Source organism: Halioglobus japonicus, from assembly GCF_001983995.1.
Lineage (GTDB): Bacteria > Pseudomonadota > Gammaproteobacteria > Pseudomonadales > Halieaceae > Halioglobus > Halioglobus japonicus.
In genome coordinates this window covers 3,108,571-3,162,796 of sequence record NZ_CP019450.1, presented here as the reverse complement: position 1 = coordinate 3,162,796, position 54,226 = coordinate 3,108,571, and the positions used below count along the sequence as shown (strand labels likewise).

The 54,226-nt window shown below is 57.6% G+C and carries 69 protein-coding genes and 1 pseudogene (2 of these 70 running past the window's edge); 51 read left to right on the top strand and 19 right to left on the bottom strand.

Going from position 1 to position 54,226, the window contains the following annotated elements; genetic code table 11:
• Both cueR and BST95_RS14905 read left to right on the top strand, forming a co-directional pair.
• Window positions 1-66, top strand: partial view of a Cu(I)-responsive transcriptional regulator gene (gene cueR, locus BST95_RS14910; protein WP_084200347.1) — the final stretch only. The gene continues 336 nt to the left of window position 1, outside the view; the window shows 66 of its 402 coding nt (coding positions 337-402); its start codon lies beyond the left edge, outside the window; the stop codon is at window positions 64-66.
• Window positions 63-1,169, top strand: a complete 1,107-nt coding sequence (locus BST95_RS14905; protein WP_084200346.1) for a permease — start codon at window positions 63-65, stop codon at window positions 1,167-1,169. The genes cueR and BST95_RS14905 overlap by 4 nt, the downstream gene beginning before the upstream one ends.
• Before the next feature lie 139 nt (window positions 1,170-1,308).
• Here the strand turns inward: BST95_RS14905 and BST95_RS14900 are convergent, their stop codons facing one another.
• Window positions 1,309-2,001 (bottom strand): pseudouridine synthase, encoded by a 693-nt coding sequence (locus BST95_RS14900; protein ID WP_084200345.1) that lies wholly within the window; start codon window positions 1,999-2,001, stop codon window positions 1,309-1,311.
• Here BST95_RS14900 and BST95_RS14895 point away from each other — a divergent pair.
• The 17 genes and pseudogenes from BST95_RS14895 (at window position 2,000) to BST95_RS14815 (ending at window position 16,480) form a co-directional block, all read left to right on the top strand.
• A complete protein-coding gene (locus BST95_RS14895; protein WP_066051678.1) occupies window positions 2,000-2,659 on the top strand; it encodes a class I SAM-dependent methyltransferase in 660 nt (219 codons plus the stop codon). The two genes, BST95_RS14900 and BST95_RS14895, sit on opposite strands and share 2 nt — an antisense overlap.
• A gap of 86 nt (window positions 2,660-2,745) precedes the next feature.
• Window positions 2,746-3,078, top strand: coding sequence for a hypothetical protein (locus BST95_RS14890; RefSeq protein ID WP_084200344.1), 333 nt, complete (start codon window positions 2,746-2,748; stop codon window positions 3,076-3,078).
• A gap of 174 nt (window positions 3,079-3,252) precedes the next feature.
• Entirely contained in the window at window positions 3,253-3,519 is a 267-nt protein-coding gene (locus tag BST95_RS14885; protein WP_205737285.1) for a hypothetical protein, read from the top strand.
• Between the two features lie 106 nt (window positions 3,520-3,625).
• A complete protein-coding gene (gene accA / locus BST95_RS14880) occupies window positions 3,626-4,573 on the top strand; it encodes an acetyl-CoA carboxylase carboxyl transferase subunit alpha (RefSeq protein WP_084200342.1) in 948 nt (315 codons plus the stop codon).
• Window positions 4,574-4,587: 14 nt separating this feature from the next.
• Complete coding sequence (gene tilS / locus BST95_RS14875) at window positions 4,588-5,943, top strand: tRNA lysidine(34) synthetase TilS (RefSeq protein ID WP_084200341.1); 1,356 nt, start codon at window positions 4,588-4,590, stop codon at window positions 5,941-5,943.
• 119 nt (window positions 5,944-6,062) lie between these two features.
• A complete protein-coding gene (locus BST95_RS14870; RefSeq protein ID WP_084200340.1) occupies window positions 6,063-7,700 on the top strand; it encodes a CTP synthase in 1,638 nt (545 codons plus the stop codon).
• Between the two features lie 30 nt (window positions 7,701-7,730).
• On the top strand, window positions 7,731-8,582 hold the full coding sequence (kdsA, locus tag BST95_RS14865) for a 3-deoxy-8-phosphooctulonate synthase (protein ID WP_084200339.1): 852 nt from the start codon (window positions 7,731-7,733) through the stop codon (window positions 8,580-8,582).
• A gap of 20 nt (window positions 8,583-8,602) precedes the next feature.
• The gene (gene eno / locus BST95_RS14860; RefSeq protein ID WP_084200338.1) at window positions 8,603-9,889 is read left to right on the top strand and encodes a phosphopyruvate hydratase; all 1,287 of its coding nucleotides are present in this window, start codon (window positions 8,603-8,605) and stop codon (window positions 9,887-9,889) included.
• Window positions 9,890-9,909: 20 nt separating this feature from the next.
• Window positions 9,910-10,188 carry a septum formation initiator family protein gene (locus BST95_RS14855; RefSeq protein ID WP_066051656.1) on the top strand — a complete coding sequence of 93 codons (279 nt, stop codon included), beginning with the start codon at window positions 9,910-9,912 and terminating at the stop codon, window positions 10,186-10,188.
• 3 nt (window positions 10,189-10,191) lie between these two features.
• Entirely contained in the window at window positions 10,192-10,905 is a 714-nt protein-coding gene (gene ispD / locus BST95_RS14850) for a 2-C-methyl-D-erythritol 4-phosphate cytidylyltransferase (protein ID WP_240500209.1), read from the top strand.
• Window positions 10,902-11,380 (top strand): annotated as a pseudogene (gene ispF, locus BST95_RS14845) (2-C-methyl-D-erythritol 2,4-cyclodiphosphate synthase). The gene ispD and the pseudogene ispF overlap by 4 nt, the downstream one beginning before the upstream one ends.
• Window positions 11,377-12,387, top strand: coding sequence for a tRNA pseudouridine(13) synthase TruD (truD, locus tag BST95_RS14840; RefSeq protein WP_084200337.1), 1,011 nt, complete (start codon window positions 11,377-11,379; stop codon window positions 12,385-12,387). Before ispF ends, truD begins: the two are co-directional and overlap by 4 nt.
• A gap of 81 nt (window positions 12,388-12,468) precedes the next feature.
• The gene (locus BST95_RS14835; protein WP_205737400.1) at window positions 12,469-13,101 is read left to right on the top strand and encodes a protein-L-isoaspartate(D-aspartate) O-methyltransferase; all 633 of its coding nucleotides are present in this window, start codon (window positions 12,469-12,471) and stop codon (window positions 13,099-13,101) included.
• 2 nt (window positions 13,102-13,103) lie between these two features.
• Complete coding sequence (locus BST95_RS14830; protein ID WP_102106116.1) at window positions 13,104-14,033, top strand: DUF368 domain-containing protein; 930 nt, start codon at window positions 13,104-13,106, stop codon at window positions 14,031-14,033.
• A 19-nt stretch (window positions 14,034-14,052) separates the two neighbouring features.
• Window positions 14,053-14,877 (top strand): peptidoglycan DD-metalloendopeptidase family protein, encoded by an 825-nt coding sequence (locus tag BST95_RS14825; protein WP_084200335.1) that lies wholly within the window; start codon window positions 14,053-14,055, stop codon window positions 14,875-14,877.
• 210 nt (window positions 14,878-15,087) lie between these two features.
• Entirely contained in the window at window positions 15,088-16,104 is a 1,017-nt protein-coding gene (gene rpoS / locus BST95_RS14820) for an RNA polymerase sigma factor RpoS (protein WP_084200334.1), read from the top strand.
• 130 nt (window positions 16,105-16,234) lie between these two features.
• The gene (locus tag BST95_RS14815; RefSeq protein ID WP_066051638.1) at window positions 16,235-16,480 is read left to right on the top strand and encodes an HP1242/YdcH family protein; all 246 of its coding nucleotides are present in this window, start codon (window positions 16,235-16,237) and stop codon (window positions 16,478-16,480) included.
• On the opposite strand, the gene BST95_RS19805 is transcribed toward BST95_RS14815, so the two are convergent.
• Window positions 16,450-16,599 carry a hypothetical protein gene (locus BST95_RS19805; RefSeq protein ID WP_157114495.1) on the bottom strand — a complete coding sequence of 50 codons (150 nt, stop codon included), beginning with the start codon at window positions 16,597-16,599 and terminating at the stop codon, window positions 16,450-16,452. The two genes, BST95_RS14815 and BST95_RS19805, sit on opposite strands and share 31 nt — an antisense overlap.
• A 433-nt stretch (window positions 16,600-17,032) precedes the next feature.
• On the opposite strand from BST95_RS19805, the gene BST95_RS14810 reads away from it, so the two are divergent.
• From BST95_RS14810 to BST95_RS14745, 14 genes are all read left to right on the top strand, one after another.
• Window positions 17,033-17,365 (top strand): YciI family protein, encoded by a 333-nt coding sequence (locus BST95_RS14810; protein ID WP_169843958.1) that lies wholly within the window; start codon window positions 17,033-17,035, stop codon window positions 17,363-17,365.
• 210 nt (window positions 17,366-17,575) lie between these two features.
• Complete coding sequence (locus BST95_RS14805; protein ID WP_084200332.1) at window positions 17,576-18,154, top strand: HupE/UreJ family protein; 579 nt, start codon at window positions 17,576-17,578, stop codon at window positions 18,152-18,154.
• The gene (locus BST95_RS14800) at window positions 18,155-18,748 is read left to right on the top strand and encodes a HupE/UreJ family protein (RefSeq protein ID WP_084200331.1); all 594 of its coding nucleotides are present in this window, start codon (window positions 18,155-18,157) and stop codon (window positions 18,746-18,748) included.
• Between the two features lie 11 nt (window positions 18,749-18,759).
• Entirely contained in the window at window positions 18,760-19,116 is a 357-nt protein-coding gene (locus BST95_RS14795) for a DOPA 4,5-dioxygenase family protein (protein ID WP_084200330.1), read from the top strand.
• A 47-nt stretch (window positions 19,117-19,163) separates the two neighbouring features.
• Window positions 19,164-19,580 carry a thiol-disulfide oxidoreductase DCC family protein gene (locus tag BST95_RS14790; protein WP_084200329.1) on the top strand — a complete coding sequence of 139 codons (417 nt, stop codon included), beginning with the start codon at window positions 19,164-19,166 and terminating at the stop codon, window positions 19,578-19,580.
• Between the two features lie 6 nt (window positions 19,581-19,586).
• Window positions 19,587-19,784, top strand: coding sequence for a CPXCG motif-containing cysteine-rich protein (locus BST95_RS14785; protein ID WP_066051621.1), 198 nt, complete (start codon window positions 19,587-19,589; stop codon window positions 19,782-19,784).
• Window positions 19,785-19,947: 163 nt separating this feature from the next.
• Entirely contained in the window at window positions 19,948-20,424 is a 477-nt protein-coding gene (gene lspA, locus BST95_RS14780) for a signal peptidase II (protein WP_084201192.1), read from the top strand.
• Between the two features lie 262 nt (window positions 20,425-20,686).
• On the top strand, window positions 20,687-20,989 hold the full coding sequence (locus BST95_RS14775; RefSeq protein WP_146004154.1) for a hypothetical protein: 303 nt from the start codon (window positions 20,687-20,689) through the stop codon (window positions 20,987-20,989).
• A gap of 340 nt (window positions 20,990-21,329) precedes the next feature.
• Complete coding sequence (locus tag BST95_RS14770) at window positions 21,330-21,794, top strand: GrpB family protein (RefSeq protein WP_084200327.1); 465 nt, start codon at window positions 21,330-21,332, stop codon at window positions 21,792-21,794.
• A gap of 122 nt (window positions 21,795-21,916) precedes the next feature.
• Window positions 21,917-23,317: a M20/M25/M40 family metallo-hydrolase gene (locus tag BST95_RS14765; RefSeq protein WP_084200326.1), complete on the top strand. Its 1,401-nt coding sequence runs from the start codon at window positions 21,917-21,919 to the stop codon at window positions 23,315-23,317.
• 36 nt (window positions 23,318-23,353) lie between these two features.
• Window positions 23,354-23,770, top strand: coding sequence for a DoxX family protein (locus BST95_RS14760; RefSeq protein WP_084200325.1), 417 nt, complete (start codon window positions 23,354-23,356; stop codon window positions 23,768-23,770).
• Window positions 23,771-23,812: 42 nt separating this feature from the next.
• Entirely contained in the window at window positions 23,813-24,316 is a 504-nt protein-coding gene (locus tag BST95_RS14755; RefSeq protein ID WP_146004155.1) for a GNAT family N-acetyltransferase, read from the top strand.
• Between the two features lie 43 nt (window positions 24,317-24,359).
• Window positions 24,360-24,761, top strand: a complete 402-nt coding sequence (locus tag BST95_RS14750; protein ID WP_084200324.1) for a hypothetical protein — start codon at window positions 24,360-24,362, stop codon at window positions 24,759-24,761.
• 164 nt (window positions 24,762-24,925) lie between these two features.
• Window positions 24,926-25,198, top strand: coding sequence for a PepSY domain-containing protein (locus tag BST95_RS14745; protein ID WP_084200323.1), 273 nt, complete (start codon window positions 24,926-24,928; stop codon window positions 25,196-25,198).
• A gap of 82 nt (window positions 25,199-25,280) precedes the next feature.
• On the opposite strand, the gene BST95_RS14740 is transcribed toward BST95_RS14745, so the two are convergent.
• Complete coding sequence (locus tag BST95_RS14740) at window positions 25,281-25,583, bottom strand: hypothetical protein (RefSeq protein WP_084200322.1); 303 nt, start codon at window positions 25,581-25,583, stop codon at window positions 25,281-25,283.
• Here BST95_RS14740 and BST95_RS19800 point away from each other — a divergent pair.
• From BST95_RS19800 to BST95_RS14715, 7 genes are all read left to right on the top strand, one after another.
• Window positions 25,578-25,751 carry a hypothetical protein gene (locus tag BST95_RS19800; RefSeq protein WP_157114494.1) on the top strand — a complete coding sequence of 58 codons (174 nt, stop codon included), beginning with the start codon at window positions 25,578-25,580 and terminating at the stop codon, window positions 25,749-25,751. The two genes, BST95_RS14740 and BST95_RS19800, sit on opposite strands and share 6 nt — an antisense overlap.
• A 413-nt stretch (window positions 25,752-26,164) precedes the next feature.
• Window positions 26,165-26,320: a hypothetical protein gene (locus BST95_RS19795; protein ID WP_157114493.1), complete on the top strand. Its 156-nt coding sequence runs from the start codon at window positions 26,165-26,167 to the stop codon at window positions 26,318-26,320.
• Entirely contained in the window at window positions 26,317-26,553 is a 237-nt protein-coding gene (locus BST95_RS14730) for a hypothetical protein (protein ID WP_084200320.1), read from the top strand. Before BST95_RS19795 ends, BST95_RS14730 begins: the two co-directional genes overlap by 4 nt.
• A 14-nt stretch (window positions 26,554-26,567) precedes the next feature.
• A complete protein-coding gene (locus tag BST95_RS19790; protein ID WP_157114492.1) occupies window positions 26,568-26,735 on the top strand; it encodes a hypothetical protein in 168 nt (55 codons plus the stop codon).
• A 26-nt stretch (window positions 26,736-26,761) separates the two neighbouring features.
• Complete coding sequence (locus tag BST95_RS14725) at window positions 26,762-27,967, top strand: CaiB/BaiF CoA transferase family protein (RefSeq protein WP_084200319.1); 1,206 nt, start codon at window positions 26,762-26,764, stop codon at window positions 27,965-27,967.
• Window positions 27,960-28,871 (top strand): hydroxymethylglutaryl-CoA lyase, encoded by a 912-nt coding sequence (locus tag BST95_RS14720; RefSeq protein WP_084200318.1) that lies wholly within the window; start codon window positions 27,960-27,962, stop codon window positions 28,869-28,871. Before BST95_RS14725 ends, BST95_RS14720 begins: the two co-directional genes overlap by 8 nt.
• Before the next feature lie 77 nt (window positions 28,872-28,948).
• Window positions 28,949-31,003 carry a S9 family peptidase gene (locus BST95_RS14715; protein ID WP_229801583.1) on the top strand — a complete coding sequence of 685 codons (2,055 nt, stop codon included), beginning with the start codon at window positions 28,949-28,951 and terminating at the stop codon, window positions 31,001-31,003.
• Window positions 31,004-31,088: 85 nt separating this feature from the next.
• Here BST95_RS14715 and BST95_RS14710 read toward each other — a convergent pair whose 3' ends face one another.
• Entirely contained in the window at window positions 31,089-32,894 is a 1,806-nt protein-coding gene (locus BST95_RS14710) for an acyl-CoA dehydrogenase (protein ID WP_084200317.1), read from the bottom strand.
• 75 nt (window positions 32,895-32,969) lie between these two features.
• Between BST95_RS14710 and BST95_RS14705 the strand changes: the two genes are divergently transcribed.
• The 3 genes from BST95_RS14705 (at window position 32,970) to BST95_RS14695 (ending at window position 35,788) form a co-directional block, all read left to right on the top strand.
• Window positions 32,970-33,818 (top strand): helix-turn-helix domain-containing protein, encoded by an 849-nt coding sequence (locus BST95_RS14705; protein ID WP_066051577.1) that lies wholly within the window; start codon window positions 32,970-32,972, stop codon window positions 33,816-33,818.
• Between the two features lie 87 nt (window positions 33,819-33,905).
• Window positions 33,906-34,835, top strand: coding sequence for an alpha/beta hydrolase (locus BST95_RS14700; protein WP_084200316.1), 930 nt, complete (start codon window positions 33,906-33,908; stop codon window positions 34,833-34,835).
• A 173-nt stretch (window positions 34,836-35,008) separates the two neighbouring features.
• Window positions 35,009-35,788 (top strand): SDR family NAD(P)-dependent oxidoreductase, encoded by a 780-nt coding sequence (locus BST95_RS14695; RefSeq protein ID WP_084201189.1) that lies wholly within the window; start codon window positions 35,009-35,011, stop codon window positions 35,786-35,788.
• Between the two features lie 52 nt (window positions 35,789-35,840).
• On the opposite strand, the gene BST95_RS14690 is transcribed toward BST95_RS14695, so the two are convergent.
• Entirely contained in the window at window positions 35,841-36,797 is a 957-nt protein-coding gene (locus BST95_RS14690) for a glutathione S-transferase family protein (protein WP_084200315.1), read from the bottom strand.
• Between the two features lie 27 nt (window positions 36,798-36,824).
• Window positions 36,825-37,256: a DoxX family protein gene (locus BST95_RS14685; RefSeq protein WP_084200314.1), complete on the bottom strand. Its 432-nt coding sequence runs from the start codon at window positions 37,254-37,256 to the stop codon at window positions 36,825-36,827.
• A gap of 273 nt (window positions 37,257-37,529) precedes the next feature.
• Between BST95_RS14685 and BST95_RS14680 the strand changes: the two genes are divergently transcribed.
• The 3 genes from BST95_RS14680 (at window position 37,530) to BST95_RS14670 (ending at window position 39,505) form a co-directional block, all read left to right on the top strand.
• Window positions 37,530-38,546, top strand: coding sequence for a zinc-dependent alcohol dehydrogenase (locus tag BST95_RS14680; protein ID WP_084200313.1), 1,017 nt, complete (start codon window positions 37,530-37,532; stop codon window positions 38,544-38,546).
• A 242-nt stretch (window positions 38,547-38,788) separates the two neighbouring features.
• Window positions 38,789-39,193: an NUDIX domain-containing protein gene (locus BST95_RS14675; RefSeq protein WP_102106184.1), complete on the top strand. Its 405-nt coding sequence runs from the start codon at window positions 38,789-38,791 to the stop codon at window positions 39,191-39,193.
• An 81-nt stretch (window positions 39,194-39,274) separates the two neighbouring features.
• On the top strand, window positions 39,275-39,505 hold the full coding sequence (locus tag BST95_RS14670) for a DUF2798 domain-containing protein (protein ID WP_308428283.1): 231 nt from the start codon (window positions 39,275-39,277) through the stop codon (window positions 39,503-39,505).
• Between the two features lie 356 nt (window positions 39,506-39,861).
• Here the strand turns inward: BST95_RS14670 and BST95_RS14665 are convergent, their stop codons facing one another.
• From BST95_RS14665 to hppD, 9 genes are all read right to left on the bottom strand, one after another.
• Window positions 39,862-40,626: a hypothetical protein gene (locus tag BST95_RS14665; protein WP_084200311.1), complete on the bottom strand. Its 765-nt coding sequence runs from the start codon at window positions 40,624-40,626 to the stop codon at window positions 39,862-39,864.
• 616 nt (window positions 40,627-41,242) lie between these two features.
• The gene (locus tag BST95_RS14660) at window positions 41,243-41,893 is read right to left on the bottom strand and encodes an SDR family NAD(P)-dependent oxidoreductase (protein WP_205737284.1); all 651 of its coding nucleotides are present in this window, start codon (window positions 41,891-41,893) and stop codon (window positions 41,243-41,245) included.
• Between the two features lie 10 nt (window positions 41,894-41,903).
• Window positions 41,904-43,643, bottom strand: a complete 1,740-nt coding sequence (locus BST95_RS14655) for an aromatic amino acid hydroxylase (protein ID WP_084200310.1) — start codon at window positions 43,641-43,643, stop codon at window positions 41,904-41,906.
• A gap of 13 nt (window positions 43,644-43,656) precedes the next feature.
• A complete protein-coding gene (gene maiA, locus BST95_RS14650) occupies window positions 43,657-44,298 on the bottom strand; it encodes a maleylacetoacetate isomerase (RefSeq protein ID WP_084200309.1) in 642 nt (213 codons plus the stop codon).
• A 9-nt stretch (window positions 44,299-44,307) separates the two neighbouring features.
• The gene (locus tag BST95_RS14645; RefSeq protein WP_240500207.1) at window positions 44,308-45,018 is read right to left on the bottom strand and encodes a fumarylacetoacetate hydrolase family protein; all 711 of its coding nucleotides are present in this window, start codon (window positions 45,016-45,018) and stop codon (window positions 44,308-44,310) included.
• Window positions 44,964-45,296 (bottom strand): hypothetical protein, encoded by a 333-nt coding sequence (locus BST95_RS20660; protein WP_240500206.1) that lies wholly within the window; start codon window positions 45,294-45,296, stop codon window positions 44,964-44,966. The genes BST95_RS14645 and BST95_RS20660 overlap by 55 nt, the downstream gene beginning before the upstream one ends.
• Window positions 45,293-45,532, bottom strand: coding sequence for a VOC family protein (locus BST95_RS21015; protein ID WP_338073425.1), 240 nt, complete (start codon window positions 45,530-45,532; stop codon window positions 45,293-45,295). Before BST95_RS21015 ends, BST95_RS20660 begins: the two co-directional genes overlap by 4 nt.
• A gap of 35 nt (window positions 45,533-45,567) precedes the next feature.
• Window positions 45,568-45,837, bottom strand: coding sequence for a VOC family protein (locus tag BST95_RS21010; RefSeq protein ID WP_276205896.1), 270 nt, complete (start codon window positions 45,835-45,837; stop codon window positions 45,568-45,570).
• Between the two features lie 8 nt (window positions 45,838-45,845).
• Complete coding sequence (hppD, locus tag BST95_RS14635; RefSeq protein ID WP_066051549.1) at window positions 45,846-46,937, bottom strand: 4-hydroxyphenylpyruvate dioxygenase; 1,092 nt, start codon at window positions 46,935-46,937, stop codon at window positions 45,846-45,848.
• Between the two features lie 145 nt (window positions 46,938-47,082).
• Between hppD and BST95_RS14630 the strand changes: the two genes are divergently transcribed.
• From BST95_RS14630 to ltaE, 3 genes are read left to right on the top strand one after another with little or no spacing between them, the layout of a single operon-like run.
• Window positions 47,083-47,544 carry an Lrp/AsnC family transcriptional regulator gene (locus tag BST95_RS14630; RefSeq protein WP_084200308.1) on the top strand — a complete coding sequence of 154 codons (462 nt, stop codon included), beginning with the start codon at window positions 47,083-47,085 and terminating at the stop codon, window positions 47,542-47,544.
• Between the two features lie 27 nt (window positions 47,545-47,571).
• Window positions 47,572-48,303 (top strand): NUDIX hydrolase, encoded by a 732-nt coding sequence (locus tag BST95_RS14625; RefSeq protein WP_084200307.1) that lies wholly within the window; start codon window positions 47,572-47,574, stop codon window positions 48,301-48,303.
• Window positions 48,300-49,322 carry a low-specificity L-threonine aldolase gene (ltaE, locus tag BST95_RS14620; RefSeq protein ID WP_084200306.1) on the top strand — a complete coding sequence of 341 codons (1,023 nt, stop codon included), beginning with the start codon at window positions 48,300-48,302 and terminating at the stop codon, window positions 49,320-49,322. The genes BST95_RS14625 and ltaE overlap by 4 nt, the downstream gene beginning before the upstream one ends.
• Before the next feature lie 54 nt (window positions 49,323-49,376).
• On the opposite strand, the gene BST95_RS14615 is transcribed toward ltaE, so the two are convergent.
• The 4 genes from BST95_RS14615 to BST95_RS14600 form a co-directional block, all read right to left on the bottom strand.
• A complete protein-coding gene (locus tag BST95_RS14615; RefSeq protein ID WP_084200305.1) occupies window positions 49,377-49,607 on the bottom strand; it encodes an IPTL-CTERM sorting domain-containing protein in 231 nt (76 codons plus the stop codon).
• A gap of 11 nt (window positions 49,608-49,618) precedes the next feature.
• Window positions 49,619-49,975, bottom strand: a complete 357-nt coding sequence (locus BST95_RS14610) for a hypothetical protein (protein WP_146004156.1) — start codon at window positions 49,973-49,975, stop codon at window positions 49,619-49,621.
• Window positions 49,976-50,147: 172 nt separating this feature from the next.
• Window positions 50,148-51,758 carry a GMC family oxidoreductase gene (locus tag BST95_RS14605; protein WP_084200303.1) on the bottom strand — a complete coding sequence of 537 codons (1,611 nt, stop codon included), beginning with the start codon at window positions 51,756-51,758 and terminating at the stop codon, window positions 50,148-50,150.
• Window positions 51,759-51,867: 109 nt separating this feature from the next.
• Entirely contained in the window at window positions 51,868-52,515 is a 648-nt protein-coding gene (locus tag BST95_RS14600; protein ID WP_084200302.1) for a glutathione S-transferase family protein, read from the bottom strand.
• A 253-nt stretch (window positions 52,516-52,768) separates the two neighbouring features.
• On the opposite strand from BST95_RS14600, the gene BST95_RS14595 reads away from it, so the two are divergent.
• A complete protein-coding gene (locus BST95_RS14595; RefSeq protein ID WP_084200301.1) occupies window positions 52,769-53,872 on the top strand; it encodes an NADH:flavin oxidoreductase in 1,104 nt (367 codons plus the stop codon).
• An 86-nt stretch (window positions 53,873-53,958) separates the two neighbouring features.
• Window positions 53,959-54,226: the 5' portion of an NAD(P)H-dependent flavin oxidoreductase gene (locus BST95_RS14590; RefSeq protein ID WP_066051523.1), read on the top strand. 704 nt of this gene lie beyond the right edge of the window; only the first 268 of its 972 coding nucleotides appear in the window; the start codon lies at window positions 53,959-53,961; its stop codon lies off the right edge, out of view.

Here is a 54,226-nt window from a genome sequence, read left to right as displayed (position 1 = left end):
CAGGGCGATGCAGGCCCCGACTGTGCCATTCTCGACGACCTGGCTAGCGGGGAGGCTACGGTATGAGCACCCATGCAGAGCACGACAGCTGCTGCGGCAGCGCCTCGGACAACCCTGACGTGAATAGCCCGGCGACGGAGGCCGTTGACCCCTGCTGTGAGGCGCCTGCCCGACGCGACTACTTCCTCTGGGCATGCCTGACGATCGTTACAGCCGCCTACGTCTGGGGTGCGTTTAATCCCCACGACCACAGCAGTGTGATCGGCGTCTTCAGTGGCGGTGTTTTCGAACTATTTAACGCCATTTGGTGGGGCATCGCCCTGGGGATTATTTTTGTCGGTCTGCTAAGCCGTATTCCCCGTGAACTGGTCATGGGTGTGCTGGGCCGCGATACCGGTGTTCGCGGATTATTCCGGGCCACCCTGGCGGGCGTCTTTCTAGATCTGTGCAGCCACGGCATTCTCGCTGTCGGCATGAAACTCTACGAACGAGGCGCCAGCACCGGCCAGGTAATGGCCTTTCTGCTGGCCAGCCCCTGGAACTCCTTCTCCCTGACGCTGATTCTGTTTGGTCTGATCGGTGTCGGCTGGACCTTGCTCTTTATCGGCTTGTCACTGGTCATTGGCATTATCACCGGGCTGATTTTCGAACAGCTGACCCGTCGCGGCACCTTGCCGGCCAATCCCTGGCGCGAAACCCTCGGTGAGGAGCGCCCGGTGGGGGAAATGTGGGCAGAGCTGCGCGGCGATATGCACTTCTCCGCAGCGGGTACTGTGGATCTGCTGAAAGAGGGGGTTGCGGGCTCGCGGGTGGTGATTCGCTGGTCGATGTTTGGCCTCATTCTGGCTGGGCTCATTCGTGCGCTGGTGCCTGAGGACGCCTTTGCTGCCTGGTTTGGGGCGACCTTTGCAGGCCTTTGGCTGACTCTGCTGGCAACGACCATTATCGAAGTGTGCTCTGAGGGTGCCACGCCGATTGCCGCTGACCTGATGAATCGGGCCCAGGCGCCGGGGAATGCGTTTACGTTCCTGATGGCGGGGGTGGCTACTGACTACACCGAGGTGATGTCGATCAAGGACACGACCCGGTCCTGGAAGATTGCCTTGTTCCTGCCGTTGATTACCGTGCCTCAGGTGATGGTGATTGGGTACGTGCTTAATAATCTTTGATTTGGTGCAGGGCTAGTCGGGCTGAGAACTTTCGTATCCTCTCGAAACCACTACGCCCACATGGATGTGCTTGTAGCGGTTCTGGAAAGGCCTTTGGTGTTCTGGTGCCGAATAGAGTGAGCTGGCACGTATCCAGCGTCTAGAAATCCGGCTGACACTCACCTTCAAGCCACTCCCCGGTCGCCGGGTGTTCAAACCCCAACGTCGTCGCATGCAGCAACAGACGATCCGCCATTTTCAGCGCCTCCTCATGAGCGTACATGTCGCAGCCCAGAATAGGGTGGCCCAGTTCACGCATATGAATGCGCAGCTGATGGGAGCGTCCGGTCACAGGCATAAGTAGCATGCGGGTGCGGTCGCCCTGGCGTTCCAGCACGCGGTAGCGGGTGAGGGCGTGTTTGCCGCGTTCGTGGTCAATCATCTGCAGTGGGCGCCGCTCCCAGTCGCAGCGGATTGGCAGTTCCACCTCGCCTTCGTCGTTCTCGACGATGCCGTGTACGACCGAGATATAGGATTTCTCTACCTTGCGCTCCTGAAACTGGCGGCTGATATGGGCGTGAGTGGGCTTGTTCAGGGGGATGACCATAATGCCCGAGGTGTCGAGGTCAAGGCGGTGTACAATCGTGGCCGTGGGATAGTCCGCCTGCAGCCGGGTAATCAGGCAATCCTTGTTGAGGGGGTGACGGCCCGGGATGCTCAGTAACAGGTCGGGTTTGCGCACCAGTAACAGGTCGTGATCCTCGTGCAGAATGCGAATGGCTTCCTGGCTATGGGGGACGATATAGGGGGTAATTCGGACATGGCGCGTAGTGTAAGTATAATCCGCCGCCATGTCGCCCGATCGTGAAAATCTTGAAGCCCGCCTGCGGGACATTCTGCCCAGTGCTCATCTGGAGGTCATGCCATTGCCGGATGCCCCGGAGCTGCGGTTGTTGCTGCTGGCTGAGGATTATCCACGCCAGGTGCTGAACAGGCAGGAGATGTGGGCGGTGATGGACAGCCCGCTGTACTGGATTTTCTGCTGGGCGTCCGGGCAGGTGCTGGCCCGCTATATTCTCGATCATCCCGAACAGGTGGCCGGTAAGCGCGTGTTGGATTTCGGCTGCGGCTCAGGCGTGGTGGCGGTTGCGGCGGCCATGGCTGGCGCGCGCGAAGTTGTTGCCTGCGACATCGACCCATTGGCTATCGCTGCCACACAGTTTAACGCCCAGCTCAATGATGTGTCCCTGGTTCTCGCCGAAGATTACTTCGATGTACAGGATGATATCGACCTGATCATTGTGGCCGACGTGCTCTACGATCGAGAGAACTTCCCCTGGCTGGAGCGTTTCGTGGCCCGGGCCCCGCATGTGCTCATTGCCGATTCCCGGGTCAAGAACTTTGATCATCCTCCCTATCGGGCGATTGATCGCCGGCAGAGTTGTACGATCCCCGATCTCGACGAGTCCGCCGAGTTTCGTGATGTGCGCATTTACCAGGCCATTCGCTGACCACCTTTAGGGCAGCATGGGGTAAGACATCCGGTGGTTTGTTGCTATATCGAGAGTGTAGCGACATCGATCGATCAGGTGACTTTATGAAAACAATCACAGCGCTCCTGAGCTTCGCGCTGTTAACGCCTGCCGCAGTATACGCATCGGATTATCCCGAGCGCCGCCAGCAGTACAAAATGGCGGTAATGACTGAAATCCCCGAATTCGAGGCTCTGCACATGGCCGCGTATTCACAGACCGGGCATCTCCATCTCAAGCCCTCACACAAGCATAAGCAGAGTGATACCTACAAAGGTAAATACGGGGGCTTCTACTATGACCGGCATGTCGGCAAGTGGCGGGACCCCGATGGCGACGTCTGCCACACCTGTCCCCGGAGAACGGCTTCCCGGCCCACGGCCACTAGAATTTCATAACCATAATGAGAAGGGCGTAGAGCCCGACAGGAGATTTGCGATGTTGCGCATCTTAATAACGCTGCTGGCTCAGCCACGATATTAGTCGGCTGTGGCACCACCGACGGAGCATTACAGGAACAGGGCCGTTCTCAGGCGTTTATCACCGGCTTCCACGATGGCAGGCATAGCGGCATGCAGGAGCAGGGTAAGGATTACGAAACCTACATCAAAGGCCACGAGCGCTTCGAAACAGACGCCGAGTACGAGGCCGGTTGGCTGGCGGGCGAGGCCGAGGGCATAAAGCTGCAGCAGCAGGCCGTAGCGGTGGGAAGCGCGGCTGCCGGAGCTTACGGCGCAAATAGCATCAAGAAAGAAATGGACAAGAACGACCCGGACAAGATCGCCAAGGATGCCGTGAAAGGGGTTGATGCCGACGCCCTGAAGAGCCTGGAAAATTAGCCACACCCCTGCTTGCTATGTTCCTGCGGCTGAGTCTTTGTTGGAGCGCAGCGGGGAATTTCTGTACACTGTCGCCAGCTGAAATGACGTAGGACCTGCGCGCGCGATGAACCCGAATTACCTGGACTTTGAACAACCCATTGCCGAACTCGAGGTGAAGATCGAGGAGCTGCAATTGGTGGGGTCTGACGCCGATATCAATATCAGCGAAGAGATCGACACCCTGCGGGACAAGAGCGCCAGGCTCACCGAAAAGATTTACAGCAATCTCAGCGCCTGGGACATCGTCAAAGTGGCGCGCCACCCGCTGCGCCCCTACAGCCTGGATTACATCCCCCGTATTTTTACCGAGTTTGACGAGCTGCACGGCGATCGCCGTTTCGGTGACGACAACGCTATCGTCGGCGGTGTTGCCCGTCTGGACGGCAAGCCGGTGATGGTCATCGGCCAGGAAAAGGGCCGTGCCGTGAAAGACAAGGTCATGCGCAACTTCGGCATGCCCAAGCCCGAGGGCTACCGCAAGGCCCTGCGCCTTATGGAAATGGCCGAGCGCTTCAAGATGCCCGTAGTAACGCTCATCGATACCCCTGGAGCCTACCCCGGTATTGATTCCGAGGAGCGGGGCATTTCTGAATCTATCGCCCAGAATCTGGCCGTGATGTCGCGCCTGGCGACACCGATTATCTGCGTGGTGATTGGCGAAGGCTCTTCTGGCGGTGCCCTGGGTATTGGTGTTGGCGACCATCTCGCCATGCTCCAGTACTCCACGTACTTTGTAATCTCTCCCGAGGGTTGCGCCAATATCATCTGGAAGGATTCCTCCCATGCATCCGATGCCGCCCAGGCCATGGGTGTGACCTCGTCCGTGCTCGAGGATCTGGGTATTGTCGATGCCACCATCCCCGAGCCCATGGGCGGCGCCCACCGGGACGTGGACCTGATGGCGGAACGTATTCGCGATCACCTGATCAAGCAGCTCGACTCCTTGCAGGCGCTGCCCACCGAAGACCTGCTGGCCAAGCGCTACCAGCGCTTGATGTCCTACGGCAACTAGTGATCTGACCCGCAATGTCGCGCGCTCTGGATCACAGTTTGCTCGACGCCACACTGCTCGACCTTCTCGACTCCCCCCACTGGTACGTTGGTTTCAGTGGCGGGGTTGATTCCACCGCATTGCTCCACTTGCTTACCCGCTGGCGTCGCGGTCGCGACGATGTGCCGGCTATTACCGCCCTGCATGTGAACCACGGCCTGCAGCAACAGGCCGCAGAATGGGTGAATCACTGTGCGTGGATTTGTCGCTTTCTGGATGTGCCTTTCAAGGCGCTCGATGCGCGTGTGGAGGCTGACGGTGAAGGGCTGGAGGCGGCGGCTCGCGATGCCCGCTACGCCCAGTTTGAAGCCCAGCTGGGGGAGGGCGATGTGCTGTTTCTAGGCCATCACCAGGACGATCAGGTGGAAACACTTTTTCTGCGGTTGCTGCGCGGAGCCGGGGTAGAGGGGCTTGCCGCTATGCCGGCGGCGCGCCCGTTGGGCGCGGGGCGGTTGAGCCGCCCGCTGCTGGACACGCCACGCTCAGCCCTGGAAGCCTATGTGGCCGAGCACGGGCTCAGCTGTATCGAAGACCCCAGCAATGGCGATACCTCGCTGGATCGCAATTATCTGCGCGCCGAAGTGCTGCCGCTATTGGCAGCTCGCTGGCCGGGTTACCGCAAAACGGTGACGCGCGCTGGCGATCATCTGGCCGTTGCAGCCAGTGCATTGCGCGAGGCGCGACAGCTGCCAGCCACGCAATTTTCCTGTGTGGGCGACCCGGGTTTGCCCGTGTCCAGCCTGGTGGAACCTGACAGTGAAACCGCGGCCGCTACCCTGCGTGACTGGCTGAAACTCGGCGGCTACCCGGCGCCGGATGCATTGGCATTGGCGGAGTTCCTGCGCCAATTGCGCGAGGCGGGTGCAGACGCTGCGCCGCGGCTGGACTGCGGCCAGTATCAGCTGCAACGGTTCCAGAACGCGGTGTACCTGTTGCTAACGCAGGACAATTTACCGGAGGCCCTGCCGGAATTGGCGCCGGGGCAGTCGCTGACGCTGCCGGGTATAGGAGATATCGGCCTGGCGCGGGCCGAGGGGGAGGGGGTGTGGCTGGCCCTGGATGAGCGCCCTGAGGTTGCCATTCGCGAGGGCGGCGAGCGCTGCCGTCCAGTGGCTCGCAAGCGCAGTACCAGCCTCAAAAAACTCCTGCAGGAGGCCGCGATACCCCCGTGGTGGCGGGATCGGGTTCCCCTGCTACAGTTGGACGGAGAGATTCTTGCAGTGGGCGCGCTGGGGCCTTGTGCCAGCGAGCGATGGGGCGATGTCGGCGAAGAGGATGAGGCATCTTGGCAATTGTACTGGAAACCGGCTGTGGCACCGGGATTCGATTGAGCTGGCGGGCCCTTTCTGGTAGTCTGGTTACCCATCTTTTTGCAGTATTTCGCCAGCGTCTTCAGATGCCGGGGCGGAATGCTGTGTTTCCGGATTTACAGCGTAATTAAAGGCTTTTCATGACGCGTTACGTGTTCGTTACTGGTGGTGTGGTTTCCTCTCTTGGCAAGGGGATCGCAGCGGCCTCGCTCGCGGCCGTTCTCGAGGCCCGTGGTCTCAAGGTCACCCTGCTTAAACTCGACCCCTATATCAATGTTGATCCCGGCACTATGAGCCCGTTTCAGCACGGTGAGGTGTACGTGACCGAGGACGGTGCAGAAACCGACCTCGACCTGGGTCACTACGAGCGCTTCACCCGCACCACCATGCGCAAAACCAACAACTTCACGACCGGCCGGGTCTACAACGAAGTGCTTCGCAAGGAGCGCCGCGGTGACTACCTCGGCGGCACAGTACAGGTGATTCCGCATATTACCGACGAGATTAAGCGTCGGGTGATCATGGGTGCCGGCGATGCCGACGTGGCCGTGGTGGAAATTGGCGGTACGGTGGGCGATATCGAGAGCCTGCCTTTCCTTGAGGCTGCCCGTCAGCTGAAAGTTGAAATGGGCCCGAACCGCGCGCTGCTCATGCACCTGACCCTGGTGCCCTATATCCCCACCGCCGGTGAAATCAAAACCAAGCCCACCCAGCACTCTGTAAAAGAACTTCGCGCCCTGGGCCTGCAGCCGGATATCCTGTTGTGTCGTTGCTCAGTGGATATCGAAGAGAGTGCCCGCAAGAAGATCTCGCTGTTTACCAACGTCGAAGAGCGTGCCGTTATCCCACTTATTGACGCCGATTCCGTCTACCGTATTCCCGGTATGCTGCAGGGCTTTGGTCTGGATGATTTTGTTACCGAGCGTTTTGGGCTGGAGTGTGGTCAGGCTGATCTGTCCGATTGGGACGATGTACTGGATCGCGAATTCAACAAGACCGGCGGCGAAGTGCGGGTGGCCATGGTCGGCAAGTACATGGACCTGCTGGACGCCTACAAGTCCTTGAACGAGTCTCTGTCACATGCGGGACTGCAGACACGCACTAAGGTCAAAGTCGATTACATTGACGCGGAAGACATCGAGAAAGATGGCACTGGCGTGCTGGAAAATGTCGATGCAATTCTGGTTCCCGGTGGCTTTGGCGATCGCGGTTTCGAGGGTAAGATCACCGCTGCGCGTTACGCGCGCGAGAACAATATTCCCTACCTGGGCATTTGCCTGGGTATGCACGTTGCCCTGGTCGAGTACGCGCGCAATGCCTGTCAGCTCGAAGGTGCGCACTCCACTGAAATGGAGCCGGGCACCCCACATCCTATCGTCGGCCTGATCACCGAGTGGCAGAACGCCGATGGCAGTACCGAGCAGCGCGATGAGTCCTCCGACCTCGGCGGCACCATGCGTCTCGGTTCGCAGCTCTGTCACCTGGAAGAGGGCAGTAAGGCACGCGAACTTTACGGTGTGCCCTCTGTGGAAGAGCGGCATCGTCACCGCTACGAGGTCAACAACAATTACGTTGATCAGCTGCGTGATGCCGGTATGCGCATCGGTGGCTGGTCTACCGACCATTCGCTGGTTGAGATGATTGAGCTGCCCGAGCACCCCTGGTTTGTCGCGTGTCAGTTCCACCCGGAATTCACGTCTCGTCCGCGCGGTGGTCACCCTCTGTTTACCAGCTATATTGAAGCGGCACTGGCCCATTCAGGCGGTAGCGACAACTAAGGGGCTGCGGCCCGTTCGAGAGGACAATCTGTGAACGACCAGACCGTTACACTCGGAGATATCCGTTTCGACAACGGGGCTCCGTTTGTGTTGTTGGGTGGAGTCAATGTGCTGGAAAGCCGTGACTTTGCCCTGTCGGTGGCGGAGCACTACGTTGAGGTGTGTCGCCAGCTCGACATTCCCTACGTGTTCAAGGCCTCTTATGACAAGGCCAATCGCTCCTCGATTCATTCCTTCCGCGGTCCTGGCCTGGAAGAAGGTCTGTCCATTCTCGCCGAGATCAAGTCGACCTTTGGAGTGCCCGTGATTACCGATGTGCATACCCCGGAACAGGCTGCGCCCGCTGCCGAGGTTGCAGATATTATTCAGTTGCCGGCTTTCCTGGCACGGCAGACCGACCTGGTTGCAGCGATGGCAGCCACCGGCTCTGTCATCAACGTGAAGAAGCCCCAGTTTTTAAGTCCCTCGCAAATGGCCAACATCGTTGAGAAGTTTGGCGAATGCGGCAACAACCGCATTCTGCTGTGCGAGCGCGGCAGCAATTTTGGCTACGATAATCTTGTGGTCGACATGCTTGGTTTTGGTGTTATGAAGCAGGCCTGCGGCAATGCGCCGCTGATCTTCGACGTGACCCACGCCCTGCAGTGTCGCGATCCCGGTGGGGCTGCCTCCGGCGGACGCCGTGCCCAGGTGGCAGAGCTTGCCCGTGCTGGCATGGCCACTGGCCTGGCGGGGCTGTTCCTCGAAGCCCATCCCGATCCCGATGAAGCCCTTTGTGATGGTCCCAGCGCGCTGCCGCTGGACCAGCTCGCCCCTTTCCTGTCGCAGGTGAAAGCAGTGGACGATCTCGTCAAATCACTGCCGCCCCTGCAGATCGATTAGAAAATACGGAGTAATACCCTATGAGTAACATCGCTAGTGTTCAGGCGTTTGAAGTGATGGATTCCCGCGGGAATCCCACGGTTATGGCTGAAGTGACGCTCGAATCCGGCCACGTGGGCGCCGCCTGCGCGCCCTCCGGTGCTTCCACCGGTTCTCGCGAGGCGCTGGAGCTGCGCGACGGCGACAGCAGCCGCTACCTGGGCAAAGGTGTCACCAAGGCGGTCGATTTTGTAAACGGCCCTATCAACGCCATGCTCAAGGGCACCGACGCCGCTGCGCAGCGCGACCTCGACCAGGCGATGATCGATGCCGACGGCACTGAGAACAAGGAAACCTACGGCGCCAACGCGATTCTGGCGGTGTCTCTTGCCGCGGCCAAGGCAGCTGCAGCCGGTAAAAACATTCCGCTGTACCAGCACATTGCCGACATTAACGGCACCAGCGATTTCACCATGCCGGTACCGATGATGAATATCCTCAACGGCGGTGAGCACGCCGATAACAATGTCGATATTCAGGAATTCATGGTGCAGCCCGTTGCGGCTCCGACGTTCGCCGAAGGCCTGCGCGCCGGCGCAGAAATTTTCCATCACCTGAAGAAAGTGCTCTCCGCGCGCGGTCTGAACACCGCTGTGGGTGATGAAGGTGGCTTTGCGCCCAACCTGCCCTCTAATGAAGCGGCTCTGGAAGCGATTGCCGAAGCTACAGCTAATGCCGGCTACAAGCTGGGCACTGACATTACTCTGGCGCTGGACTGTGCGGCGTCTGAGTTCTACAAGAACGGTGTTTATGACCTGGCCGGCGAAGGCAAGCAGTACGACAGTGCCGGTTTTGCCGACTACCTGGCAGACCTGGCTGGTGCGCATCCCATCATCTCTATCGAAGATGGCCTGGATGAATCTGATTGGGATGGCTGGAAGCTGCTCACCGAAAAAATTGGCGACAAGGTGCAGCTGGTGGGTGACGACCTGTTCGTTACCAATACCAAGATCCTGCAGGAAGGTATCGACAAAAACATCGCTAACTCCATCCTGATCAAGTTCAACCAGATCGGCTCGCTGTCCGAGACGCTCGACGCCATCGCCATGGCCAAGGCTGCGGGTTACACCGCGGTTATCTCGCACCGCAGCGGTGAAACGGAAGACACCACTATTGCCGACCTGGCAGTAGCGACGGCCGCTGGCCAGATCAAAACCGGCTCGCTGTGTCGCTCTGATCGCGTGGCCAAGTACAACCGTCTGCTGCGCATCGAAGCGGAGCTGGGTAGCCGCGCTCCCTACCGCGGCATGGCGGAATTCCAGCGCTAAGCTGAGTCGGGACCGGGCCCTTGCGCTGGTTGTTCGGCATTCTACTGGTTCTGCTGGTGGTGCTTCAGTACCGCCTGTGGATTGCCGAGGGGAGTCTCGCCGAGCAGCAGCGCCTGAAGCGCCAGGTCGATCGCTTTACCGAAGAAAACGCGGTGTTGCGCGAGCGCAACGCCGTGCTTGAGCGCGAAGTATTGGAGCTGCAAACCGGGAATGCCGGTGTGGAGCAACGAGCCAGGGAACAACTCAACCTGGTGCGCGACGGCGAAACCTTTTACCAGATGGATGACGAGGCGGAATAGGGCGTGCCTGAACCTGCCTGTCACGCTGTGCTTCCCGCCGCCGGTATCGGCGCGCGCATGGGCAGCGATACGCCCAAGCAATACCTGCAAGTGGCAGGGAGTACCCTGCTGGAACACAGCGTTCGCGCGCTGCTCGCAGCCCCCTCTGTCAGCTCCCTGACAATAGCGCTTCATCCTGACGATACCCGTGCACAGTCCCTGGCGCTGCTCGATGATGCGCGTATTCACACTGTCGTGGGTGGCGACGAGCGCGCCGATTCCGTGCTGGCGGCACTGCAGGATTTGTCGGCGCGGGCAGCGCCCGATGACTGGGTGTTGGTACACGATGCCGCGCGGCCTGGCCTGGCCCCTGCCGATGTTGAGCGGCTTATCGCCGCTGTCACCAGTACCGGCAACGGCGGGATTCTGGCGGAACCGGTGGTGGATACCGTCAAGCGCAGCGATGCCGCGGGCCACGTGCTCACCACGCTGGATCGCACCCAGTTGTGGCGCGCGCAGACACCGCAGATGTTTTCCCTTGGCGCATTGTTGCAGGCAATGGAAAATGCGCGAGAGGCGGGCCTGACGGTCACCGATGAAGCGTCTGCAATGGAGTATGCAGGGCATAGAGTGGCGCTGATCCAGGGCGCCGCCGCCAACTTGAAGGTGACGGTGCCCGCCGACCTGGCGTTGGTCGCCTGGTATCTTGAGCGTCGCACTGACGAGGAAATACTATGAGAATCGGGCACGGTTACGATGTGCACAAGTTTGGTCCCGGGGACAGCATTGTGCTCGGCGGGGTGTCGATCCCGCACGCCCGGGGTCTGGTGGCGCACTCTGATGGCGATGTGTTGCTGCACGCGGTGTGCGATGCGCTGCTGGGAGCCATTGCCGCCGGCGATATCGGAGGCCACTTTCCCGATACGGACCCCACTCACGCCGGCGCGGATTCCCGTGAATTGCTGCGCCAGGTGACGACGCTGGTGCATGAGGCCGGTTATGTGGTGGCTAACCTCGACAGCACGATTATTGCCCAGACGCCAAAAATGGCCCCCATATCCCCGGCATGCGCGAGCACATCGCCGCGGATCTGCAGGTATCTGCCGGGCAGGTGAATGTTAAAGCCACAACCACCGAGAAGCTGGGCTTTGCCGGCCGCGAGGAAGGTATTGCCGCGCACGCCGTGGTATTGCTGGAAGCGGCAGCTCAATGATGGTAGCCCGGCCCCGGGCCCATGGCGACGCTGTGGCCCAGGCCTTGTTCAAGGCCCGCCCGGAAGATTTCTTTGTCGATGAAGAGCTCGGTTTCGAGCCGGTCGGTGAAGGCGAGCATGTCTTTCTGCACCTGAAAAAACGTCTGCTGAATACGGCCGATCTGGCGCAACGCATTTCTTCTCTGAGCGGGATTCATCCCCGGGATATCAGCTACAGCGGTATGAAAGATCGCCAGGGCGTAACGCGCCAGTGGTTCAGTGTGCGCATGGCGGGCAAGGCCGAGCCCGACTGGCAGCTGTTGTCCGAGGAAGGCGCCGTGACCGTGCTGGCGGTGACGCGGCATCAGCGCAAACTCAAGCGCGGTGTACACAAGGCCAATCGGTTCCGGATCGTGCTGCGCGACCTGGAGGGCGACCGCGACGCGATTGATCAGCGTCTGCACCGTATTCAAACCGAGGGCACACCCAATTACTTTGGCGAGCAACGCTTTGGCCGCGATGGTGCCACCCTGGATCAGGCTCGCCATTGGCTGGAGCGCGGTGCGCGTAAGGTCTCCCGCAATAAGCGCAGCCTGTTTCTGTCGGCGGCGCGCAGCTATCTGTTCAACCTTGCTCTCGCCCAGCGGGTGAATGCCGGTACCTGGCGCGAGGTATTGCCGGGCGATACCTGCATGTTGCAGGGTACGCGCAGCCTGTTTGTCTGTGAGCAGCCCGATGCCGACATCGCCGAGCGGGCCGCTGCGGGTGATCTGCACCCGGGCCTGCCGCTGTGGGGCCGTGGAGCGCCACAAAGCTATCTGCAACCCGGTGCGTCGCTCGCTGCTGAGCAGCTCCTCTGTGAGCATTTGGAGCGGGCGGGCCTGGAACTGGCCTGGCGGCCGAGCCGGCTTGTTGCGGATGACTTTTGCTGGGACTTTTGTGATGATGACGTATTGCAACTGGAGTTTCGCTTAGGGGTTGGCAGCTATGCGACAGCGCTGCTGGGCGAATTGTTGCAAGGGCAGTGATTCTGCCGGGTAACAACAAACAATAACGGGACATTCGGAGTGGTATCAGGAGTGAGCAGGGTAGACCTCAAGGGGATTGGTATGACATCGCAGCGGACACGCGAGCGGCTCATCCAGCGTCTGGTCGACCAGGGGATTAGTAATCATAAGGTGCTGGACGTCATGGCGACGACGCCCCGGCATTTGTTTCTCGATGAGGCTATGGCTCATCGCGCCTACGAAGACGTCGCGTTGCCCATTGGCTTTCAGCAAACCCTGTCGCAACCTTATATCGTGGCCCGCATGACCGAGCTGCTACTCGAGGGCGGGGCCCCGGAACGCGTGCTGGAGATCGGTACGGGCTCGGGCTACCAGACAGCCATTCTGGCGCAGTTGGTGGGCGAGGTTTACAGCGTTGAGCGCATCAAGCCCCTGCAGCAGAAGGCTCGCCAGCGCATGCGCCAGCTCAAGCTGCGCAATGTGCACATGAATCACGCCGATGGCGGCATGGGCTGGCCCGAGCGCGGCCCCTTTGACGCTATTCTCGCCGCCGCTGCCCCCGAGCGTATTCCCGAAGATTTACTGCGCCAATTGGCGCCGGGCGGGCGTCTGGTGATGCCCGTTGGTGGCGCCACCCAGCACCTGCAGATCGTGGATCGCACCCACGAGGGGTTTGAGACCACCATCGTCGAAGAGGTGCGTTTCGTGCCGCTGCGACCTGGCACAGTGAGGTAGCCTTGACCTCCCTGGGCGTATATCTGCGCGGCATCCTGATGGGTGCCGCAGACATTGTTCCCGGTGTGTCCGGGGGCACCATGGCCTTTATCACCGGCATTTACGACGACCTGCTCGGCGCGATTCGTGCAGTGGATCTCGAGTTTGCGCGCAAGGTGCTAAAGCTGGATATTCGCGGTGCCTGGGAGCACATTAACGGCGGCTTCCTGCTGGCGCTGCTGCTGGGTATTGTCACCGCCGTGGCGACCCTGGCACAGCTGTTGTCCTGGGTGCTGGAGTATCATCCTGTGCCCCTGTGGGCGTTTTTCTTCGGCCTGATCCTCGCCTCGTCGCTGGTATTACTGAAACAGGTGCCCGCGTGGAACACGGGTCGGCTGGTGTGCCTCGCTGCCGGCATTGCCGTGGCGGTGACCATTGCCCTGGCGCCCATGGTGAACCTGGACTTTGGCCTGCCCGGAGTATTTCTCGCCGGCTTCCTGGCGATTTGCGCCATGATACTGCCCGGCATCTCCGGCAGTTTCATTCTCGTGCTTATCGGTATGTACGGGCCCACGTTATTGGCGGTGAAGTCGCTGGATCTTGCTTATCTGGCGGTGCTGGCCACGGGAGCGGTGTTTGGATTGATGGTGTTTTCGCGCCTGCTGCACTGGCTTTTACAACGCTTCCATGAGGCCACCATGGCCTTGCTCACGGGTTTTCTGTTCGGTTCGCTGTTGGTGGTCTGGCCCTGGAAACGGGTATTGGCCTGGGTAGAGAGCAGCAGCGGCGGCCTTAAACCCGCGCAGCAGGTGCCGGTACTCCCCGACAGTTTTCTGGTGCAGACGGGCACCGATCCGCAGACGCTGTTGTGCATGGCGCTAATGGTGTTCGGCTTTTGCCTCGTTTGGTTGGTCGAGCGGCGCTGGGGCCAGGAGGCAGGCGCCAGCCCCTAGGGGGCAGCGCTGCGGGAGCATGAAACTGGGCCAGCGGGGTGCCATGTATTGTCTCCTGTGCGCACTGCTCACAGCCTGTGGCGGCAGCCCGCCCGCGCCGGTTGAAGATCGCAATCGCGCCGGCTCCAGTAGCGGCCAGTACAGCGGTTATGTGGTGCAGCGCGGCGACACCCTGTACTCCATTGCCTTTCGCTACGGTCTCGATTATCGCCGCCTTGCCGCGGCCAATGGCATTGCCGTGCCCTATACGATTTATCCCGGGCAACGTCTGAAGCTGGCCGAGGCAGACCCTCCTGTAGCTAAACCGGCGCCGCGTAAATCCGCCACAACTTCGACCGCCACTGCGAGCCGTTCCCGAACTCCAGCGAGCCCACCGCCGGTAGCTGTCGCAACGCCTGCACCTGCGCCAAAGCCTGTCACACCAGTGTCATCTGCGCCTGTTAAAACGTCTCCATCCGGTTCGGCGGGTACTGGGCCGGTAAAAGCCTGGCGCTGGCCGGCGCAGGGCAGGTTGGTGCGAAAGTACTCATCAACTGTGCACAAGGGAATCGATATTGGCGGTAAGGCGGGTGACCCGGTGACTGCGGCAGCCGGTGGCGTAGTGGTCTACTCCGGCACAGGCATTGTGGGGCTTGGCGAACTGCTGATCATCAAACACAATGAGGTCTACCTCACCGCCTACGGCCACAACCGCCGGTTGCTGGTTGCAGAGGGTGACACTGTCCGGGCCGGGCAGCAGATTGCGGAAAAAGGCAGCACAGGGACCGACACCGTCAGCCTGCATTTTGAGATCCGCAAAGAAGGTAAACCCATCGATCCCCTGCGGCTTTTGCCCCGCCGATAACGCCTTTTGGGGCGCTCCAGTATAGAAAGTTAGCTTCTGCAATTCTTTGCATAGATGCTTGAATTTGCCGATTGGCCTGCGTTAGTCTGTTTGGCCCGGCGTAGAAACTCGGCCAATAGACCCAGCAAAAAAGAGGTTGTTGCCATGGATCTGGATTCATCTACAAGCCCGAAACGGACTTCAAAAATGGGATGTAAGACAGGGGCTAAAATGGGTACGACGGCGAAAGCCAGAAAAAAACCAGCCTCCCGCAAGAAGGTACCGGTCAAAGCAGCTGAGCCCGCAAGCTCAGAGGTTGTCGAAGAACTGGCACCGGAACAAACTGCGGAGGCAGCTCAGGGAGAGGTGGAGGCCTTTGACGAGGCCAAAGCTCGGACTGCCCGCAAGGTCGAGAAATCACTCGACGCGACCCAGTTATATCTCAACGAAATAGGATATTCCCCACTGCTCACGGCAGATGAGGAGAAGTACTACGCGCGCCTTGCCCGCAAGGGCGATGAAGCTGGCCGCAAGCGTATGATTGAGAGCAATCTGCGCCTGGTGGTGAAAATTTCACGGCGGTATATTAATCGTGGCCTGACGCTGCTCGACCTGATCGAGGAGGGTAATCTGGGCCTGATTCGCGCAGTAGAAAAGTTCGACCCCGAACGCGGCTTCCGCTTCTCTACCTATGCCACCTGGTGGATACGCCAGACGATTGAACGAGCTATCATGAATCAGACGCGTACTATCCGTCTGCCCATTCATGTGGTTAAAGAACTGAACGTGTATCTGCGGGCGGCTCGCGAGCTGACCCAGAAACTCGATCACGAGCCTACCGCGGAAGAAATCGCCGATATGCTCGATAAGCCGGCGGCCGATGTGAAGCGTCTGTTGGGTTTGAACGAGCGCGTTACCTCGGTGGACACCCCGGTGGGTCCCGATTCTGACAAGACCGTTGTCGACACGATTGCCGATACCCATGAGAGCGATCCCTCGGAGTTGCTCCAGGATTCAGACATCAAGAACAGCATTGCCAATTGGCTGGATGAATTGTCAGAGAAACAACGCGAGGTCGTGTCGCGCCGGTTCGGCCTGCGAGGCTATGAGAGCAGCACCTTGGAAGAGGTAGGCCGTGAGATTGGCCTCACTCGCGAACGCGTACGCCAGATCCAGGTAGAGGCACTCAAGCGACTGCGCGGCATTATGGAAAACCAGGGCCTGTCAGGCGAATCGCTGTTCAGCTAATTACCAATGATGTCCCGTGGGCGCGGCTTCGGCTGCGCCTTTTTTTTGCCCGGCAGCCTCGGGGCCGTGTGCTAAGCTGAAAGTTCGTGTCCCCCCCCCCAATCCGACCTGTCTGGTCGAGGAGAAGCTGATGCTTGGCGAAGTGCACTCTTTGAATAATGATTTCCCGGAACTGGAAGCGATTATTGCGCAGTTGCTGGAGACAGATCACCTATTTGCTGCCGACAATAAACAGTACACAGCACTGGACAAGGAAATTCGCACCCTCGAGCTGCGCGGTGGCCCTATCGATGATATGGCCATGCACCAACTCAAACATGACCGGGCCGAACTCAAAGACTCGCTTTATCGGCGCATGGTGGCCGCCCAGGCTTGAGCCCTGGGCTGGAATATCAGCAATACGCAGAGCCGCAGGGTAAAGGGCACAATGCGCTCGGCGATGTTGAAGGGCGTGTTCGAGAGCAGGTAGAACAACAACGCAGCAGTAAAACCCATTGGCAATGATCTGCGCCCGGCGCAGTGCGCGCTTGTCTCTCAGTGCCATAAACCGCGCCGTAAGGTGCGGCTGGCCAAACGAGGCAATGTCGACGTTGCAGATGTGCCGCGCGCGCTTGGCGATCAGTGTCGCTCTGGTACGCTCGCTGAAGCCAAACCGCTCGAACTATTCAATGGCTGACTCCGCATCGCATGTGCCGGCGATGTACAGTACACGCCCGAGATGTCGGTGTCGGGCCGGGCCTGCGCCGGCCTAGTAAGTGTGACGCTAAGGATAGCAACGAGGGCTATCATCGGCAGGCTCCGCCTGTATCATGGTGTTGTAGGTGTCTTACAGGACTTGTCGGTAATCCCCTGTAAGTGAAGCCCCCGCTTCGTTTGTTAGCATGAGCTATGTTGAAGCCTGATAACAAGAATGGGGAGTTTGGGGCGTATGCTGGAGCATAAAATGCCTTTCTATCTGTTTTATTGCCGCGACATTGAGGACCGGGAATCTGCCGCACAGATTCGCCGAGAATTGTTGCCGGATCATCTCGGTTACGTCGAGCGCAATATGTCGCGGTACGCTGTGGCAGGCCCCAACCGTGACAAGGATGCTGCCTATCGCTCCAGTACTTTTGTGATAAAAGCGGATTCATTCGCTGAGGCCGATGAGGTGATGCAGGGTGACCCTTATGTAGAGGGCGGCCTTTATCAGGAAATTCTCAACGTAGAGTTTGTGCCCATGGCAGGTGACTGGGTGGGCGGCGCGGCCTGGAAACTTTAACGGGACCATCGTACGGGTGAGCCTATGAACACAGATTAATATGGCTTGGTGGCGCCCAGAAAGGCCACGGACAAACTGCCAATCCAGCAGCAGTACGCCACCTTGCTAGCGTAGCGGTGGTCCAATAGATTGGCATGGCGCGCTTAACAAGCCTCGGCATTCTTGTTAGTGTCCGTCGCGATAATGTCTGTTGGTATTGGAATACACGCTATGCGATATTTTGCCCTGTTGGCCTCCCTTATCCTGCTCAGCCAGACCGCCATGGCACACGAGGCCAGCGGTGTCGCGGGCGGCTTCAGCAGTGGGTTTATGCACCCCATCCTGGGCTGGGATCACGTGGCCGCGATGGTGGCTGTTGGCTTGTGGGGCGCTGTGCTGGGCCAGCCGGCACTGTGGGTGGTCCCGGTAACTTTTCCGCTGGTCATGGCGTTTGGTGGCGCACTCGGCGTTGCTGGCATTCCCCTGCCAGGCGTGGAAGTGGGCATCGCCTTGTCGGCACTGGTATTGGGTGTGATGGTGCTCACCGCAGCGCGTCCTCCTTTGTGGCTGGCGGCGGTGATCGTGGCGGCCTTCGCGATATTCCACGGCCATGCACATGGCACCGAGCTTCCTCATGCGGTGAGCCCGCTGGCCTATAGCATTGGCTTCGTCCTATCCACCGGTATGTTGCACATGTGCGGTATCGCCTTCGGCCTGCTGACCCGTTTCAAGGCCGGTACTGTCGCTGTGCGTGCCGGTGGTGGTTTGATCGGACTGGCCGGCGTACTGTTTCTCATCAGGGCAATCTAAGTGCCTCGCCTGCTGTTGTGGGTGCCAATACTACTGGCGCCTTCAGCTGCCTTTGCGCATAGCCCGATGCCCGGTATAGGGTATTTCTACAGCGGTATTCTTCATCCGTTGCTGGTGCCTTCGCATTTGCTAGCCCTGGTGGCGCTGGGTTTGTTGATCGGCCAGCGTGGCCTGCAGGCAATGCGGCTTGCCTATCCGTGCTTTTTAGTGGCCCTGTTGGTCGGCCTGGCTTACGCTGGGTACGCACCAGAGTCGATTTCCATTGCCGAAACCCTGCTCCTGGTTGCCGCGGGCGGCTGTGGCCTGCTGGTGGCTGCGAACCTGGCGTTACCATCCGCCTTGTTGGCGATGCTTACCGTAGTCGCGGCGTTTGTAATCGGTGCTGATTCGGGCGTGACTGACCTCGAGCGACGCGAGACATTTGGCGCCATGCTGGGTGCAGGTACCGGCACCTGTATTGTACTTATTGCCGTGGCCGCAGTGGCTGAGCTGCCGCGGCGAGACTGGCAGAAAATCCTGGTCCGTGTGGTCGGCTCCTGGTGTGCAGCGAGTGCTGCCCTTGTGCTCGCATTGGCGCTGCGTGGGCTAACTTGAGAGGTCGCCCTATGACGACACCACAACGTCCCGTGAATTCCCACACGGCCTATCACGGCCACATCTATTTTGATGAGCAGAGCAAAGCACTGGCCCGCCGTCTGTGCGACGCCTCGGCGAGTGAGTTTGGGCTCAAAGTAGGGCGCTTCCACGAGAAGCTGGTGGGGCCGCATGCCTGTTGGAGCTGCCAGGTGACACTGGGTACACGCGATTTCGATCGCTACATCGCCTGGCTGGAGAAAAACCGGCAACAGTTGACAGTGTTCATCCATCCGCTAACCGGCGATGATGTCCGGGACCACACCGAGTTCGCCTACTGGCTGGGAGACGAGGTTGCACTCAACCTTGATATTTTTAAGGCCCAATGAGCCAGTATTGCAGTTCAATGGTACCAGGTGCCCAGGAGTGATTGGGGATGCTCGCGCCGACAGACGATAGAAGCATTGTGGTCTTTGACGGGGTTTGCCACTTCTGCAATGCCGCTGTCCTGTTCATCATCAAGCGTGATCCCGAGGGGCGCTTTGCTTTCACGCCAATGCAGAGTGAGCTGGCTCAGGAGCTACTGGCTGAGTACGACGTCGGCAGCAGCGGCGTTGACACCTTTCTGTTGGTGAAAGACGGCAGGCCCTACGTTTTCTCCGACGCGGCCCTGGAAATCGCGAGAGACCTCACAGGCTACTGGTACCTGTTCAATGTATTTCGAATCATACCCAGCGCCATCCTAAATTATCTGTACCAAATGTTTGCAAGGCGTCGATACCGGCTGTTTGGTAAGCGAGATAGCTGTATGGTTCCCAGTGACGATGTGAAATCGCGATTCATCGGAGTTTAATGCGAAATGCATGACCTGGCCCAACACACTGTCGGTTGCCCCTACTGTGGCGAGGTGATTGAGGTATTAATCGATGCGCAGGAAGCAGGGCAGCAGTACATCGAAGACTGCCAGGTTTGCTGCCGGCCCATTACCTTCTCTCTCACAGAGGATGCCCAAGGCTACTTGATCGTGTCAGTTTACGATGAGAATGAATCCTTCTGAGTAGAGCGACTTGAAAGCTCTCGCGGTATAGCTGATTCTTTGCGATGTGTTAGTCTTGTGAACGTCCACTTTCGTCCACAAAGCTGCCCTTCACATTGAAAAGGATTTTCGATGCAAACTGACTTTTTCCATATTCCTAGCTGTTATGGGGCAACAGAGCGTCATGCTTAAGAGAGCTTTCCTGGTGGCTATGATTGCCTTGTCAGTAGTTGGTTGCGACCAGACCACTAAATATATTGCCCAGTCGCAACTGGCACACGATAAGTCCCATAGCTATTTCTATGACTCATTTCGGTTAACCTATGCCGAAAACACCGGGGCTTTTCTAAGTCTTGGTTCCACACTTCCGGACACCACAAGATTTGCCATCTTCTCCATCTTGGTAGGAGGAGTGCTTCTCGGAGCCATCATTTACACTCTAAAAAGCCCAAGTCTTACGAGCCTGGAGCAATTCGGCTGGTCTTTAGTTATTGGCGGTGGGCTAGGTAATCTCTACGACCGCATATTTAACAATGGTGCTGTAATCGATTTTCTAAATGTAGGGATCGGTAGCGTTAGAACGGGTATCTTCAATATTGCAGACATGGCTATTCTTCTCGGCATTGCATTAATACTATGGCCCAAGCGTCATGCCTCATAAAAAGTCACGGCAGCAAGGGGGCTTCGCGCCGGGACGCCGTGACCTGCGTCCCCGCGTCAAGTGTTATGAGCGCCGGCTTTTGGCCCCAAAGCGGCACCTGAGTTGAACCTTATTCTTCGCGCCCGACTGACTAGAAATTTTTCTTTCCTGCTAAAACTGTTTAAGGCTATTTGTGTACGTGTTCGTTTATACGGTATTAATACTCGCAGTTGGTGTTGGGAATAAGGTCATTCTGTTTTTTTCCGGGGAGTACGATCCCAGGATGTTGGCGTTCGATTTTCCAATCATAGCATTGACCTACTTTGGGTTAATTGCGGTGTGGGGGCGGGCCAGGGGGCGATTGTATTTCACGCAAAAAATTTGGAAAACCTACATTCTAGCGCTCATCATGAGTATCGTGCTGGTGCCAATTTTCGATGTGAATGTAGCCTCTATGATCGAGCAATTCGGGCAAGTAAAAGCACTGCTGCTCTACTCAGTGACCATTTTCATTATGATTCCGTATTACTTCGGACTTTATTTATATATCGCGAGTGATGCGTGGCAAGAGAAAAGAGTTGGATGAGCGCTAGCTGATCAGTAGATTTGGAATGGTCATAATTCTGGCGATTCAGTGGGCTGGTATCCCGAAGTGCCGTTTATGGCCCCAAAGCTGACACTGGATCCCCGCCTTCGCGGGAATGACGGGAAGTGGCCACGGACCGGACAAATATTATCCCCGAGAGTCATGGCAGATTTATTGTGCTTGGATTTACTCATGTGCTCCCGCTGGAGGTATCTGGGCTGATATGAAATTCACCGTAGTAATTGCGTTTGCCCTCGTCATCCTTGGCTGCGGTGAGATTGTGGATACTTAATCACGTTGAACCGTTACAACGGATGTAAGGTGGCGTTTGGCTCCCCCTATGAATATGCAGCTCTATCCTTCCTCAGATTTCGCCGACATCGCTGAACGGGCCCGAAAGCGCGTTGCGTCCATCTGTCCAGAAGCGATGGTCGAAGAGGTTGGGTCGACATCTATCCGTGGCGCCTTAACGAAAGGAGACGTGGATATCTTCGTGGGCGTGAGTCAGGCTGAGTTTGAGCCATCGAACGCAGTGCTCTGCACCCATGGTTTCCTGCCCAAGGTAGACACACTTCAAACCAACGAGCTTAGAATGCTCGTGTCGAGCGACAAGGAAATCGATTTGGCTTGTCAGGTCGTTATCCTGGGCAGCCAGTATGATTTCTTCAGGGCGTTCAGAGACAGGCTGAACAATGACATCGCGCTTGTCCAAGCCTACAACGCGCTGAAACTCAAACACTTGGATCTGCCATACGAACAATACAGAGATGCAAAGGCCGCGTTTATCGAGCGCGTTCTGTCCTGATCCATAGTCCCTTCTGCTGAACTGCCAAGAACAGCATTTTCCAGGCGTAGATTGCTCGAGCGCCACTTGCCTCTATAGCCGCATGCTGACATTCTTGAAAAGTCTCGCACAGGGGAATATCCATGATCCGACTTGTATTCACCGCTTTCGCACTGGTCAGCGCGCTTGGTGCACAGGCCGCTGAACCTATCCGCTCTCACCACGCGGTGAGGACGTTGGACATTTATCGCCATATCATTGAAATCGATACTTCCAAGAGCAAAGGCAATACGGTCCCCGTCGCTCAGTATCTGGCTGATCAGCTCACTGCGGGCGGCCTGCCAAAGGACGATGTGGAAGTGGTCGAGCTGTTTGGCTTCGGCGCCCTGGTCGCGCGTTATCGTGGTGACGGTAGCTCGGGTAAAAAGCCCATTCTCTTTCTGGGTCATATGGATGTCGTAGAGGCGCTGGCTGAGGATTGGGAGCGTCCGCCGTTCAAGCTGACGGAAGACGAAAAGAACTTCTACGCGCGTGGCACGGTTGATAACAAGTTTGGCATAGCCCAGCTCACCTCTACGTTTATTCGCCTCAAGGAAGAGGGCTTTGTGCCCGACCGGGACCTCATTCTGGTGTTTACCGGTGATGAGGAGAGCGCAATGGTCACCACGCGCTACTTTGCACAGAAGCGACCGGACATCCTTGAGGCGGAGTACGCCCTGAATTCGGACGCTGGCGGCGGCGAACTCAACGCGAAAGGTGACCCCATTGTCTACGCGGTTCAGGCAGCAGAGAAAACCTACTCAACCTGGGAGATTACAGCGACTAACCCGGGTGGTCACAGTTCACGTCCACGCCTCGACAATGCTATTTACGATCTCGCCAGCGCCATAACGAACATTCAGGGCTATCGCTTTCCGGTGCAGTGGAGCGAAATGACGCGGGCTTACTTTAAAGAGACAGGAGAGCTGATCGGCGGCGAGCTGGGTGAGGCGATGATCGCATTTTCCTATGATCCCAATAATGAGCAGGCCAGCGATCGTCTTTTTCGTGAGTCATCCTATGTCGGGTCCACCCGCACTACCTGTGTGGTGACCATGCTGCGTGCAGGGCACGCGGAGAATGCCTTGCCGCAGTCTGCGACCGCCACGGTGAACTGCCGGATATTCCCGGGCACCAGTGCCGCCGAGGTGGAGCATGTGCTCAAAGAGGTAGTGGCCAATGACGGAATACAGTTTGAGCTGCTTACCGATGTTATCGAGAGCCCGGTCTCTACGCCAAGGGAAGATGTGATGTTGGCCGTGACTAAAGCGGTTTACAGCCGCTACCCCGATATCCGAGTCATGCCTTATATGGAATCAGGCGGTACGGATGGCATGCACTTTCGCAGAGCCGGTATTCCCACCTGGGCGGTGAGCGGCATCTTTATGAACCCTGACGAGATGTTCGCCCACGGCCTGAATGAGCGAGTGCCCAAGGCCACTTTCTACGGCGCGTTGGATCACTGGAGCATAATTATTCGTGAACTGACAGGTGGCGCAGAATAAGATTAGTTGAAGTAACTATGGGGGAGATTTAAGGATATGGATGCAGCGAGTATTGCCGCGGGGCGGTTTCTTTTAGGCCTCTACTTTTTTATACCTGGTATTCAGAAGTTCGCAGATTCTGAAAGGCTCACAAGCTATATGCAGGTCCACGATATCGCTTATGCGCCCCAGCTATTACTGTTTGCCGGCATTGTTAGCGTCGTGGGCGGCGCTCTGTTAATGACGGGCAGATATGTGAAATTGGTAGCCTATGGCTTTGTCGTCTATGTGCTGCTTGTAAACCTAATGCTGCATAACTTCTGGGCCATGAGTGATGATATGGTGGCCAGGGAAATGCAGAACTTTGTCAAAAATCTTGGGATCCTGGCGGGTTTGTTAGTGATTGCCGGTTACGCGCTGCCTCGTCCGCTTACAACCCGTGGTTGGTGGCAGAGCGACAAAGCACATGTCTGATTCTAAAAGCGGATATGCAACGTCGTATTGATCACGGAAAGTATGATAAATGTTCACACAAGGCCCCTCACTTCAGCTGACCTGTCGGCCATGCGAACCCTGCTGTTTGCTGAAGGTCCCAACGAATGGAATTACCTGACGGACGAGAGTGTTGATGATCAGATGGCATTAATTCGTGAGGGCAAAGCCACGGCGGTGATTGTGGAAGACACGCGAATTCTCGGTTTCGCTGTGCTGATCTTTGGTGCGCAGAGTCCCGCCAGGTTGGCAAAGTATGCGAATCTCGCAGAGGTCGCCTATATCAATGATGTCGTTGTCAGTCGTGATCTAGCGGGTAAGGGGTATGGCACTCTTCTACTGGAAGAAGCATTTTCAGTGGCCGCCAGTGAGGCCTGTAAAGCGGTGTATATAGAGCGGCACGAAGAAAATCTGGCCTCTGCAGGGATGATGCGGAAAGCGGGTTTTGCGCTCGTGGAAACCTTCTATGATCCGGACAAACGGTCTACCGGCTCCCGCAATACGACGGTAATGGTGAAGCATCTCTAGACAGGGCGGGATGAATGTTTAGTGAACCGGCAAGGATTAGTCGATGATGACCTTCTTCAAAATTTACACGTTCGTGTTCGCGGGCCTGCTCTTGCTGTCGCTGGCGACAAAGATTCTGATGAAACTCCGGGGTAGCTACGATCGTACCCCTGATGCTGTGCAGATAGAGGAAGCTCTGATGATGCCCTTTATGCTGGTCGCGTTGCTCGGGAGTTTCGGCTACGTATTCCAGTCGGCTCTGTTCGGTCAGGTCTTTTGGCAGGCATATGCCGTGGTTTTCATTCTGCTATCTCTAGCCAGCTATTGGATGCCTAAGTTTCAGTGGATGAAGTCAGAGCTCGCGCCGCGCAAGTTTGCCATCAGTTTTGTGGTGCTAAGCCTGATGAACCTGCCATTTTTCTACATGCTTATCGACTACGCCTATCTGAGTTATCCAGCGGCGTGATTCGGTGCGACTGGCTAAGCGGTGATTAGCCACGAGAAATAGTCTTTTCCTCCACTTTCAATATTGGCCGCATGTCTATAATGAAGCCTGAGTGCGGCTTTGTTTAGCTGGTGTAGAGCAAGCAATGCCGATGGTTATTACATTGAAATTAACAGGAAGGTAGCATGAATAAATCATTACTCCGTATCTCTTCAGTTGCCGGCGCCTGCGTGCTCCTCGGTGCAACAATCGCCGTTGCCGGTGAGAAGCCACCTGCAGACGCTATTCCCTTGTCGGAGATCGTCAAGTCTATTGAAGCAAAGGGTTATGCGCCCATTGTTGAGGTGTCGATAGATGATGGTGTCTGGGAGGCTGAAGTCTATAAAGGGGCGGAAAAGCGTGAGCTCAAGGTCGACCCTTTGAGCGGCGATATTATTTCTGACCGGCCCGACAAATAGGTTTACTAAGCTGTGTGAGCACAGCCTCCAGGTCATATGGCTGTCTAACCATGCAGTGCGCGTGTTGCGCAACGCAGCTATCTCAGTGAATCAGGCGCTTACCCAACACCGCCATCGAGGCGGGCTTGTCCCGTTGGATCATAATGGCGCGCGTTCTCAGGAAGCGCAGTAGACCCTGCTCGTCCATCCGCGAGGGGCCCATGCCGGGAAATCGCGCCCTCATGCTGAGGCGCAAGGGTACCCTCGACTCCCACTGCATAATAACCCCCGGTGTACTGGGCTTCGGCGAGTCCTGAGTCTGCAACGCGAGTAGCTCACGCTGGCCAATGGTCGACAGTTGCATCACCGTCGAACAGGCACCGGGCAGCGGGTAGTCATATTGCACCCCTCACCGCTGGCCTCGGCTTTTCTGGCACCGTTTGCGCAATTTCCGGCGAATGACTTCGATGTCATTGCCCTGGATGCGCCAGGGTACCGCGACAGTGACCCGCCGGCACAGCCAGAAGACACCCTCAAGCCAGATGTCGAGGTACTCGGCGAGATACTTGGGTGACTGGAAGATGGCCATTTTTTGCTATGTGGCACTGCAACGGGGCTCAGCTGGCCATAGAATCAGCCAAATCGTACTCGGATTACTTCATTAGCATTGTGTCGGAGAACATCGCGGCGTCATCTGATGAAGAGCGGCAAGCGGCGATCGCGCCATGTTTCAAGGGTCTGAGGCCGCCTGGAGATGGCTCGCATATCAGTCAGGCGCGGCAGATCGCCCCGCAGATGTTCCATTTTCCCTGGTAAGGCACCTCGTAAGCGGCGCTTATATCGGCGCTAGAGCCACCGCGGGAGGTCCTCGAAGCGACGGTGCGGGCCTATCTAATGGCGGGGCCGGATTATGCCTGAGCTTACAAGGCCGCGCTTGCCAATGAGCGACCAGAAAAACAGGCGGCGGTTGAGCAACCGGTGAAGGTGATGATGTGGCAGGGTGCATTGTCGCGGGCGTACGGTGATCGCCTGCGCGCGGCGTCTATGGCAGACAATATCGAACTTATCGACGCGCCTGCGGGTATCGAGACGCGTTACCAGGTAGTGCAACAGGCGCTGCACAGCTTTAAGGATGGTGGATGAAAACAACAGAGGTACAATTGTCGAGCACGCCTGAAGGTTTCCCCGAAGAGCATCACTTCCAGGTGGCCGAGGTTGCGTTGCGGGCACTGGGTGACGATGATGTCCTTGTAGAAACGCAACAACTGACGCTGAATCCATACATGCGCGAGCAGATTGCCGGCCGTCACTTGTCGGGCTCGGTAGCGCCGGGTCGGGGCCGCCGCTTGTGCTGTGGAATATTGCCCGGACCGTAGTCTATGGCCTGGTGATGTATGACTTTGAAGGCCTGCGCCAGGAGTTTTTGGATGCTGTGGCGCCGCTGATTGATGCCGGTACCTTGAAGGTTCCGGAAGATAGGGTAGAAGGGCTTGCGAATGCGCCGGTCCTGTTTTGTAAGCCGATGCGCGGAGAGAACCGCGGCAAAGCTGGGATTTAAGTTGCCTAAACGCTAAGGAGCAAAAGATGTCTAACGCCGTAAGGCCCCTGGAGGGTATTCGTGTCATTGAAATGGGTCAGCTGTTGGCCGGCCCTTTCACCGGCACGATCCTCGGTTACTTCGGGGCAGAGGTGATTAAGGTTGAACCGCCTACCGGCGATCCGGTGCGCGGCTGGCGCCTGCTTGACGATAACGGTATGGCCTATTGGTGGCGAAGCCTGGGTCGCAACAAGAAGAGTGTGACCCTGGACCTGAAATCCGAGCGTGGCCAGCAACTGGCCAAGGATCTGATTACCACCGCCGATGTGGTGGTTGAGAATTTCCGTCCCGGCATGATGGAAAAATGGGGCATTGGCCCGGACACCATGAAAGCGGTAAACCCCGGCCTGATCTACGCGCGCATTTCCGGTTACGGCCAGGACGGTCCCTACGCATCCAAGCCCGGTTACGCTTCAGTGACCGAAGGCTTTGGCGGCTTCCGTTACATTAACGGCGAAGAGGGCAAGCCGCCTATTCGCACCAATATCAGCATGGGTGACACCCTGTCAGCGATTCACGCGGCACTGGGTATTGCCCTGGCGATTATCCAGCGCTCCAAGCCCGGCGGCGAGGGGCAGGTGATCGACGTGGCCCTGTACGAATCTATCTTCAACCTGATGGAAGGCATTGTGCCGGAATATGACGGTGCGGGCGCGATTCGCAGTCCTTCCGGCACCACGGTGACCGGCATTGTGCCCACCAACACCTACCTGTGCGACGACGGTAAACATGTGGTGATTGGCGGTAACGGCGATTCCATATATAAGCGCCTGATGGCGGCTGCAGGCCGTTCCGATCTGGGTGAGCACCCTGAGATGGCAGACAACGCCGGCCGTGTGATCCACCAGGAAGAAATCGACGCTGCATTGGCGGACTGGTGTGCAGGTCATAGCTCCAAGCACATCATTGAGGTGCTGGAAGAGGTCCGTGTACCTGTGGGGCCGATCTACAGTGTCGAAGATATGGTTGCGGACGAGCACTACAACGCACGCGGTATGTTCGAATCGGTAGAGATCGACGGCAAGCCCCTGAAGATTCCCGCCATTCTGCCCAAAATGCAGGGCACGCCCGGGCGTACCGACTGGGCCGGCGGCGACATCGGCAGCCACAACGACGAAGTGCTCAAGGGCATTCTCGAACTGGGTGACGACGAAATGGCCAAGTTAAAGGAAGAGGGCGTGATCGGTGATTGATCGCATTGTCTTTACTGATGTGGGGCCCCGCGATGGGCTCCAGAATCAGCCCAAGATTCTCACCATCGATGAGCGCCTGGCGCTCATCGAATCGATCGCCGCTGCCGGTGTTAAAAACATCGAAGTAGGCAGCTTCGTATCGCCCAAAGCGGTGCCTGCCATGGCGGGCACTGATGAACTGGTGCGGCGCCTGCCGACCGACGACGGCGTGCATTACAGTGCACTCATTCCCAATCGCAAAGGCTATGAGCTGGCGCGGGATGCCGGTGTGCGCACGGTGAATATGGTGTTGTACGCCAGTGAAGGCATGGCTCAACGCAACGTGAAGATGAGCATTGCCGAGGCGGAAGAGGCCACGGGCCAGATTCTCGAGATGGCGAAGAATGACGGTGTTTCTGTTGTCGCCGCGATTGCCACCGCTTTTTGCTGCCCCTTTGATGGGCCCACCGATCCAGGTGTAGTCAAAGACATTGTGCGCCGTTTTACGGATACCGGTATTGAGCAACTGGTTCTAGCTGATACCATCGGCGCTGCCAATCCCATGGAGGTGCGCTCACTCACTGCCGACCTGGTGGCAGAGCACGGCGCAGATCGCCTCGGCTGCCATTTCCACGACACCCGCGCCATGGGCCTGGCGCTGGTGTTTGCCGCGTTGGAATCCGGTATTTATCGCTTCGACGCTTCCATCGGCGGCCTCGGCGGCTGTCCGTTTGCACCCGGTGCCAGCGGCAATGTGGCCAGCGAAGATGTAGTGATGATGCTGGAGCAAATGGGCGTCGGCACCGGTATCGATCTGGAGGCACTGCTGCGTGCGTCGGATCTCTCTGAGCAGCTCACGGGCACGGCGCCCGGCGGGCGAGCCAAGCCCTGGTTGGGGCCCTGGTTAGAAAAGCAACGCGCTTAATCTGAACGCGGGTCACTCACCGGCGTTTTTTTTGCTCTATACTTTCCTGCTTTAATGCATATGACAGGAACACTCCATTGCGTAACAAACCCACCCTGCTTGGCGGCGCCTGTGCGCTTTTAATGGCCTTTAGTGCCTCCACTTACAGCCTCTCACCCCTGCAACCCGAAGACATCTTCCAGCTTCAGCAAGCCACCCAGCCTGTTGTGAGCGGTAATGGCGAGAGCATTTTTTATCTGCGCCAATCCATGGATATTATGCAGGACCGACGCCGCACCAATGTGTGGATGATCGACAGCGATGGGGGGCAGCACCGGCCGATTACGTCCGGGGCAATGAATGCCGGGTCGCTGGCGGTGGCGCCGGATGATAATCGGTTGGCCTGGGTGGCCAGCGACGACACCGGCGCGCAGATATTTATGCATTGGCTCGACAGTGGCCACACCGCGCAGCTGACGCGGTTGCCGGCGTCGCCTGGTAATCTCGCTTTTTCGCCCGATGGCAATTGGATTGCCTTCACCATGAAAGTGCCGGCCAAGGCAGAAACTATTGGCAGCCTGCCCGCGGCCCCCAAGGGGGCTAAGTGGGCAAAACCACCCACGGTGGTCAACAAGCCGGTGTTCCGCTTTGACGGGGCAGGGGAGATCAGGCCCGGGCACACCCATGTGTTCCTGGTGTCTACCAACGGCGGTAGCGTGCGCCAGGTGACCTCTGGTGACTTCAATTACAGCAGCAGCCTCAGTTGGGGTAGCGACAGCAAGGCTTTGTATCTCTCGGCGAATACCGATGACGATTGGCTTTACCAGGCGCGTGAGTCAGAGCTCTACCGTCTTGACGTGGCAACTGGTGAAATCGAACAGCTCACCGATCGCAAGGGCCCGGACAGCAGCCCCAGGGTCTCACCGGATGGTCGCAAGCTGGCCTACCTTGGCTATGACGACGAGGAACTGGCGGCTGATCAAAACGATGTGTACGTGATGGATCTGTCGTCCGGCAAATCGCGCGCAGTGCTTCCCGATCTCGATCGCGGTGTCACGGCGGTGCGCTGGTCAGCCAATAGCAAGCGTCTCTACATCAGCTATGACGACAAGGGCGACACGGTACTGGCCAGCACGGATTTGTCTGGCAATCTCAAAGAGATTACGCGCGCCCTGGGCAGCGTGGCCTTTGGTCGCCCCTACACCGGCGCTCAATTTGATGTGGGCGGCAAGGACGTGATGGCCTATACCGTGGGTGGCCCGTACTCACCGGCGGAGCTGGCCAGCGGCCGCGCCAATCGTGCCGGCGAGCAGATCACCCAGCTTAACCAAAACATCCTCTCCCAGCGCGAGCTGGGGCAGGTTGAAGAGATGTGGGTAACATCCTCTCACGATGGCCTGGATATCCAGGGCTGGATTGTGAAGCCGCCGGGTTTTGATCCGACCAAAAAGTACCCGATGATCCTGGAGATTCACGGCGGCCCATCAACCGCCTATGGTCCGCACTTCTCGTCCGAAGTGCAGCTGTTTGCAGCGGCGGGCTATGTGGTGCTCTACGCCAACCCCCGCGGCAGCACCAGCTACGGTCAGGCGTTTATCGATGAGATTCACCACAACTATCCGAGTGAAGACTACGACGATCTGATGTCAGCGGTTGATGGTCTGCTGGCCAAGGGCTATGTGGATGAAGATCAAATCTATGTCACCGGCGGCAGCGGTGGCGGCACGCTGACGGCCTGGATCGTCGGTAAGACCGACCGCTTCCGCGCTGCGGTGGTCGCCAAGCCGGTGATTAATTGGACCAGCTTTGTGCTGTCGGCAGACATGACCACGTTCTTTGCCCGTTACTGGTTCGGCGAAATGCCCTGGGAAAACCCTGAGCGTTATTGGGAGCGATCCCCGTTGTCGCTTGTGGGTAATGTGACCACGCCCACCATGCTGTTAACAGGGCAGTCTGATTGGCGCACACCCATGTGGGAAACCGAGCAGTACTATGCGGCACTGAAACTGCAGGGCGTAGATACCGCCATAGTGAGAATGCCGGGTGCCTCGCACAGTATTGCGAAGCGCCCCAGCCAGTTATTGGGGAAAGTGGCCGCTATTCTGGCCTGGTTTGAACGCTACCAGCCAGAACAGAGTGACGGTGCCGGCTAGCACTTACCGCGGGTAACTTTTATTCATTGTGTGGACAGGCGTTAACGCACATAGCGCGTTAACGCCTTTTTTGTGTTGCCCTGATTTAGAACCAGGCGGCCTGCATGTCGTAGCTGGTTGTATCCACCTCGCCAATGATCTTGGCCCAGTGCCGGATCTCGGGAAGCTCAATGCGGAAGAAGTACTGCATGGCCTGTAACTTACCGCGATAGAACTGTTCATCGGCTTCGTGAGGTTGCTGCTCCAGGGCAAGGTCTGCGACGCAGGCCTGCTTCAGCCATAGCCAGGCAATGACCACGTGACCAAACATCTCCAGGTACTGCACAGAGTTGGAGAATACCGCGTCAATATTCTGCGACTGGGTGGCGCCCAGCACGGCTTCTGTAGTTGACTTGAGCAGGGTGACGGCATCCGCCAACTGTGTCGCGTAGGCGCTAAGATTGTCGCGCGAGGCAGCCAGGGCAATCGTTTTTTCGATCTCATTCAAGCACGCGGTGTAACCGGCAAAACCATTCATGGGCACTTTGCGCCCCAGCAAATCCATGGACTGAATGCCGGTGGTACCTTCGTGAATCGGATTCAGGCGGTTGTCGCGGTAGAACATTTCCACCGGATGTTCGTTGATGTAGCCATGGCCACCGAGTACCTGGATCGCAAAGTAGTTGGCTTTGGGCCCGTATTCAGAGGGCCAGGTCTTGATGATTGGCGTGAGGAAGTCGAGCAGTGTATGAGCGGCCTGGCGCTCTTCCTCGGTCGCGGCGGTTTTTTCATCGTCCACCAGGTAGCTGCCGTAGAGGCACAGTGCGAGTGCGCCTTCAGCGTAGGCCTTCTGTGCAAGTAGCATGCGGCGGATGTCCGGGTGCTCAATGATGTTAACCGGCGGCGCATGCGGATCTTTCTCTGACAGCAAACGGCCCTGGGGGCGCTCTTTGGCGTAGTCCAGCGAGTACTGGTAGCCTGCCACGCCAGTGACGGCAGCGGATGATCCCACCATGATGCGCGCTTCGTTCATCATGTGGAACATGTACATCAGCCCCTTGTTCTCTTCGCCGACAAGATAGCCAACGGCTCCGTCCTGCTCACCGAAGCTGAGCGCGGTCGATGTCTGGGCTCGGCCGCCCATCTTGTGGAACAGCCCGGCCAGGGCGACTTCGTTGCGCTCGCCGACAGAACCGTCGTCGTTGACCAAGAATTTCGGAACAATAAACAGCGAGATACCTTTCACGCCTTTGGGCGCGCCTTTCACTCGGGCCAGTACCAGATGCACGATATTCTCGTTGAGTTCATGGTCGCCGCCGGAAATGAAAATCTTGCTGCCAGAGACACGGAAACTTCCATCAGCCTGTTTGACCGCGGTGGTGGTAAGGTCGGCGAGGCCGGAACCGGCGCCGGGTTCGGTCATTGCCATGGTGCCGGCGAAGCGGCCCGAACGCATGGGATGCACCCACTTTTCAATCTGCTCCTGGTTGCCGTGCGCTTCAATGAGGTTTGCATTGGCGGTCGTCAGGCCGGTATAGCCGGTCGCAACACCACCGGCAGCCACCAGATAGGATGTTGCGGCATTGGCTACGATATAGGGCAGTTGCATACCACCTGTCTCGTAACTTGCAGTGGGAGTGGCCAGGCCCGATTCAATGATAGCGTCCACGCCGACCTTGATGTCGGGGATCATGTGTACCTTTTCACCGTCGAACGTGGGCTGTTCGTTGTCGGCCTTCTGCCGGAACGGCAGCAGCACCTTCTCTGCCACGGTTTTGGCCGTGCCCAGAGTGGCGTCAAAAGTTTCCCGGTTATGGTCTGCGTATTGGGCGCGCTGCGTCAACGCCTCGGTATCGAACAGTTCATACAGCATGAATTCCAGGTCGCGATCGCTCATCAAGGGGGCGGGCATGGTTTACCTCTTTGTTTGCATTGCAGTTGTGATGGCTATTGTGGCGAATCCGGAGCGAAGATAACATGACATACCATGTCCGGTTCTGCCTCCTACACTGCCATCGAACTCCCTTTCGGGCGCCTGCTCAAATTCTGGCGTGGGGTGCGGGCAATGAACCAGGAAACGCTGGCCTCGAAGCTAGATTCTTCCCCGCGCCATATCAGCCGATTAGAAAATGGTCGTTCCCTGCCCAGCAAGGCGCTGGTGCTTGGCATAGCCAGGGAGCTGGCCCTCGGCGAACGAGATACGAACCATCTGCTCATAGCGGCGGGCTTCAACCCCAATGTCACCAGGGTGGATTTCCACGCGCCACAAATGCGCTGGCTGCGCAAGGCGATGACCATGACATTGCGGGCCCTCGACCCATACCCGGCAACGCTGATCGATGGTGCCAGTAATATTCTTATGGTCAATCGTGGCTGGGTGGGGCTGTTCAGTAATGCTATAGGCGAAGCATCGCTGAGTCAGGTCAGCAATCATTTTGACTTTCTATTCAGTCGCCAGGGGGCAGCAACAATGAAGAACGGATGGGAAGACACCTTGTCGGTAATTCTCATGTCGCTGCAACAGGCTGCGCTGATGCGTGGAAGTGAAGAAGATCAGGCTCAACTGGACCGATTGATGAACTCGCCCAATGTGCCGGAAGACTGGCGTGAGCGGGGCGCGAGTCTGGAGCCCATGGCAAGCTATCGCATACAGTTGGAAGTTGACGGCGTATCACAAACGTTTTTCAACGTCAGTCAGACTGTTGGTGCCATGGGACCTAACGCCTATGTGTCTGAACCTAATCTGACGATTAATACCCTGTACCCGGAAGACGAAGCCGTCGACCTCTCGGTGCTTGTGCAAGGCGACCTGCGGCATCCTTTGTTGGCCTATTGATTGGTGTCGATCTTTTCGGCGGCCGAATTTTCTGGCACCGTTCAATGCCTCGATTGTTTCGTAAACCCACCCTGAGGAAAGCAGATTTTGGATATTGAACGCATTAACCCTGAATTGCGCGGCATCTTTAAGCGTCTCCCTGGTATTCGTCTCGACTGGGGGTGGGTGCTGTGGCTGGGCAAGCGGATTACAGGGCGGACTAAGAGCCTGACGCCCCCTGCGGGCGTGGTCGTCAACGACCACGATTGCGGCGACTTCGGTGTCCGGGTTTATGCCCCCGAGGGTGGCGGGACAGGCCCGGCAGTTCTGTGGATTCACGGTGGTGGGCTGATAATCGGCAGCGTCCCTATGGATGATTATCAGTGTCTCCAGTGGGTGCAGAACCTTGGCGTAGTGGTGGTGTCGGTGGATTACCGCCTCGCGCCCGAATATCCGTATCCTGCGGCTCCAGATGATTGCTATGCCGCCTGGCTATGGCTCCAGCAGCAGGCGCCTTCGCTGGGTGTGGACCCTGCCCGCATCGCCATCTCTGGTATGAGTGCAGGCGGTTGTCTCACCGCCTTACTGGCGCATCGCATCCGCGATGAAGGCGGGGTGCAACCTGTGGCCCAGGGGCTGTTCTGCCCGATGCTGGACGACGAGACCGCCGCTAATACTCAACTGGATGCGATCAAGCACGCGGTGTGGAATAACCAGAGTAACCGCGCAGGCTGGGGCCACTTTCTCGGGCACGCCCCCGGTGAGCCTGAGGTGCGTGAGTACGCGGTTCCCGCCAGGCGCCAGGACCTGACAGGCCTGCCTGAAACCTGGATTGGGATTGGTGATGCGGACCTGTTCTACGACGAATCCACGCACTATGCAGAGCGCCTGCGTGCAGCAGGTGTTGCCTGCGAGTTCCATACCGCCCCTGGCGGCTTTCACGGGTTCGAAATCATTGCACGGCAAGCCCAGGTTACCCGGGACTATATGGCAGCACATGCCACGTTCCTGCGGCGCACCCTGGCTATCGAGACGTAGCCAGGCCCTTGCGGCGCCGTCTGCGCGCAGCCGAACCGATCTTGTAGGGCGTCACCTGCGGTAAATGTTGTTGTCACCTGCGGTCAGGTTCAATCCGCCTGAAGTGGGGTACTATGCGGCCCTCGGAACCAGATACCGACTCAATTTCTAACTCAGTTATCAAGGAAATCATCATGCCAAGAGTGAATCTGCAGGGTAGTTCGTCCATTGTTACCGGCGGTGCTTCCGGCATCGGCGAGGCGACCGCACGTCAGCTGGCTGAGGCCGGCTCCAAAGTGGTCATCGCTGATCTCAACGAAGAAAAAGGTAAGCAGGTCGCTGAAGAAATCTGCGGTGTGTTCGTTAAGTGTGACGTTACCAAGACTGAAGATGCCGACGCCGCCATAGCGGCTGCCTGTGAGCTTGGCCCCCTGCGGGCCTGTGTTAACTCTGCGGGGCTGGGGCTGCCTGCGCGTACCATCGATCGCAACAACGACCCCATGGATCTCAAGGGCTTCGAATTTGTCATTCAGGTCAACCTGATTGGTACCTTTAACGTATTGAGTCGTGCTGCTGCGGCTATGGCCAAAACAGAGCCCATGGATGCAGATGGCGCTCGTGGCGCAATTGTTAACCTCGCTTCCTGCGCCGCCTTTGACGGCCAGATCGGCCAGGCTTCCTACTCGGCTTCCAAGGGCGGTGTAGTGGGCATGACTTTGCCGATTGCCCGTGACCTGAGCTCTGCTGGTATTCGAGTGAATACGGTAGCGCCCGGTCTGATTGATACGCCGATCTACGGTGAAGGCGAACACGCCGAAGCGTTCAAGGCTAAGCTTGGTGCCTCAGTACTGTTCCCCAAACGTCTGGGTGTCGGCGAAGAGCTGGCATTCACGGTCATGGAGTGTATTACCAACCCCTATATGAATGCTGAAGTCATTCGTATGGACGGTGGTATCCGTATGCCGCCCAAGTAAGTCCTGCGACGATGACAAAAAGGGAGTGGCCTGGCCACTCCCTTTTTTTGTATCAGCTCATGTAGTCGATATCAGGCCCTGCGGGTACCACGCCGGTGGGGTTAATCATCAGGTGCGAGGCATAGTAGTGGCGCTTGATGTGATCGAAATCGACTGTCGCGGCCACGCCGGTTAGCTGATAAATATCGCGGATGTAGCGCGGCAGGGCGGCGAAGTCCTCCAGCCGTTGCCGGTTGCATTTGAAGTGACCGTGATACACCGCGTCAAAACGAATCAGCGTGGTAAACAATCGAATATCGGCCTCAGTCAGTGTGTCGCCCATGAGGTAGCGATTGCTCTGCAGATGTGCGTCCAGTGCATCCAGCTCGGCAAATAAAACCTGGTAGGCTTCTTCGTAGGCGTCCTGGCTGGTGGCAAATCCAGCGCGGTACACGCCGTTGTTCACGGCCGGGTAAATCCGCTCGTTCCACTCATCGATGCCTGTGCGCATGGCCTCGGGGTAGTAGTCATCTGTATTGCCCGTTAAGTCATTAAACGCTGTGTTGAGCATGCGGATAATTTCTGAGGACTCATTGTTGACGATGGTATTGCGCTCTTTGTCCCAGAGGACGGGTACTGTGACCCGGCCTGAGTAAGTGCTGTCGGCATCGGTGTAGACCTGATGGTGGAACTGGCGCTGGTTCAATGCGTCGCCAGAGCTGCCGGTGGTCTCGTCGTAGGTCCAACCGTTTTCCAACATGATCGGGCTGATCACCGAGACCGAAATAAGGTCTTCAAGCCCCTTTAGGGTGCGCATGATCAGGGTGCGATGCGCCCAGGGACAGGCCAATGATACGTACAGATGGTACCGACCTGGCTCTGCCTTGAAGCCACCCTCACCACTGGGGCCGGCGCTGCCGTCGGGGGTAATCCAGTGGCGGAACTGTGCATCCTCGCGCACAAACTTACCGCCGGAAGATTTAGTGTCGTACCAGGTGTCCTGCCACTTGCCGTCTACGAGTAATCCCATGATTGTTTCCTCCTGTATGGAGGGCGCTTACGCGCCCAGTTTGCGGTCGAGGGTGAAGGCGCCGGGGCGCGCATTGGCTATGGCCAGCAAGCCGCCCGCCATCGCCAGGTTCTTTAAGAGCATGATGAACTGCATCTGGTCGGCGAGATCTAAGTGGAACAGTACGCCGGATGCGATGCTGAACAAGGCGAGCAGAATGGCAACCAGTCGTGTCTGGAAGCCGACTACCAGGGCCGCGCCGCCAAGCACTTCGAGGGCGATCACGGCGGGGAGCAGGAAGCCGGGAACTCCCACGCTGGCCATGTAAGCGAGGTTGCCTTCATATCCGGAAATCTTCGACAGTCCGGCGAGAATGAAAAGCGCTGCCATCAGGGTTCTGGCCAGTAGGTCGGTGAGCTCGGCGGGGATTGCAGCGCTAATGCCGGCGTTAAGTTGTTGGTTGATTTCTGCGGTGGTCATCGTGTCTCTCCAGTGGATGCGTTTGGTTGCGGCCTGTAGTGGCCTGCGATGGAGAAACTATAAGTCCGAAAATAGCGAAATAAAAACGCATTAAATCGGCTTATATATTCTAAAAAATAGAAATATAGGTGGGTCGGTGGCTTGGGTATCAATACCCATACTGGCACTTTGGCGTCATGGTTTACCATTTGCGCATATGTGTTGAGGTAGTTGCTGCCGCCAGGCGCATGCGGGGCCAGGCTCTGCCTGCGCTGAACAATAAGGAGATTCACAGTGGGGATTTTGCAAGTGGTTGTCGACGGCGTCGACAGCGTCAAATTGACCGAGGTGGATGCGCCTCAGGCGGCGTCCGATGATGTGATCGTGAAAGTCGAGCAGTGCGGTATCTGCGGCTCGGATTTGGGTTACATCAGCATGGGTGGTCTTCTCGGCCCTGGTGTGCCCATGCGCCTTGGCCACGAACTCTCCGGCACTGTGGTGGAAGCTGGCAGCAATGTCTCTCATGTCGCCGTCGGTGACCGGGTTGTCGTTAATCCGGTGGCCAACAGCAACCATATTGGCAATGGCGGCCCCGAGGGTGGTTTTACACCACTGCTGCATGTCAGGGGCGCAGCGCAGGACGAGCAGAGCGTGATCAAGCTGCCCGATACCCTGGATTTCGAGCAGGGCGCACTGGTGGAGCCGCTGGCAGTGTCTATGCACGCTGTGCACAAGGCGTCGCTGACCCCGCAGGATCGGGTCGTGGTGTTTGGAGCCGGTCCTATCGGTCTTGGTATTGTGCTCGTGGCTCGCTACTACGGTGTTGATGACATTGTGGTGGTGGATCTCTCGGGGCAGCGTCTCAAGACCGCCAGCCAGTTAGGCGCCGCACCGTTTAAGGCGAGCGAAGGTGATCTGTTCCAATTCCTCTCTGAGCGCTGGGGCACCCGCGACGTCATGGGCATGCCCATGCCTGCAGCAGATGCGTTCTTCGAGGCCACGGGTGCCGGCCCGGTGTTCAATCAGATCGTGAATATGGCGCCGGTGAATGCGCGCGTGGTTGTAGTGGGCGTGCACAAAGCGCCGGTGGAATTTGATCTGGTGAACCTGCTGCTCCGGGAGCTTCAGGTCAGTGGCTCGATGGCCTATCCGGATGAATTCCCACAGGTGATCGAGATGCTGGCCAGCGGTGAGGTCAATCCTTCACCGCTGGTCAGTCATCGTTATGACTTGTCGGAGTTTCCCGATGCGTTGGCAATGGCGCGCGACCAAGCCCAGGCACTTAAGGTGCTCGTAGCCTGCCAGCGTTAGCGGTAACCCAGGGGGCAGGCCAGGTCTTTTATCGGAAGTAGGGCGCCGTGTGCGGCGCTCGCCGCATCCGATGCCAGAAAACACATGACTTCCGCCAGCGGCTGCAGTGCCACCCGGGTGGCGAAGTCGGCGTCAGCCTAAGTGCGGTTAAAGAGAGCGCCCCTTTGCCGTCATCATAGGACGGCATTTCCAGTGACCTGAAAATTACGAAGCAAAAGAATGTGGCGGAGTTTGCCAAGCGTTTGTCAAAGAGCAATGCGCCCGCAGAGCCCACTGAACTGATCCCCGCGGCGACAGTTCTTCTGTTGCGCGATGGCGCTGACGGCGTTGAAAAACTGATGCGCAAGAACTCTCGAATCGTCTTTCGCGGCTTTTGGGTGTTCCCCGGCGGCCGCATTGATCCCGAGGATGGCTCAGATCAGGACGCCATCCAGGAGCGGGCCCGGGTTGCTGCGGCCAGAGAGGCGATGGAGGAGACCGCGCTGGATGTCACGCCTTATGAAAGCAGGTTTATTGCGCCAGCTTCGATCGCTGTACTGCAAATTGTCGATGAAGTGAATGGTGGGCTCATTGTAGTTGTTTGGAAGGGGCCTGAGCTGAGTAGAAACCAAGTCTTGGCGGGGGCGTACAGGGATGAAACAATATAACAAGAGCGGGCAGTGCGCTCCCGGACGGCCTTCCAGACCGTCCGCTTTCGCAAGCGTTATGAGTCATACTTGAATTAAGGAATGTCATTGATACCGAAAAAGTACACTCCATTAGTTTTTTCTTTTTTCATGTCTTTACTCATGTCATGTCTGATGTCTTTAATAATTTGCCTTCTTAATTTTGGTTTAATAGAAAACATCTTACTCATCTGGTTAAAATCTTGGGGAACTGCATTTTTAATTGCTTATCCAGTTGTTCTGTTAATTAACCCGCTAGTCAGCAAGCTCGTTAATCTTGTCATTAAAGACTAAAATGCATACCTATAAATCAGTATAAAGTTATATATTCGGCGAGAGTGAGGAAATCCTGTCCACCTCGTTCAATAAACGCAAAGGTCCACCACTGCGCTCCATGTAGGTGTCTCTGAGTTCTTGCATAACGCCGTAAGAAAGGGCGGCTGCGCGTGTACCACCACCTGAGAAGGCCAGCAGCACGAGGGTTTCATCGACATTGTTAGTGCGATAGGCACTGATCTGGCGGTATCCTGTGGATTCATCGACCTCAGTGATCGCCTGGTTGGGTGGCTTGTAGGTGGTAGCGCACCCGGCGAGTAGCAGCGCTGGCTGGCGAGGTGTTGGCGTAGAGCTATCTCCGCTAGGTCCCGTTACTACAGTTTTACCGTCAGTGGCGCACGCAGGTTCGTTTCGACCAGGGTGCCAGCGGGAATATTAATGGATGCGCCACTGGTGAGAATGGAGGCACCCACGCCCACCTTGGCACCTTTCTTGGCGCTGGAACTGCCTCCGTAAAGGCCGCCCAGGGCCGCTGCCCGAGCGGTGCGCTTGGCGGTTCTTCCCGCCTCATTACCTGTCTGTGCCTTCAACCCATCAGTGGTAATTTCATACATCAGCTCGTTCAACATAATGTCGGTGAATTCGATTGCCATTTCGGAGGAGCCCGCCACGCGGCCTGCGCTTTTGGCCTGGGTGATTCGGCCGTAGAGCATGGTGCCGCGAGGGGCTACGGTGACACCATCGACCATCAGTGCGCTTTCCAGCTGGGCGCGAAAGCGGTGCCCCGAAGAATGACGGCGGGTGTCGATGGCCTCGGACATGCGTATGACCAGACGGGTACCGCTGGCGACGGTGGCTGTTTTAGGCGGGGGTGGTGGTGCCGGTTCTGCTTTGGGTGCGGGCACCGCTTCTTGCGCAGCCTCGCGTGCGGCGACGCCTTCAGAGTTGAATATCGCAACCACCTCATCCTCGGGGAAAGCCTCGATGCCGGCGCCCGTATCAAACATCATGATCCCGTTACTCATGCCGACAAATGTACCCTCAAGCAGGGTGCCATCGGCCAGCTCTATGGTATCGGCCAGACTGACTGGAGTGACGAGGATGGCGCTCAGGCCAAGTGGAAACAGAATACGTCGCATGGTCGGTGTCCTTACGTGAGTCGATCTCAAACTGAATTAGAGTATCAATAGCGTAGATAAAGCTCCGTTTTAGTCAACATCGCGCCACATTGACGAAAACTACCTATGCGGACACTCCCGCACTGTATTAGATTGCAGTCACACGCATTCTCAGATCGAAATTATGACTGAGGCTTTGGCCATGAAAAAGCGACTTTTGCTGTGCGGTATGGCACTGCTTATGGCAGTGGGTTAGCTGTCCGCCGACGAGGTAACAACGAAAGAATTCTCCGGCTGGATGGAAGACTATGACTCACGGCCAGGGCTTATAAACGGCCTATTGAGAGTAGACATCCTAGCTGATTATGTCGACCGGGCCTGCTGACCTGTCGAAGTTCCCTGCTATTGACCCGAAAATCCTGTTCGCGGCGTTGAGCATGCCATTCACATCCATTCACTCGTGAACGGGTGCACGCAACAGCTCATGCCATGCGGTTTTCACTGGCTTTTGCTGGCTTTGATCACTAGGACTTCAGTAGCGCACTTGCCGTGGCCCGCGACTCGGACCAGGCAATCAAGGTAATTGTGGGATTTCAGCGTTGAAACAGCTGCCCTGACGCCGGTCAGACGAGCCCTTTCACTGGCAGCAGGGCGCCGTGCACCGCGCTTGCAGCGTCGGATGCCAGAAAGCACATGACCTCCGCCAATTGCTCCGGGGAGACCCACTCAGCGAAGTCAGCGTCAGGCATGCCCTCGCGATTAGGGGGGTATCAATGATGCTGGGTAGCACCGCATTAACGTTGACCCCAGCTGCCTTCATCTCTTCTGACAGGCTCTCAGTGAGGCGCATCACCGACGACTTGGCACAGCCGTAGGCGCTCATTGCAGCCTGACCCGAGACCGCGCCCAGCGCGCCGACGTTAACGATGGCGCCACGCTGCTGTTTCAGCACCGGTGCGGCGGCGATGATGGCATTGCGCAGGGTCTCGACATTGATGCGGAACATCCAGTTCCACTGTTCATCACTGGGATCTGCCGCATCTACACCCATGGCAAAGCCGCCTGCAATGTTAAGCAACGCATCGAAGGGTCCGATACCTGCGATCACTGCCTGGGTCGCTTCGCGGTCGAGCAGATCAACCTTGTGATAACTGCCACCGGGAACGTCGGCGTTGTCGACGATGTCCAGGCCAATGACTTCTGCGCCGTGTTGGTGGGCAATAGTGGCGGCGGCTTGGCCGAGCGTACCTGCGGCGCCGGTGATCACGATGCGTTTGTTGTTGAGCATTGGAATAGCCTTATGCGGATTTTGCAAAAGCGTATTCTGGATTAATCGCCAGCGCAGTCAACTCCTGTAGTGCGTCGTGTGTCTCGCCCAGGCTGCGCAATTCGTCGACCAGGCGTTCGTGCAGCGCCTTGCTGGCCACCGTGAGCATTTCAGCGCGCAGCAGCCATTCCTCTGGATACGCCTCCAGCGCTGCAGTCAGCGCGTCCTGGATGTCCGGATCACTGCTGTTCTTTTCCGCGCGGCGCACGTTCTCGACCAGCGCATAGCAGGCCATCAGTTGCACGTCGTGTTCAACGCGAATGGTCTCGGTGTGCGGAGTGGGTTTGTAGAGCTGCAGGGCGGTGCGGTCGGCGACGCCGCCGTACACGGAGGGAATGCTCGAACCTACTGCCAGGTCATATGTTCCCCAGGCGGGGTCGAACAGAATACGGCCGTGCAAATCCTGCACACTGCAGTCGCTGAACGTCAGTATCAGATTGCGGTGGTCCTGTCGAAACACCTTGTCGAGCGTCCCTTCAACGGTGATGCCCGAAAGGTATTCAAGGCGCACCGGTTTGCCGATGGCTATGTTGTGGGCGGCCAACTCGTCAATGGTGTACTCGGACAGGCATCGGCTGAAGTCCTTGATATGACCGATAGGTGAGCCAAAACCCTCGCTGTGCCAGGCCACGCCATGACCGATGATTTCCTGGTCGCGGTAGGCGAGCTGGGTGGGGCCACTGGTACGCAGATAGGTGGCATTACCCACGGCGTCACACAGGACCTCGCAGAACACGCCGCTTACCTGCATGCCACTGTCATAGGTCGCCGTGCACATACTGGCGGCATCGATGGCGGTGCGCAGTGACTCCGCGCCACCGCGCTTGAAGCACATGGACGCGGCGAATTCCTCCAACACCTGGCTGAGGTGCTTGCAGCTCTTGGTCACGAACAACTGTGGTTGCTCGCGCGTGATGTCATAAGCTGTGTTCACGGCATCAACCGTCAGCGGTACTTTCCTGACGGCTTCATCATTCAGGCAGTGGCGGCTCTCGCCGAGTGAAGACAGCAGGCCCGCGCCGAAGATGTGATAGTCATCGGGATCGCCGACCAGTCCGTATTCCACGGTCCACCAGTGCAGGCGAGTGAGTAGCGCAGCCTCCGAGGGCGGTTGCTCGCTTTGTGCCAGTCGTTCCAACTCGGCTTCTCCTGACGCGATTTCATCGGAGGAGCTGTCCGGGCACTCCTTGAGAATCGACAGCTTGCGAATGGCCTCGTACTGCTCGAGGTCTTCCCGCGTGGCGATTGCCTTCATGCCTACCGCGCCAAAGCGCTGCAAAAACTCGGCGTAGTCGATATCGACAATGAACGGTGCGTGACCGGCAGACTCGTGCACGATATCGGGTGCCGGGGTGTAGAAGACGTTGTACACGCTGCGCATATCCAGCGCGATGACCAGCACCTTTAGCGCCTGGAACTCCATGAAAATTGCCGGCGGGATAAAACCGTCGACGACCACCGCGCGCCAACCCAGTTGGGTCAGGCATGCGTTCATTTCTTCGATGGAGGGAATGTGATCGAGGGCGATGCCGGTGCGGGCAAGGCCGTCGAGGTACACCGGGTGTGCTGTTTTTTCCAGTTGCCCGGTGAGGTGTTTCATAATGAACCGCCATACCGCCTGGTCTCGTGGCGTGTAATCGCTGTAGTCCTGGACCTTGACGAAGGGGCGCAGGTGGGCGGGTAGGCTGTTTATTATGTCTTGCTGGCTCATTGTTCTGCTGTGGTTACGACGATGGTGCGTCCGGTTGCTGCTCGGGCGCCGCCTCAATAAAGGCAGGTAGTTCGTTGCAGGCATCGACGACGCGGGTAATGTTGGGGTAGGGCGCCATGTCGAGATTGAAGCGGCGCGCATTATAGACTTGGGGTACCAGGAAAATATCAGCCATGCCTGGCGCGTCGCCTGTTGCGAAGGCTGTTGATGCGGTCTCGAGCATTTCTTCTACCGCGACAAAGCCGCGCGGCATCCAGCGTTCATACCACTCGCCAATGCCTGCGTCAGAGACCCCCATGACCTTTTTAAGGTGCTCCGTCACGCCACTGTTACACAGCGGCTGAATTTCGCAGGCGACGGCATTCACCAGGGAGCGGACGCGAGCGCGGGCCAGTGGATTCTCGGGCAGCAGTGCAGGTTCGGGATGGGTCTCTTCCAGGTACTCGATGATGGCGCTCGACTGGGTCAGCCTGGCGCCATCATCCAGAATCAGCGTTGGCACCAGGCCGAGCGGGTTGATAGCCAGATAGGCGTCACAGCGCTGCTCTGCCTGCAGCAGATTGACGGCGTGGTAGTCGTACGCAATGCCCTTCAGTTTGAGGGCAATGCGCAGTCGATAGGACGCGGATGAACGGTAGTACGAGTATAGTTTCATGCTCTGCCTCTATTGGGGCGGCGTGTACTGCACCACCCGCTGATCGATGTTGCCGAAAATGCTGTTGCCAGCGTCGTCCAGCATATCGATTTCTACGCGATCACCAAAGCTCATAAAGGGGGTGCTGGGTGAACCATTGGCGATGGTTTCGAGACAGCGCACTTCGGCCAGGCAGCAAGAGCCTGCCTCGCTGCCAACATTTGAGACCGTACCCGAGCCGATGACCGTGCCGGTCATGAGCGCGCGGGATTTCGCGCAGTGCGCGATCAGCGTGGGAAAGTCGAAGGTCATATCCACACCCGCATTCGGTGCGCCAATAAGCTCGCCGTTGAGCGTGGCGCGCAGCGGCAGGTGCAGCTTTGCACCATCCCAGGCATCGCCGAGTTCATCGGGCGTTGCCAGCACCGGCGTGAAGCTGGTCCAGGGTTTTGACTGGTAGAAACCAAACTGTTTGCCCAGCTCCGCCGGGATCAGATTACGTAGTGATACATCGTTGACCAGGCCGATTAATCGGATGTGGTTGCGCGCCAGTTCAGGCGATGTGCCGGCGGGCACGTCGTCGGTAATCACCACGACCTCGGCTTCGAAATCGATGCCCCAGTCTTCGCTCTCGACTTCGATGTCGTCGCGCGGACCGATGAACGCGTCCGAGGCGCCCATGTAGATCAACGGGTCAGTCCAGAAAGATTCGGGTAATTCTGCGCCACGGGCCTTGCGCACCAGCTCCACGTGCGTGACATAGGCGCTGCCATCCGCCCAGTGGTAAGCCCGGGGCAGGGGGCTGCACAGTCTTCCGGGATAAAGTCGAAGGCACCGTTGCAGTTGCCGGCGTTCAGGTCATTGTACAGCGCAACCAATGCCGGTTCTTTCGCTGCCCAGTCGTCCAGGGCTGCTTGCAGGGTGGGCGCGATGGTTTCGGCGCTTACGGCGCGACTCAGGTCGCGGGAAACGACAATCAGTTTGCCGTCGCGGCCGGATTTGAGGCTGGCCAGTTTCATGTTTTGTCTCCGGTAAATTCCTTTTCGTGTAACCACGCAGCATGACGTGGGGCTTTGCGGGTCTGGCTCCACTCTTCCAGCATAGCGGGTGCCACGCGGTTGAGCTCAGCCATTTCCTCGTCAGTACAGGTATTGGCCACGAGTTCCAGGCGGTGGCCGTTGGGATCGCGGAAATAAATGGACTGGAAAATGCCGTGATTGGTGGGGCCAATCACTTCCAGCCCCTCGGCTTCGATCGCAGTCTTGGCCGCGAGCAGGGCTTCCCAGTTTTCTACCTCAAAGGCGATATGCTGGACCCAGTCGGGGTGTTGCCGTCAAAGCCCATATCCGGGGAGTTGGGCAGTTCGAAAAATGCCAGCACGTTGCCCATGCCCGCATCGAGGAAGACATGCATATAGGGATCGGGCGCCTTGGTTGATGGCACCTGATCCTCGGCGATGGCAAGAACAAATCCCATGCCTAGCACGCGCTGGTAAAACTCCACCGTCTCCTTGGCGTCGCGGCAACGATAGGCTACGTGATGTATGCGTTTCAGATTCATGGTCGGCCTCAGGCTGCGTCTTCGTCGGTCTTGAGCGCACCGCGGCGCATCTGGTCGCGTTCCATGGATTCAAACAGGGCCTGGAAGTTACCTTCGCCAAAGCCCTCGTCGCCCTTGCGTTGAATGAACTCAAAGAAAATGGGGCCGATTCGTGTCTCTGAGAAAATCTGCAGCAGCAGGCGCTCATCGCCTTCCTCTGTGGAACCGTCCAGCAGTATGCCGCGGGCTTTGAGCTCATCCACGGGCTCGCTGTGATGGGGCAGGCGCTCGTCGAGCATCTCGTAATAGGTTTCAGGCGGGGCGGTCATAAAGGGCACGCCGTTGGCCTTGAGCTTGTCCCAGCACTCCAGCAGGTTGTCACAGGAGAAGGCGATATGTTGAATACCTTCGCCATTGTATTGCAGCAGGTACTCCTCGATCTGGCCTTCACCGCCGGCCTGGCCTTCTTCATTGAGCGGAATACGGATTTTGCCGTCCGGCGCAGTCATGGCGCGTGAACGCAGGCCTGTGTACTCACCCTTGATGTCGAAGTAACGGATCTCACGGAAGTTGAACAGGTCTTCATAGTACTTGGCCCAGTAGTCCATGCGGCCGCGATACACGTTGTGGGTCAGGTGGTCGATGACTTTAAAGCCACAGCCGATCGGATGACGATCGACGCCTTCGAGATATTCGAAATCGATATCGTAGATGGAAGCACCGTCCTCGTAGCGATCGATCAGGTACAGAATAGCGCCGCCAATGCCCTTGATGGCCGGCAGTTTGAGTTCCATGGGCCCCACGGGTACATCGATAGGCTGTGCACCTTTCTCCAGAGCCCGTTCGTAGGCGGCCTTGGCGTTCTTGACACGGAAGGCCATGCCACAGGCGGAGGGGCCGTGTTCTTCGGCGTAGTAGTAGGCCCAGGACTTGGGCTCGTAGTTGATGATGAAGTTGATATCGCCCTGGCGCCACAGGTCTACATCCTTACTGCGGTGGCTGGCCACATGGGTAAAGCCCATTGATGTAAACACGGGTTCCAGAATGCCGCGCTCTGCAGCGGCGTATTCAACGAATTCGAAGCCGTTCAGGCCCATTGGGTTTTCGAACAGGTCTGCCATGAGATATCACCTGATGTTGTGTTTATGAAAGCGGTTCCAAAATAGTAGTCGCAGGTGGGGGCAGGAATTATTCTATTTGTGTCTATAATAGAGTTTAAATAGATGAAATATTTCTATAAAGAATGAATATCAGGGGGAAATCACCGTGAAACTGGAGCGCCAGGAAAAAGACATCCTCAGGGCACTACAACACGATGGGCGCATGTCCAACGTGGATCTCGCGGAAATGGTGGGCCTGTCAGAGTCGCCGTGCTATCGCCGGGTGCGGGCATTGGAAGAGGCCGGCGTGATTGAGGGCTACGGGGCGAAACTGGATCGGCGCGCTATTGGCCTACAGGTGACGGCATTTGTGCTGGTCACCCTGGAAACCCAGGATGATCGAAAACTGGCCAAATTTCTGTCGGCGGTAGAAGGTGAGGAATACATTGTTGAGGCGCATGCGATGAGTGGCTCTCACGACTTCCTGCTCAAAACCGTGGCCCGCAGCATGGATCATTTTTCCGAATTAGCCATGAACCGGATACTGAAAATACCCGGAGTTAAAAATATTGAAACCAACTTCAGCCTCCGGGCGGTTAAAGAGAGCGCCCCTTTGCCGTTATCATAGGCAGTCAAGCAAACCGACCCTAAAACAATGACTGAGAAAAACGTAAAAGACTTCGCCCAACGTCTGTCCAAGGGCGAAGCGCCTGCCGAACCGACAGAACTGATTCCTGCAGCAACCGTTATTCTGCTCCGCGATGGAGAAGGCGGTATGGAAACCCTGATGTTGCGCAAAAATTCCAAGATTGCCTTTGGCGGTATGTGGGTGTTTCCCGGTGGCCGGATAGATCCGGAGGATGGCGCTGAAGAAGACGCCATAGAGGAGCGTGCCCGTATTGCTGCGGCGCGAGAAGCCATGGAGGAGGCGGCGTTGGATGTGCCCCCCGCCGACATGACCATGATCTCGCACTGGACGCCGCCCCCCATGGGGAATCGCCGCTTTGCGACCTGGTTTTTTGTCACGCCCGCTCCCAGCGGTGAAGTGACCATCGACGACGGCGAGATCAAGGACAGCCAGTGGCTGACCGGCGCACAGGCGCTTGCCCAGCACCGCGCTGGCGAGATTGAGCTGGTCCCGCCGACTTATGTGACCTTGTGTCTGCTCAGCCGCTATAACAGCGTGGCTCAGGCGATGGCAGATTTTGTGCCACTCGAGCCGCGTTATTACCGTACCAAGATCTCCGCCTGTGGCGAGGACCTGGTGTCCATGTGGGAAGGCGATGCTGGCTACGATGCGGGCGAGGCGGACACCCCGGGACCACGCCATCGCCTGACCATGAAGAAAGCGGGTGGGTTTGAATTTGATGAGTCGGGTGTCGAATGAGTGAACTGATCGCGGATTTCCGCAGTGACACCGTGACCCGGCCCTGTGTTGCCATGAAGCAGGCCATGGTTAAGGCCGAGTTGGGTGATGATGTGCTCGGTGATGATCCCACCGTGAAACAACTGGAAGACACTTTGGCCCGGTTGGCTGGCAAAGAGGCGGGTCTGTTTTTACCCACAGGTACCCAGAGTAATCTGGTCGCGCTCATGGCGCACTGCGAGCGCGGCGACGAATATATCGTCGGCCAGGAAGCCCACACCTACAAGTATGAGGGTGGTGGCGCAGCGGTGCTGGGTAGCATTCAGCCGCAGCCGATTGAATTTGAGCCCGATGCCACCCTGGACCTGGCCAAGGTCAGGGCCAAGATCAAAGCGGATGACAGCCATTTTGCCCGTAGCCGTCTGCTGTGCCTGGAAAACACCTGCTCCGGTAAGGTGCTGCCTTTTGATTACCACGCGTCAGCACGTGCGTTTTGCGACGAACACGGTCTCGGCCTGCATCTGGATGGTGCGCGCCTGTTTAATGCCTGCGTTAAGCAGCAGGTCTCACTGGAAGCCATTAGTCGCTATTACGACAGCGTATCGCTGTGTCTTTCCAAAGGTTTGGGAACCCCCGCAGGTTCGGTGTTGGTGGGCAGCGCCGAGGTGGTTGCCGATGCGCGACGTTGGCGCAAGGTGCTCGGCGGTGGCTTGCGCCAGTCCGGCATGCTTGCCGCGGCGGGGTTGTATGCACTGGACAACAGCGTCGAGCGCCTGGCTGAAGATCACGACAATGCCCGGCGTCTGGCGGAGGGTTTGTCGCGTATCGAAGGCATTAGCTGTGATCCCGCGACGGTAGAAACCAATATGGTGTTTGCGGTAATTGAGAACCCCGAACACGCGGATGCGCTCAAGGCACATCTGGAGGCGCGGGGTGTGCTGACCCTCGGCGGGCAAGTGATGCGGCTGGTGACCCACAAGGATATCGATGCAGCCGCTGTTGATGCCAGCCTGGCGTTGTTTGCCAGCTTCAGTGCTTAACGCGTAACAGCGAGAGAGAAATTGAGCACCGCGTTCTGCGGTGCTCTCAATAAGTTAACCCAGACGGCGTTGCAGCGCCCGGCGGCCGAAGCCTGCCAGTGCCGCTGCAACGAGGCCCAGTGCCCACAGGGGCAGGGTGGGAATACCGTAGGGCGCTTCCGGTACCCGGACACGAGCGTGGAAACGCGTTGCTCCTGACGCAACTGGGAAAGCATGGCCTTCAAGCAGTGCGAAACTGCCATCGGGCGTGCGCAGTTCGATGGACGCGGTGTCGGTGAACGTCACGTTGTCCGGGTTCAGGAAATCGAAGCTGTGTAGCCCACCGGTAAAACGGTGTGCAGCTGGATAATCACGTTGCCTTCGATGACGGCATTTTCGGCATCGATGGCCGAATACGGGATCAAGGTGTCGAGGTTGGACATGGAAGAAGGGGTTTTGCCTTCGCGACCGGTCTGGGTCATCGGGCCGGTATAGGCAATGGCCAGGTTGCCGTAAATGACTGAACAGCTGTTGCCGTCCAGTACTGATGCCACTACTTCGATTGAAGCATCGTCAGAAATAGTGAAGTCTAGCGCCGGGCAATTGCTGGCATTGGCTGTGTTCGCATACAGGCTGACCGCAGCTGCAACAGCCGCAAACATTGGATTACGCATTACGCCCCCAGGATGGTCCATTAGTAAATTTCTTATGCTTGCAAAACACCTGATTTTTTAGGTGTTTTATTCGGAACACGTCCCCTATGTCCCTCCGACCCCGCGAGCAGGGAAGGGCGAGCCTTTTTAGGGCTTTTTGCCGGGCGCAACTGTACCAGACTGAGAGCTGGTTCTACTTTTCAGACAGGATAAACGCCGCCCCCTGTTCAGCGATCATGACCGTGGGGGCATTGGTGTTGCCTGAGACGATGGTGGGCATGATGGAAGCATCCACTACCCGCAGCCCGGCAACGCCGTGGACGCGCAGGCGCTCGTCTACCACCGCCATGGGGTCGCGGCCCATTTTGCAGGTGCCTACCGGGTGGAAAATGGTGGTGCCCAGGTCGCCTGCGGCTCTGGCCAGGTCCTCTTCAGTTTCGATGTTGGGGCCAGGTTTCAACTCCTCGGGCGAGAAGGGCTTCATGGCGTCGCTGGCCATGATGCGGCGGGTGAATTTCAGGCCCTCAACGGCCGCCTTACGATCCGCTTCCGTGGACAGGTAGTTGAGTTTGATCTCTGGTGCCGCCTCTGGGTCGGGGCTGCGAATGTGCACATGCCCGCGACTGGTGGGACGCAGGTTGCATACCGATGGCGTGATCGCGTCGAAGGTATGGAGTGGGTCACCAAACTTATCCAGTGACAGCGGCTGTACGTGCCATTCCAGATCCGGCGTGGCGAGATTCGAATCACTCTTGGCAAATGCCCCGAGTTGTGACGGCGGCATGGTGAGAGGGCCAGTGCGAAACAACAGATACTGCAGCCCCATCTTCAGTTTGCCCCACAGCGAGTGGTAGAGCGTGTTCAGGGTTGTGGTGTTACTCACCCTATAGACGGTGCGGATTTGCAGGTGATCCTGAAGGTTTTCACCAACGCCAATCAGTTCCTGGCGGACCTCTATACCGTGCTTTTCCAGCAGGGGACGCGGGCCGATGCCGGAGAGTTGTAGCAATTGCGGAGAGCCGATGGAACCTGCCGCGAGAATGACTTCTTTTCGCGCCTTGAAAATCTGGGCTTCGCCCTTGCCGATGCGCGCTTTTACACCGGTAGCACGCAGCTTATCGTCGCTGGAATCCAGCTCCAGCCCATGCACCATGGCCTGGGTTTTAATGGTGAGATTGGGGCGATCTTTGACAGGGTGCAAAAAGGCATGGGCGGCACTGCAGCGCTGACCTTTGCGCTGGTTCATCTGGAAATAGGCGGTGCCGAAGTTATCGCCGCGATTGTATTCCTCGATTCTGGGAATCCCGGTCTCGGCGGCGGCGTCGCGCCAGGCATCGAGTATGTCCCAGCTGACCCGACGTTCCTCCACGCGCAGCTCACCCTGGTCGCCGTGAAACTCGCTGGCACCATGCTGGTAGCTCTCGGATTGTTTGAATACCGGAAGCACGTCCTTCCAGCCCCAGCCCTGGTTGCCGGCGGCAGCCCATTGGTCGTAGTCGTACTGCTGGCCCCGCATGTAAACCATGGCATTAATGGATGAACAGCCACCCAGCACTTTGCCACGGGCATAGCCCAGGGAGCGGCCGTTGAGGCCGTCATCTGGCTCGGTTTCGAAGCACCAGTCGGTGCGGGGATTGCCGATGGTAAACAGATAGCCCACCGGAATATTGATCCAGAAGTAGTCATCCTTGCCGCCGGCCTCGAGTAGCAGCACCTGCGTTTCAGGATCTGCGCTGAGTCGGTTGGCGAGTACGCAGCCGGCGGTGCCGGCTCCGATGATGATGTAGTCGTATGTCTGGGTCATTGCTAGCCAAATGGCGTTCTAAAATCGGGGGCCTATTCTCCAGCGTCTTTGCAAATCTGGCAATCGGCGCAGCGTGAGTATCGCTCCACGCCGAATTCAGTGAGGGTGATCAGGCAGCCGCCAGTCCCAGCGCTTTGGCTTCTTTCTCCAGCACTGCTTTTACGTGTGGCTGTTCCCTGACACGTGCAATAAGGCCGGCAACGTTGGGCCATTTTTCAGCGTCTACTTCGTAGCCGGCATATCCAGCATTAAAGAAAGGAGAAGCGATACAGAGGTCGGCCATCATAAATTCGCCAAAGACGAAGCCTTCAGCGGGTACAATGCTCTCCAGGTAGTCCAGCACCGGTGGGAGTTTCTTCTCTGTGATTTTGGCGATCAGTTCCTCGTCCGGATCCTGCTTGAACGCCAGTGGACGCATAAAGCGCTGGAAAAAGATGCCTGCTGCCAATTCCGCGACCTGACCACCGCAGAAATCTTCATACCAATGGGCGCGTGCTTTGTCTGCTACATCCTCGGGGTACAGCGGGCGCTCAGGATAGGCGTTCTCCAGATGTTGGCAGATGACCTTGGAATCGCCGATTGTCAGGTCGCCATCAACCAGTGCGGGGATCTTGCCGGTGGGATTGATCTTCAGGTAGTCCTGGTCGCCGGAGAAGGGCATCTGGGCAACGATCTCATAGGGGATGTCTTTGTAGTCCAGGGCGATGAAAACCTTGCGCACAAAGGGTGAGCCGTGCACACCGTAAATCTTGATCATGTGAATTCCTGTTGGATGAAACGCTTGCCAGCAGCGTTGCATATTGGCATGGTGCGTGTCAATTTGGTAAGGCCGGCAGAGTGTGCCAATTGGGTTTTTCGCTCTTCGGTGTTTAGCGTGGCATGCGCCTCGAGCGCTGTGTTTGAACCGGGACGCACTCTGCCGCGTAAGCTTGAGCAACGTGTCTGGTCTTGAGGTTCCACTTCTCGCCGGTGACACGACATTACATTAATTGAACACACAGGAATCCATTATGTCCCTCGATCTGGGTAGTCTGTTTCGCCCTTACACCATTAATTCGCTGGAGTTGCCTAATCGCATTGTGATGGCGCCGATGACCCGTGAATTTTCGCCGGGCGGTGTGCCCGGTGAGGATGTGGCGGCGTATTACCGCCGCCGTGCAGAGGGCGAGGTGGGTTTAATTATCACCGAAGGAACCACGGTGAACGACCCGGTGGCCACCATGGGCAAGCGTATTCCACACTTCCACGGCGAGGCTGCGTTGGCCGGCTGGCAGCACGTGGTGCAAGAGGTACATGCCTCCGGGGGCAAGATCATGCCGCAGTTGTGGCACACCGGTATGGCGCGGAAAGCCGAGGACACGGATAATCCAGAGCTAAGCAGCGCAGGACCCTCGGGGCTCGTGGCGCCTGGCAAGCAGTTAGCCGAACCGATGACCGTCGAGCACATCGAACGGGTGATTGAGGCTTTTGCGGAGGGCGCGGCCGCCGCGCAGCAACTGGGCTTTGACGGTATCGAGATTCACGGCGCGCACGGTTACCTGATCGATCAGTTCTTCTGGGAGGGTACCAATCAGCGCAGTGATGCCTTTGGCGGCAGCTTCGAGAAACGCCTGCGTTTTGCTGAAGAGGTGATCAAGGCGACCCGCGCGGCGACCTCGCCGGGCTTCCCCATCATTTTCCGTTATTCCCAGTGGAAGCAACAGGACTTCGAGGCGAGGTTGTTCGACACACCCGAACGTATGGAGGCTTTCCTGACGCCGCTGGTGAATGCAGGGGTCGATGGCTTTCACTGCTCAACCCGCCGCTACTGGGAGCCTGAATTCGCCGGTAGTGATTTGAACTTGGCAGGATGGACCAAGAACATTACGGGTAAAACTGCAATCACTGTGGGTTCTGTGGGATTGAGCGAAGACTTTATCGGCGCCTTTGTAGGCATGTCTTCCGACAAGAAGTCTATCGATGATCTGGTGGCCCGCCTGGATCGCGACGAATTTGATCTGGTTGCGGTAGGGCGCGCTGTGCTTCAGGACCCCGCGTTTCCGGCCAAGCTCAGGCGTGGCGATTTAGCCCAGATCGACGCCTTTGATGTGGAGTCATTGAAAGTACTGGCGTGAGGGCTGGGATGTGCTCTGTATGTATTGACATATCATGTGCCATATTGATAAATTGAATACTGAATCGAAGTGACGAGAGAGAACCGATGAAAACACGCATTACTGAAATGCTGGGTATTGAAACCCCCATTGTCTGTGGTGGCATGATGCGCGTGGGCACGGCAGACCTGGCTGCCGCTGCTTCCAACGCGGGTGCGCTGGGTGTGATGACTGCGCTGACGCAGCCCACGCCGGAAGGACTCGAGGCAGAGATTGCCCGCTGTTTTTCAATGACCGACAAGCCTTTTGCGGTGAATCTCACCGTGGGTGTAGTCGCCAGTGAAATCAATTACGACGATTATGTGGACGTCATTA

Excerpts from the sequence above, each read along its gene's own strand:
- BST95_RS14655 (WP_084200310.1), bottom strand. The coding sequence starts at position 43,643 with ATGAGCCAGCAAGACATAATAAACAGCCTACCCGCCCACCTGCGCCCC.
- BST95_RS14665 (WP_084200311.1), bottom strand. The coding sequence starts at position 40,626 with ATGCGACGTATTCTGTTTCCACTTGGCCTGAGCGCCATCCTCGTCACT.
- BST95_RS14705 (WP_066051577.1), top strand. The coding sequence starts at position 32,970 with ATGTCCGGTTCTGCCTCCTACACTGCCATCGAACTCCCTTTCGGGCGC.
- BST95_RS14670 (WP_308428283.1), top strand. The coding sequence starts at position 39,275 with ATGTCATTGATACCGAAAAAGTACACTCCATTAGTTTTTTCTTTTTTC.
- BST95_RS14765 (WP_084200326.1), top strand. The coding sequence starts at position 21,917 with ATGATCCGACTTGTATTCACCGCTTTCGCACTGGTCAGCGCGCTTGGT.
- tilS (WP_084200341.1), top strand. The coding sequence starts at position 4,588 with ATGTCGCGCGCTCTGGATCACAGTTTGCTCGACGCCACACTGCTCGAC.
- BST95_RS14625 (WP_084200307.1), top strand. The coding sequence starts at position 47,572 with ATGACTGAGAAAAACGTAAAAGACTTCGCCCAACGTCTGTCCAAGGGC.
- rpoS (WP_084200334.1), top strand. The coding sequence starts at position 15,088 with ATGGGTACGACGGCGAAAGCCAGAAAAAAACCAGCCTCCCGCAAGAAG.
- BST95_RS14870 (WP_084200340.1), top strand. The coding sequence starts at position 6,063 with ATGACGCGTTACGTGTTCGTTACTGGTGGTGTGGTTTCCTCTCTTGGC.
- BST95_RS14810 (WP_169843958.1), top strand. The coding sequence starts at position 17,033 with ATGCTGGAGCATAAAATGCCTTTCTATCTGTTTTATTGCCGCGACATT.
- BST95_RS14695 (WP_084201189.1), top strand. The coding sequence starts at position 35,009 with ATGCCAAGAGTGAATCTGCAGGGTAGTTCGTCCATTGTTACCGGCGGT.
- BST95_RS19795 (WP_157114493.1), top strand. The coding sequence starts at position 26,165 with ATGATGTGGCAGGGTGCATTGTCGCGGGCGTACGGTGATCGCCTGCGC.
- BST95_RS14905 (WP_084200346.1), top strand. The coding sequence starts at position 63 with ATGAGCACCCATGCAGAGCACGACAGCTGCTGCGGCAGCGCCTCGGAC.
- BST95_RS14790 (WP_084200329.1), top strand. The coding sequence starts at position 19,164 with ATGCTCGCGCCGACAGACGATAGAAGCATTGTGGTCTTTGACGGGGTT.
- BST95_RS14775 (WP_146004154.1), top strand. The coding sequence starts at position 20,687 with ATGTTGGCGTTCGATTTTCCAATCATAGCATTGACCTACTTTGGGTTA.
- truD (WP_084200337.1), top strand. The coding sequence starts at position 11,377 with ATGATGGTAGCCCGGCCCCGGGCCCATGGCGACGCTGTGGCCCAGGCC.
- BST95_RS14660 (WP_205737284.1), bottom strand. The coding sequence starts at position 41,893 with ATGCTCAACAACAAACGCATCGTGATCACCGGCGCCGCAGGTACGCTC.
- lspA (WP_084201192.1), top strand. The coding sequence starts at position 19,948 with ATGCTTAAGAGAGCTTTCCTGGTGGCTATGATTGCCTTGTCAGTAGTT.
- accA (WP_084200342.1), top strand. The coding sequence starts at position 3,626 with ATGAACCCGAATTACCTGGACTTTGAACAACCCATTGCCGAACTCGAG.
- BST95_RS14730 (WP_084200320.1), top strand. The coding sequence starts at position 26,317 with ATGAAAACAACAGAGGTACAATTGTCGAGCACGCCTGAAGGTTTCCCC.
- BST95_RS14725 (WP_084200319.1), top strand. The coding sequence starts at position 26,762 with ATGTCTAACGCCGTAAGGCCCCTGGAGGGTATTCGTGTCATTGAAATG.
- BST95_RS14825 (WP_084200335.1), top strand. The coding sequence starts at position 14,053 with ATGAAACTGGGCCAGCGGGGTGCCATGTATTGTCTCCTGTGCGCACTG.
- BST95_RS14805 (WP_084200332.1), top strand. The coding sequence starts at position 17,576 with ATGCGATATTTTGCCCTGTTGGCCTCCCTTATCCTGCTCAGCCAGACC.
- BST95_RS14745 (WP_084200323.1), top strand. The coding sequence starts at position 24,926 with ATGAATAAATCATTACTCCGTATCTCTTCAGTTGCCGGCGCCTGCGTG.
- BST95_RS20660 (WP_240500206.1), bottom strand. The coding sequence starts at position 45,296 with ATGAAACTGGCCAGCCTCAAATCCGGCCGCGACGGCAAACTGATTGTC.
- BST95_RS14690 (WP_084200315.1), bottom strand. The coding sequence starts at position 36,797 with ATGGGATTACTCGTAGACGGCAAGTGGCAGGACACCTGGTACGACACT.
- BST95_RS14610 (WP_146004156.1), bottom strand. The coding sequence starts at position 49,975 with ATGCGTAATCCAATGTTTGCGGCTGTTGCAGCTGCGGTCAGCCTGTAT.
- BST95_RS14895 (WP_066051678.1), top strand. The coding sequence starts at position 2,000 with ATGTCGCCCGATCGTGAAAATCTTGAAGCCCGCCTGCGGGACATTCTG.
- BST95_RS19805 (WP_157114495.1), bottom strand. The coding sequence starts at position 16,599 with ATGGGTTTTACTGCTGCGTTGTTGTTCTACCTGCTCTCGAACACGCCC.
- ltaE (WP_084200306.1), top strand. The coding sequence starts at position 48,300 with ATGAGTGAACTGATCGCGGATTTCCGCAGTGACACCGTGACCCGGCCC.
- BST95_RS21010 (WP_276205896.1), bottom strand. The coding sequence starts at position 45,837 with ATGAATCTGAAACGCATACATCACGTAGCCTATCGTTGCCGCGACGCC.
- BST95_RS14710 (WP_084200317.1), bottom strand. The coding sequence starts at position 32,894 with ATGCCCGCCCCCTTGATGAGCGATCGCGACCTGGAATTCATGCTGTAT.
- eno (WP_084200338.1), top strand. The coding sequence starts at position 8,603 with ATGAGTAACATCGCTAGTGTTCAGGCGTTTGAAGTGATGGATTCCCGC.
- BST95_RS14890 (WP_084200344.1), top strand. The coding sequence starts at position 2,746 with ATGAAAACAATCACAGCGCTCCTGAGCTTCGCGCTGTTAACGCCTGCC.
- BST95_RS14595 (WP_084200301.1), top strand. The coding sequence starts at position 52,769 with ATGTCCCTCGATCTGGGTAGTCTGTTTCGCCCTTACACCATTAATTCG.
- maiA (WP_084200309.1), bottom strand. The coding sequence starts at position 44,298 with ATGAAACTATACTCGTACTACCGTTCATCCGCGTCCTATCGACTGCGC.
- BST95_RS14795 (WP_084200330.1), top strand. The coding sequence starts at position 18,760 with ATGACGACACCACAACGTCCCGTGAATTCCCACACGGCCTATCACGGC.
- BST95_RS14600 (WP_084200302.1), bottom strand. The coding sequence starts at position 52,515 with ATGATCAAGATTTACGGTGTGCACGGCTCACCCTTTGTGCGCAAGGTT.
- BST95_RS14755 (WP_146004155.1), top strand. The coding sequence starts at position 23,813 with ATGATAAATGTTCACACAAGGCCCCTCACTTCAGCTGACCTGTCGGCC.
- BST95_RS14835 (WP_205737400.1), top strand. The coding sequence starts at position 12,469 with ATGACATCGCAGCGGACACGCGAGCGGCTCATCCAGCGTCTGGTCGAC.
- BST95_RS19790 (WP_157114492.1), top strand. The coding sequence starts at position 26,568 with ATGTATGACTTTGAAGGCCTGCGCCAGGAGTTTTTGGATGCTGTGGCG.
- BST95_RS14770 (WP_084200327.1), top strand. The coding sequence starts at position 21,330 with ATGAATATGCAGCTCTATCCTTCCTCAGATTTCGCCGACATCGCTGAA.
- BST95_RS14760 (WP_084200325.1), top strand. The coding sequence starts at position 23,354 with ATGGATGCAGCGAGTATTGCCGCGGGGCGGTTTCTTTTAGGCCTCTAC.
- hppD (WP_066051549.1), bottom strand. The coding sequence starts at position 46,937 with ATGGCAGACCTGTTCGAAAACCCAATGGGCCTGAACGGCTTCGAATTC.
- BST95_RS14785 (WP_066051621.1), top strand. The coding sequence starts at position 19,587 with ATGCATGACCTGGCCCAACACACTGTCGGTTGCCCCTACTGTGGCGAG.
- BST95_RS14815 (WP_066051638.1), top strand. The coding sequence starts at position 16,235 with ATGCTTGGCGAAGTGCACTCTTTGAATAATGATTTCCCGGAACTGGAA.
- BST95_RS14685 (WP_084200314.1), bottom strand. The coding sequence starts at position 37,256 with ATGACCACCGCAGAAATCAACCAACAACTTAACGCCGGCATTAGCGCT.
- BST95_RS14885 (WP_205737285.1), top strand. The coding sequence starts at position 3,253 with ATGCAGGAGCAGGGTAAGGATTACGAAACCTACATCAAAGGCCACGAG.
- BST95_RS14900 (WP_084200345.1), bottom strand. The coding sequence starts at position 2,001 with ATGGCGGCGGATTATACTTACACTACGCGCCATGTCCGAATTACCCCC.
- BST95_RS14750 (WP_084200324.1), top strand. The coding sequence starts at position 24,360 with ATGATGACCTTCTTCAAAATTTACACGTTCGTGTTCGCGGGCCTGCTC.
- BST95_RS14605 (WP_084200303.1), bottom strand. The coding sequence starts at position 51,758 with ATGACCCAGACATACGACTACATCATCATCGGAGCCGGCACCGCCGGC.